Source organism: Catellatospora sp. NPDC049609, assembly GCF_040675365.1.
Classification (GTDB): Bacteria; Actinomycetota; Actinomycetes; order Mycobacteriales; family Micromonosporaceae; genus Catellatospora.
The window spans coordinates 1-53,495 of the sequence record NZ_JBFAOU010000038.1; the positions used below are offsets into that span (position 1 = coordinate 1).

Annotated in this window: 43 protein-coding genes and 1 pseudogene; 20 read left to right on the plus strand and 24 right to left on the minus strand. The window is 72.4% G+C overall.

Going from position 1 to position 53,495, the window contains the following annotated elements; genetic code table 11:
- Positions 1-288: 288 nt before the first annotated feature.
- From AB0J67_RS13670 to galE, 4 genes are all read right to left on the minus strand, one after another.
- The gene (locus tag AB0J67_RS13670) at positions 289-732 is read right to left on the minus strand and encodes a GNAT family N-acetyltransferase (protein ID WP_363481055.1); all 444 of its coding nucleotides are present in this window, start codon (positions 730-732) and stop codon (positions 289-291) included.
- A complete protein-coding gene (locus AB0J67_RS13675) occupies positions 729-2,111 on the minus strand; it encodes an SPFH domain-containing protein (protein ID WP_363481058.1) in 1,383 nt (460 codons plus the stop codon). Before AB0J67_RS13675 ends, AB0J67_RS13670 begins: the two co-directional genes overlap by 4 nt.
- 262 nt (positions 2,112-2,373) lie before the next feature.
- A complete protein-coding gene (gene galK / locus AB0J67_RS13680) occupies positions 2,374-3,510 on the minus strand; it encodes a galactokinase (RefSeq protein WP_363481061.1) in 1,137 nt (378 codons plus the stop codon).
- Entirely contained in the window at positions 3,507-4,481 is a 975-nt protein-coding gene (galE, locus tag AB0J67_RS13685; RefSeq protein ID WP_363481064.1) for a UDP-glucose 4-epimerase GalE, read from the minus strand. Before galE ends, galK begins: the two co-directional genes overlap by 4 nt.
- Positions 4,482-4,801: 320 nt before the next feature.
- Between galE and AB0J67_RS13690 the strand changes: the two genes are divergently transcribed.
- Positions 4,802-5,665, plus strand: a complete 864-nt coding sequence (locus tag AB0J67_RS13690) for a hemolysin family protein (protein WP_363481067.1) — start codon at positions 4,802-4,804, stop codon at positions 5,663-5,665.
- Between the two features lie 9 nt (positions 5,666-5,674).
- On the opposite strand, the gene AB0J67_RS13695 is transcribed toward AB0J67_RS13690, so the two are convergent.
- Complete coding sequence (locus tag AB0J67_RS13695) at positions 5,675-7,087, minus strand: RNA polymerase sigma factor (protein WP_363481069.1); 1,413 nt, start codon at positions 7,085-7,087, stop codon at positions 5,675-5,677.
- A 102-nt stretch (positions 7,088-7,189) separates the two neighbouring features.
- Between AB0J67_RS13695 and trpS the strand changes: the two genes are divergently transcribed.
- A complete protein-coding gene (gene trpS / locus AB0J67_RS13700) occupies positions 7,190-8,227 on the plus strand; it encodes a tryptophan--tRNA ligase (RefSeq protein WP_363481071.1) in 1,038 nt (345 codons plus the stop codon).
- 52 nt (positions 8,228-8,279) lie between these two features.
- Positions 8,280-8,801, plus strand: a complete 522-nt coding sequence (locus tag AB0J67_RS13705; protein WP_363481074.1) for a 2'-5' RNA ligase family protein — start codon at positions 8,280-8,282, stop codon at positions 8,799-8,801.
- A 111-nt stretch (positions 8,802-8,912) separates the two neighbouring features.
- On the opposite strand, the gene AB0J67_RS13710 is transcribed toward AB0J67_RS13705, so the two are convergent.
- From AB0J67_RS13710 to AB0J67_RS13730, 5 genes are all read right to left on the minus strand, one after another.
- A complete protein-coding gene (locus tag AB0J67_RS13710) occupies positions 8,913-9,326 on the minus strand; it encodes a hypothetical protein (protein ID WP_363481077.1) in 414 nt (137 codons plus the stop codon).
- 7 nt (positions 9,327-9,333) lie between these two features.
- Positions 9,334-10,428 carry a YihY/virulence factor BrkB family protein gene (locus AB0J67_RS13715; protein ID WP_363481080.1) on the minus strand — a complete coding sequence of 365 codons (1,095 nt, stop codon included), beginning with the start codon at positions 10,426-10,428 and terminating at the stop codon, positions 9,334-9,336.
- 123 nt (positions 10,429-10,551) lie between these two features.
- Positions 10,552-12,150: a glycoside hydrolase family 13 protein gene (locus AB0J67_RS13720; protein ID WP_363481083.1), complete on the minus strand. Its 1,599-nt coding sequence runs from the start codon at positions 12,148-12,150 to the stop codon at positions 10,552-10,554.
- A gap of 46 nt (positions 12,151-12,196) precedes the next feature.
- A complete protein-coding gene (locus tag AB0J67_RS13725) occupies positions 12,197-12,466 on the minus strand; it encodes a hypothetical protein (protein WP_363481086.1) in 270 nt (89 codons plus the stop codon).
- 103 nt (positions 12,467-12,569) lie between these two features.
- The gene (locus tag AB0J67_RS13730) at positions 12,570-13,586 is read right to left on the minus strand and encodes a LacI family DNA-binding transcriptional regulator (RefSeq protein ID WP_363481089.1); all 1,017 of its coding nucleotides are present in this window, start codon (positions 13,584-13,586) and stop codon (positions 12,570-12,572) included.
- Positions 13,587-13,856: 270 nt separating this feature from the next.
- Here AB0J67_RS13730 and AB0J67_RS13735 point away from each other — a divergent pair, with 270 nt between their 5' ends.
- From AB0J67_RS13735 to AB0J67_RS13750, 4 genes are all read left to right on the plus strand, one after another.
- Positions 13,857-15,104, plus strand: coding sequence for an extracellular solute-binding protein (locus tag AB0J67_RS13735; RefSeq protein ID WP_363481092.1), 1,248 nt, complete (start codon positions 13,857-13,859; stop codon positions 15,102-15,104).
- Positions 15,105-15,113: 9 nt separating this feature from the next.
- Positions 15,114-16,754, plus strand: coding sequence for an ABC transporter permease subunit (locus AB0J67_RS13740; RefSeq protein WP_363481095.1), 1,641 nt, complete (start codon positions 15,114-15,116; stop codon positions 16,752-16,754).
- On the plus strand, positions 16,751-17,596 hold the full coding sequence (locus tag AB0J67_RS13745; protein ID WP_363481098.1) for a sugar ABC transporter permease: 846 nt from the start codon (positions 16,751-16,753) through the stop codon (positions 17,594-17,596). Before AB0J67_RS13740 ends, AB0J67_RS13745 begins: the two co-directional genes overlap by 4 nt.
- A 187-nt stretch (positions 17,597-17,783) precedes the next feature.
- Positions 17,784-19,613: a glycoside hydrolase family 13 protein gene (locus AB0J67_RS13750; protein WP_363481100.1), complete on the plus strand. Its 1,830-nt coding sequence runs from the start codon at positions 17,784-17,786 to the stop codon at positions 19,611-19,613.
- Positions 19,614-19,685: 72 nt separating this feature from the next.
- Here the strand turns inward: AB0J67_RS13750 and AB0J67_RS13755 are convergent, their stop codons facing one another.
- Both AB0J67_RS13755 and AB0J67_RS13760 read right to left on the minus strand, forming a co-directional pair.
- A complete protein-coding gene (locus AB0J67_RS13755) occupies positions 19,686-20,312 on the minus strand; it encodes a polysaccharide deacetylase family protein (protein ID WP_363481103.1) in 627 nt (208 codons plus the stop codon).
- Positions 20,313-20,607: 295 nt separating this feature from the next.
- Positions 20,608-21,456 (minus strand): endonuclease/exonuclease/phosphatase family protein, encoded by an 849-nt coding sequence (locus AB0J67_RS13760; RefSeq protein WP_363481106.1) that lies wholly within the window; start codon positions 21,454-21,456, stop codon positions 20,608-20,610.
- 393 nt (positions 21,457-21,849) lie between these two features.
- Here AB0J67_RS13760 and AB0J67_RS13765 point away from each other — a divergent pair, with 393 nt between their 5' ends.
- On the plus strand, positions 21,850-22,704 hold the full coding sequence (locus AB0J67_RS13765; protein ID WP_363481109.1) for a hypothetical protein: 855 nt from the start codon (positions 21,850-21,852) through the stop codon (positions 22,702-22,704).
- Positions 22,705-22,881: 177 nt separating this feature from the next.
- Here AB0J67_RS13765 and AB0J67_RS13770 read toward each other — a convergent pair whose 3' ends face one another.
- A complete protein-coding gene (locus AB0J67_RS13770) occupies positions 22,882-23,229 on the minus strand; it encodes a hypothetical protein (protein ID WP_363481167.1) in 348 nt (115 codons plus the stop codon).
- Positions 23,230-23,531: 302 nt separating this feature from the next.
- Between AB0J67_RS13770 and AB0J67_RS13775 the strand changes: the two genes are divergently transcribed.
- The 7 genes and pseudogenes from AB0J67_RS13775 (at position 23,532) to AB0J67_RS13805 (ending at position 31,590) form a co-directional block, all read left to right on the plus strand.
- A complete protein-coding gene (locus tag AB0J67_RS13775) occupies positions 23,532-24,593 on the plus strand; it encodes a BMP family ABC transporter substrate-binding protein (protein ID WP_363481170.1) in 1,062 nt (353 codons plus the stop codon).
- A 304-nt stretch (positions 24,594-24,897) separates the two neighbouring features.
- Positions 24,898-26,424 carry an ABC transporter ATP-binding protein gene (locus tag AB0J67_RS13780; RefSeq protein WP_363481173.1) on the plus strand — a complete coding sequence of 509 codons (1,527 nt, stop codon included), beginning with the start codon at positions 24,898-24,900 and terminating at the stop codon, positions 26,422-26,424.
- Positions 26,421-27,815, plus strand: coding sequence for an ABC transporter permease (locus tag AB0J67_RS13785; protein WP_363481112.1), 1,395 nt, complete (start codon positions 26,421-26,423; stop codon positions 27,813-27,815). The genes AB0J67_RS13780 and AB0J67_RS13785 overlap by 4 nt, the downstream gene beginning before the upstream one ends.
- 17 nt (positions 27,816-27,832) lie before the next feature.
- Positions 27,833-29,086 carry an ABC transporter permease gene (locus AB0J67_RS13790; RefSeq protein WP_363481176.1) on the plus strand — a complete coding sequence of 418 codons (1,254 nt, stop codon included), beginning with the start codon at positions 27,833-27,835 and terminating at the stop codon, positions 29,084-29,086.
- A 90-nt stretch (positions 29,087-29,176) separates the two neighbouring features.
- A pseudogene (locus AB0J67_RS13795) lies at positions 29,177-29,572 on the plus strand (cytidine deaminase); the annotation flags it as partial.
- A 58-nt stretch (positions 29,573-29,630) separates the two neighbouring features.
- A complete protein-coding gene (locus AB0J67_RS13800) occupies positions 29,631-30,908 on the plus strand; it encodes a thymidine phosphorylase (RefSeq protein ID WP_363481115.1) in 1,278 nt (425 codons plus the stop codon).
- Positions 30,909-30,912: 4 nt separating this feature from the next.
- Entirely contained in the window at positions 30,913-31,590 is a 678-nt protein-coding gene (locus AB0J67_RS13805; protein ID WP_363481118.1) for a DUF4272 domain-containing protein, read from the plus strand.
- A 17-nt stretch (positions 31,591-31,607) separates the two neighbouring features.
- On the opposite strand, the gene AB0J67_RS13810 is transcribed toward AB0J67_RS13805, so the two are convergent.
- Both AB0J67_RS13810 and AB0J67_RS13815 read right to left on the minus strand, forming a co-directional pair.
- The gene (locus AB0J67_RS13810; protein ID WP_363481121.1) at positions 31,608-33,101 is read right to left on the minus strand and encodes a hypothetical protein; all 1,494 of its coding nucleotides are present in this window, start codon (positions 33,099-33,101) and stop codon (positions 31,608-31,610) included.
- Positions 33,102-33,217: 116 nt separating this feature from the next.
- Positions 33,218-34,084: a putative RNA methyltransferase gene (locus AB0J67_RS13815; protein ID WP_363481124.1), complete on the minus strand. Its 867-nt coding sequence runs from the start codon at positions 34,082-34,084 to the stop codon at positions 33,218-33,220.
- Between the two features lie 34 nt (positions 34,085-34,118).
- On the opposite strand from AB0J67_RS13815, the gene AB0J67_RS13820 reads away from it, so the two are divergent.
- Positions 34,119-35,186 (plus strand): adenosine deaminase, encoded by a 1,068-nt coding sequence (locus AB0J67_RS13820; protein ID WP_363481127.1) that lies wholly within the window; start codon positions 34,119-34,121, stop codon positions 35,184-35,186.
- On the opposite strand, the gene AB0J67_RS13825 is transcribed toward AB0J67_RS13820, so the two are convergent.
- Positions 35,158-35,826 (minus strand): ATP-binding protein, encoded by a 669-nt coding sequence (locus AB0J67_RS13825; protein ID WP_363481130.1) that lies wholly within the window; start codon positions 35,824-35,826, stop codon positions 35,158-35,160. The genes AB0J67_RS13820 and AB0J67_RS13825 overlap by 29 nt on opposite strands.
- Positions 35,827-36,077: 251 nt before the next feature.
- On the opposite strand from AB0J67_RS13825, the gene AB0J67_RS13830 reads away from it, so the two are divergent.
- The 4 genes from AB0J67_RS13830 to AB0J67_RS13845 are packed head-to-tail and all read left to right on the plus strand — an operon-like array spanning position 36,078 to position 40,782.
- On the plus strand, positions 36,078-39,347 hold the full coding sequence (locus AB0J67_RS13830) for a nitrate- and nitrite sensing domain-containing protein (RefSeq protein WP_363481133.1): 3,270 nt from the start codon (positions 36,078-36,080) through the stop codon (positions 39,345-39,347).
- Positions 39,344-39,748 carry a roadblock/LC7 domain-containing protein gene (locus AB0J67_RS13835; RefSeq protein ID WP_203743190.1) on the plus strand — a complete coding sequence of 135 codons (405 nt, stop codon included), beginning with the start codon at positions 39,344-39,346 and terminating at the stop codon, positions 39,746-39,748. Before AB0J67_RS13830 ends, AB0J67_RS13835 begins: the two co-directional genes overlap by 4 nt.
- A 58-nt stretch (positions 39,749-39,806) precedes the next feature.
- The gene (locus AB0J67_RS13840; protein ID WP_363481137.1) at positions 39,807-40,184 is read left to right on the plus strand and encodes a DUF742 domain-containing protein; all 378 of its coding nucleotides are present in this window, start codon (positions 39,807-39,809) and stop codon (positions 40,182-40,184) included.
- A gap of 1 nt (position 40,185) precedes the next feature.
- Positions 40,186-40,782, plus strand: a complete 597-nt coding sequence (locus AB0J67_RS13845) for an ATP/GTP-binding protein (protein WP_363481140.1) — start codon at positions 40,186-40,188, stop codon at positions 40,780-40,782.
- A gap of 155 nt (positions 40,783-40,937) precedes the next feature.
- Here the strand turns inward: AB0J67_RS13845 and AB0J67_RS13850 are convergent, their stop codons facing one another.
- The 8 genes from AB0J67_RS13850 to AB0J67_RS13885 all read right to left on the minus strand — a co-directional run bounded on the left by AB0J67_RS13850 (position 40,938) and on the right by AB0J67_RS13885 (position 53,390).
- Complete coding sequence (locus AB0J67_RS13850) at positions 40,938-42,089, minus strand: ABC transporter substrate-binding protein (protein WP_363481143.1); 1,152 nt, start codon at positions 42,087-42,089, stop codon at positions 40,938-40,940.
- 202 nt (positions 42,090-42,291) lie between these two features.
- Positions 42,292-44,949: a transposase gene (locus tag AB0J67_RS13855; RefSeq protein ID WP_363481146.1), complete on the minus strand. Its 2,658-nt coding sequence runs from the start codon at positions 44,947-44,949 to the stop codon at positions 42,292-42,294.
- Positions 44,950-45,061: 112 nt separating this feature from the next.
- On the minus strand, positions 45,062-45,877 hold the full coding sequence (locus tag AB0J67_RS13860) for a DNA primase (protein WP_363481149.1): 816 nt from the start codon (positions 45,875-45,877) through the stop codon (positions 45,062-45,064).
- A gap of 71 nt (positions 45,878-45,948) precedes the next feature.
- A complete protein-coding gene (locus AB0J67_RS13865) occupies positions 45,949-47,838 on the minus strand; it encodes an ATP-binding cassette domain-containing protein (protein WP_363481152.1) in 1,890 nt (629 codons plus the stop codon).
- The gene (gene cydD, locus AB0J67_RS13870) at positions 47,835-49,493 is read right to left on the minus strand and encodes a thiol reductant ABC exporter subunit CydD (RefSeq protein ID WP_363481155.1); all 1,659 of its coding nucleotides are present in this window, start codon (positions 49,491-49,493) and stop codon (positions 47,835-47,837) included. Before cydD ends, AB0J67_RS13865 begins: the two co-directional genes overlap by 4 nt.
- Before the next feature lie 18 nt (positions 49,494-49,511).
- Positions 49,512-50,948, minus strand: a complete 1,437-nt coding sequence (locus tag AB0J67_RS13875) for a SigE family RNA polymerase sigma factor (RefSeq protein WP_363481158.1) — start codon at positions 50,946-50,948, stop codon at positions 49,512-49,514.
- Between the two features lie 106 nt (positions 50,949-51,054).
- Entirely contained in the window at positions 51,055-52,062 is a 1,008-nt protein-coding gene (locus AB0J67_RS13880) for an acyl-CoA dehydrogenase family protein (protein WP_363481161.1), read from the minus strand.
- 128 nt (positions 52,063-52,190) lie between these two features.
- Complete coding sequence (locus tag AB0J67_RS13885) at positions 52,191-53,390, minus strand: hypothetical protein (protein ID WP_363481164.1); 1,200 nt, start codon at positions 53,388-53,390, stop codon at positions 52,191-52,193.
- Between the last annotated feature and the right edge of the window lie 105 nt (positions 53,391-53,495).

A 53,495-nucleotide genomic window follows, 5' to 3' on the forward strand; every position in this document is an offset into this window, starting at 1 on the left:
CGCCGCAACCGCACCACCGGCGGCTTCATCATCATCGACGAAACCACCAACCGCACCGTCGCCGCCGGCATGATCATCGAAGCCAACTAACCCCAACCCGCCAGCACCCAGCACCACACCAGATCGCCGTCTACGGACAGAACCCCCGGCTCACACCCCAGGTTCCGACCACAGACGGCGATCTCCGTCTCCCCAGCCCCACCCAGCCCGTCGATCATGAAGTTAGGGCAGCGACACGCCGTCGAACACGCCCATAAGTTCATGATCAACGCGGTAGAGGGGTGGGGGTCAGAGGGGGTGGGTTAGGGAGATGTAGCCGTCGGTGGGGGTGAAGCCGAGGCTGCGGTAGAGAGTCTGGGCGGCGGTGTTGTCGGTCTCGGTTTGCAGGGAGACGCGTAGCGCTCCGGCGGCGTGGGCCTCGTCGAGGACCTTCGTGAGCAGGGCGCGGGCGTGGCCGCGGCCTCGGTGCGCGGGGTCGACGTACAGGTCGCGTACCAGCCAGAAGGTGCGCAGGCGCAGCGAGGCGGGCACCGGCAGCGCGACGGCGAAGCCGCAGGGCCGGCCGTCCGCGAACGCCGCCGCGATCCGCAGCCCGGACGCGGCGGCCTGCTCCTGCAGCCAGCGCCGGGTCGCACCGTACGCCCGCTGCTCGCCGTAGTGCGCGCGGTAGTCGTCGAACAGCTCGGCGACCGCGCCGAACGCGGCGTCCGCCGGGCCCACCCAGGTGATCATTCGCGTGACACTACCGCCGATCGGATCGCGGTGATGGCCGCGGCCAGCTCCGCGATGACCCCCGCCAGGCTGGTCCCGTCGCCGCCGGACAGGTTGACCGTACGCAGCTCGTCGGGCTTGGGCAGCTTCGCCACGATCTCGGGCAGCCGGGCGATCAGCTCGGCCTGCACCGCCTCGGGTGTGCGGGCGTTGGCGATCTCCTGGCGCAGCCGGTCGCGCTGCAGCCCCAGCAGGGCGGAGCTGTGCGCCTGCTCGGCGCGGTCGCGGGCCAGCTCCAGCTCGTGCTGCACGGTGAGCCGCTGCAGTGTCTGCTCCAGCTCCAGCCGCAGCCGGCTCATCTCGGTCTCCTGCGCGTGCCGCTCCTGCTCCAGCCGCAGCGCGTGCAGGGTGGTCTCGCTGGCCTGCGCGGCGAGCGCGCGGGCGTCGGTCTGCTCGCGCTCGCCTCGGCGCAGCCGCTCGGCGGCGTCGCGGTCGAACGCGGCGGCGGCGTTGCGGGCCTTGAGGTCGGCCAGCTCGCGCTCGTTCTCCGTACGCTGGAGCTGGTCGAGGCGCGCGGCGGCGAGCTCGCGGCCGGTGATGACCTCCTGCGCGCCCAGCTCGGCGAGCCGGGCGAGCTGGCCCTGCTCGGAGCGGAACGGCTTCTGCAGGTTCTCCCAGAGCCGCGCCGAGGTGACCACCGCCTCCTTGATCTGCACGGTGACGATGCGCAGGCCGAGGCCGGTGTCACTGTCGCCCGCGCCCTCCGCCACGCCGCGCAGCCGGGCGGTCAGCTCCTCGATGATGGGCTGCTTGTCGCTGAGCACCTCGTGCACGCTCATGGTGGCGACCTTGTCCTTGATGGCCGCCTCCGCCTGCTCCTTGAGCTGCAGGTTGACCAGGCGCATCGGGTCGGAGGCGTCACCGAAGTCGAGCTTGCGGTACGCCGTGGCGATGTCCTGCACGATCCACTGGACGTACGCCTGCACCAGCACGCCCTGCAGCTCGCGGCAGATGCAGAAGGCGTTGAGCAGGATCGTCTGCATGGTGCCCGGCACGACCAGGTAGGAGTCGGTGCGCGGCCGGTAGCGGAAAGAGGTGCCGAGGCCGAGGTGCAGCGGCTTGTCCCGGCCGCGGCGGGTGTGCACCACGAACGCGTTCGGCGGCACCAGGACCGTCTTCCACGGGCCGAAGCCGGTGACGCGTACGTCCACTGCGGACGGAGGGGTGCTCGCGGCGTCGGCCGCGCTGCGCCGGGCGCGATTGCTGGTGTCGCCACCGCCGCCGCTGGCCTGGGCCTGTGGCGCCGGGGCGGCCGCCTTCTTGACCCGCAGGTCCTGCTCGAGCTGAGAGGACTGGGCCATGACCTGGTCGAGGTAGACGTTGCGCTCCGCGGAAGCCATGCGCGGCATCCTGCCGCATGCGTGCCACACCGTCCACTGTGGTGTCAGGAAGGAAACCGCGCGATGCGGCGGGCCCTGCCGTGGGGTTCGCGGTCAGGCAGCCCCGGGAGCGCGGCGGTCCGCCACCGTGCGAGGTGGCCGGGGAGCGACGTCCGCTGCGCGCCGTCCGGCCGGGTCGCTCCCGGGTGGGAGCAGGCCTGGCGACAGAGAGTTGGGAAGGGCACCTTCCACCACGCATGGCGTTAAGAAGGTGCCCTTCCTTTCAGGAGAGGCGGTGGGCGCCGGGCGCGGGCAGGGCGGTGAAGGTGGCGGGTGGGGCGAAGCCGCGGGTGGCGAAGGCGGAGCGCACGGCGTCGGCGACGGTGTCGAGTTTCTCGGCCTCGACCAGGGCCAGGACGCAGCCGCCGAAGCCGCCGCCGGTCATCCGGGCGCCGTACGCACCGGCGGCGAGCGCCGTTTCGACGGCCTCGTCGACCTCGGGGACGGTGATCTCGAAGTCGTCGCGCATCGAGGTGTGCGAGGCGGTCATCAGCGGGCCGATCTCGCGCAGGCGGCCCTCGCGGAGCAGGGCGATGGTCTCCAGCACCCGGGCGTTCTCGGTGACGACGTGCCGGGCGCGGCGGACCAGCAGCGGATCGTCCAGCCTGGACAGGTCGGGCAGGGTCGCGTCGCGCAGCGCGGGCAGGCCGAGCAGCTCCGCGGCGCGCTCGCAGGCGGCGCGGCGGGCGGCGTACTCGCCGTCGACGAGCTGGTGCGGGGCCTTGCTGTCGATGACCAGGATGGCCAGGCCCTGCCCGGCCAGGTCGAGCGGGACGTGCTCGGTGGCCATGGTGCGGCAGTCCAGGAACAGCGCGTGGCCCTCGCGGCACAGCGTCGAGGCGGACTGGTCCATGATCCCGCAGGGCACCCCGACGTACGCGTTCTCGGCCCGCTGGGCCAGCTTCGGCCGGTGCGCGAGCGGGATGTCCAGGCCGCCGAGGTCGGCCAGCGCCGACAGCACCGCGCACTCCAGCGCGGCCGACGAGCTCAGGCCCGCCCCGCCGGGGACGTCGGAGTCGACGCGCAGCCGCGCGCCGGGCACCTCGTAACCCGCGTCGCGCAGCGACCACACCACCGCGGCGACGTACGCCGCCCAGCCGGTGACCGGTGCGGACAGGTCGAAGGTGACCGTCTCGCCGGCGAGCGTCGAGGTGACGATCCACTCCGGACGGTCCAGCCGGCTCGCCTCGACGACGGTGCGCTGCGGCAGCGCGAACGGCAGCACGAAGCCGTCGCAGTAGTCGGTGTGCTCGCCGATCAGGTTGACCCGGCCGGGTGCGGCCCAGACACCGTGCGCGACGGCTGCGGCGCCGGGCGGCGTGTCGGCCGGGCCCGTGCCGGCGGACCCGCCGGGCGTCACCGCCCGCTCCGGAAGAACGTCCAGGCGTCGGCGACGATGTCGCGCAGGTCGGTCTTCTCCGGGGTCCAGCCCAGCTCGGCCTGCGCCCGGGCGGAGGAGGCGACCAGCTCGGCCGGGTCGCCGGGGCGGCGCGGTGCGATCTCGACGGGCAGCGGGTGCCCGGTCACCTCGCGGACCGCCTCGACCACCTGCATGCAGGAGAAGCCGTTGCCGTTGCCGAGGTTGTAGATGCGGTGCTCGCCGGGGCGGGCCGCGTCCAGTGCCAGCAGGTGGGCCTGCGCCAGGTCGCCGACGTGGATGTAGTCGCGGATGCAGGTGCCGTCGGGGGTGGGGTAGTCGTCGCCGAAGACGGCGAGCTTCTCCCGCCGGCCGGCCGCGACCTCCAGCGCGATCGGGATCAGGTGGGTCTCCGGGTCGTGCCGCTCGCCGATCATCGAGCCGTCCGGCAGCACCAGCGCGCCGGCCACGTTGAAGTAGCGCAGGCTGATCGCGGCCAGGTCGTGCGCGTGCGCCTCGGAGGCGATGGCCATGTCGACGGCGAGCTTGGTGGCGCCGTAGGTGTTGACCGGCTTGGTGACGGCGTGCTCGGTCAGCGGCAGCTCGGACGGCTCGCCGTAGGTCGCGGCGGTGGAGGAGAAGACCAGCCGCTTCACGCCCGCCTCGCGCATCGCGGCCAGCAGCGCCAGCGAGCCGATGGTGTTGTTCTCCCAGTGCAGCTCGGGGTGCGACATCGACTCGCCGGCCGAGATCAGCCCGGCGAAGTGGAACACGGCGTCGAACCCGGCGTCCGGCGTGAGCACCGAGGCGGCGTCGTGGATGCGGGCCCGCACGAACCGGGCGCCCACGGGCACCTGCGAGTCGTCGTTGCGCGAGAGATCGTCGAGCACGACCACCTCGTGGCCCGCGTCGACCAGCAACCGGGCGACGACGCTACCGACGTACCCCGCGCCTCCGGTGACCAGTACCTTCATCAGTACGCTCCTCGAACTCCTGGTGCGGGCCAGCCTAGCCCGCGCCGCGGCGATCGCGACGACGCCTATCTCATCATATTCCAACAGAAAGCAACAGGCTCAAACGCTGTCGCCTCCCCGTCAGGTCGTCCCGGCGATGACCGCGCGTACCCGGAAATCGCGGTGCCCGCCCTGGTCGGCATGCTCGCCGTGCGGGAACGGCAACACCGGAACGCTACGATGCGCGCATGTCCGTGCCCCGGCAGAACACCCCCCGCACGCGGGAGAATCATGGTCGAGAACCGCGCCGCCGGGAGCCCCGGTTACGTCCGCCCGGCCGGATGGCGCGAGCCGTGGCGCCGGCCATCGTGCGGGCGGCCGACGCGCTGACCCGCTGGACCAACCGGGTGCTCGGGGTGGAGGCCACCGCCGGGCGGGAGCAGATCACCGAGGCCGAGCTGCGTGAGCTGGTCGCCGTCAACACCGCGCTGGACCCGGACGAGCGCCACATCATCAGCAAGGCGCTGGCCCGCTCCGCCGCCACCCTGCGCGAGGTGATGGTCCCCCGCACCGAGGTGTGGTTCCTGGCGGTGGGGATGACCGTGTCCGAGGCGATCGCCGAGGCCCGCGAGGCCGGGCACACCCGCCTGCCGGTCACCGACGGCAGCCACGACGACGTCGTCGGCTTCGTCCACCTGCGCGACCTGCTCTGGGACGAGCGCCCCGAGCGCCCGGTGCGCGAGCTGGCCCGGGAGATCAAGCGGCTGCCCGCCAGCAAGCCGGTGCTCGCCGCGCTGTCGGAGATGCGCCGCGAGCGGCACACCATCGCGGTCGTCGTCGACGAGTACGGCGGCACGGCCGGCATCGTCACCCTCGAGGACCTCATCGAGGAGCTGGTCGGCGAGATCCACGACGAGTACGACGAGACCCCCGCCGCGCACGCTCCGGGCGGCCCCGCGCCGGACGAGGTGGACGGCATGCTCAACCTCGCCGACTTCGCCGAGCGCACCGGCATCGCGCTGCCCGACGGCCCGTACGAGACCGTGGGCGGGTTCCTGATGAGCGTGCTCGGCCGCCTGCCCGCCGCCGGGGACAGCGCCACCCTGGAGGCGTACCGGCTGACCGTGCTCGCGCTCGACGGGCGGCGGGTGGCCCGGGTCCGGCTGACCCCGGTCGAGCCGACGGCGGCACCCGAGGCCGCCTGACCCGCACGGTCAGCGGATCGCCAGCTTGCGCCAGGTCACCCCGTCGGTGGAGACGGCGACCCAGCCCGCGCGGAACAGGTCCAGGGCGACGTAACCGCCGGAGGTGGCGCGCAGGCTGCCCACCGTCGGCAGGCTGGCCGGCGCGGCGGTGAAGCCGGCGCCGAGGTCGGTGCTGAGCTGGAAGCGGCTCTCGGCGGCGATCATCAGGCGGCCGTCGGGCAGCAGCACCGGCTCGCCCTCGACGCGCATGCCGCCGCCGTCCGAGACGCGGGTCAGGTCGCTGCCCGCGTACACGCCGGTGATCCTGCCCGCGCGGGTGGTCAGCGCGACCACGTCCTCGCCGCGCACGGTGGCCGTGACCAGGTCGCCGGCGGCGGCCCCGGCCAGCTCGTGCAGGTGCCAGGTCGCGCCGCCGTCGCTGCTGGAGGCCAGCGCGGGCGCCTTGCCGGCGGCCTGGCCGCCGGCCCACCAGACGCCGCCCACGGTGGGGCGGCGGGCGAGCCAGCTGCGGGTCAGCGGGGGCTGGGTCGCCGGGGCGGGCAGGGCCACGCCGGTGTCGGCCTCGACCAGCCAGGTCCGGCCCCCGTCGGCGGTGCGGGCGAACCGCGGCAGGCAGTCGGTCTCCGCCGCGGTGCAGGTGGTACGCAGCCAGCCGGCCTGCCCGTCCAGCTCGAACCGGTCGATCAGGCCGGGCAGGTCGGGCGCGGTGGCCGGGTTCGGGATGGCGCTGATCGTGATGCCGGCGCCCTGGTACGCGCCGGGGGAGGCCGACGGCGCGGGCGAGGCCGCAGCGTCGTACGGGGAGGGGCCGGGCCGCCACGGCTGGAGCAGGCCGACCACTGCGACCAGCAGCACGGCGGCGACGCTGCCGACCTGCGCGGCCTGCCGCCGGGCCCGCAGCCGCCCGGCGCGCACCCGCACCTGCTCCAGCGGGGGCGCCTCGACGTCGTCGAGCAGGCCGCGCAGCGCCTCCCGGCCCCGGGACAGCCGTGACTTGACCGTGCCCACGGGGACCTCCAGGATGTCGGCGACCTCGTCCAGGGGCAGATCGGCGAGGTAGTGCAGGACGATGACCTCGCGGTAGCGGCTGGGGATGCCGGCCAGGGCCGCGCGCAGGTCGGTGTTGTCGGGCTCCGGCGCCGCCGCGGTCATCCGGGTCAGCGGCCGCTCCCGCAGCAGGATGGTGTCCAGCAGCTGGCGGCGGCGCCAGCGGCGGCGGACCACGTTGATCGCGACGGTACGCAGCCACGCCTCCGGCGCGTCCACATCGCGCAGGCCGTGCCGGCGCGCCAGCGCGCGGGCGAACGCCTCCTGCACGGCGTCCTGCGCCTCGGTCAGGTCGGTGGTGAACGCGTAGACCTGCGCCACCAGCCGGCGGTACCCGGCGTGGTACAGCTCACCCAGCTCGTCCTGCGCGGTCATGGTCTCCCCGGTCCCTCGTCCTCGGCGACTGTAGTGAGTCGCACCGGCGGCGTCCGGTTCCCAGCTTCATGCGGGGATCATCGGGGTGGGAGAATGGCCCGCATGTCCTTCGACGCGACGCAGCACAGCAAGCCCCGGGTGCTCTCCGGGATCCAGCCCACCGGCGGCTCGTACCATCTGGGCAACTACCTGGGCGCGGTGCGCAACTGGGTGGCCATGCAGGAGACGCACGACGCGTTCTACTGCGTGGTGGATCTGCACGCGATCACCGCGGGACACGACCCGAAGCTGCTGCGCGAGCGCACCCGGGTCAGCGTGGCGCAGCTGCTGGCCGTCGGGCTCGACCCGGCCCACTGCACGATCTTCGTGCAGTCGCACGTGCCCGAGCACGCGCAGCTGGGCTGGGTGATGAGCTGCATCACCGGCTTCGGCGAGGCCAGCCGGATGACCCAGTTCAAGGACAAGTCGAACAAGCAGGGCGCCGAGCGGTCCAGCGTCGGCCTGTTCACGTACCCGATCCTGCAGGCCGCGGACATCCTGCTCTACCAGGCCGACTCGGTGCCGGTGGGCGAGGACCAGCGCCAGCACCTGGAGCTGACCCGCGACCTGGCGCAGCGCTTCAACACCCTGTTCGGCAAGACCTTCACGCTGCCGCAGCCGCACATCGTGAAGGAGACCGCCAAGATCCTCGACCTGCAGGACCCGAGCGCGAAGATGTCGAAGTCGGCGTCGACCGGCAACGGCCTGATCGAGCTGCTGGAGCCGGCCAACCGGATCGCCAAGAAGATCAAGTCGGCGGTCACCGACACCGGCCGCGAGATCACCTTCGACCCGGAGGCCAAGGCGGGCGTGAGCAACCTGCTGACCATCTACTCGGCGCTGTCCGGCCGCTCCATCCCCGAGCTGGTCGAGGCCTACGACGGCAAGGGGTACGGTGACCTCAAGAAGGACCTCGCCGAGGTGGTGGTGGAGTTCGTGACGCCGTTCCAGCAGCGCACGCAGGAGTACCTGGACGACCCCGCGCAACTGGACAAACTGCTGGTCATCGGTGCCGAGAAGGCCCGTACCGTGGCGACGCCCACGCTGGCTAACGTCTACGACAAGATCGGGTTCCTGGCGCCCGCGGCGGGATCGAAGTAGCAGCGGCACAGCCGGGCGGCCCATCGGGCGCCGGGCGGCATTGGAGGCGTCGGTGGAGCGCACCATCGGTATCGCGATCGGCATCCCGCAGCCGTGGGGTGCCGAACTCGACGCGGCCCGCGCCTCCACCGGCGATCCGCTCGCCGCGCTGATCCCCTCGCACGTGACCCTGCTCGGCCCCACCATGCTGGCCGTCTCGGCGGACCTGGACCGGCGCATCGACGAGCTGCTGGAGCGGGTGGCCGCGGACAACGCCCCGTTCGCGATCCAGCTGCGCGGCACCGGCACGTTCCGGCCGGTCAGCCAGGTGGTGTTCGTGGCGCTGGCGGCGGGCATCGTGGAGTGCGAGCGGCTGGCCGACGCGATCCGCACCGGGCCGCTGGCCCGTGAGCTGGCGCATCCGTACCATCCGCACGTCACGGTCGGCCACGACGTGCCCGCGCCCGCGCTGGACGACGTCTTCGAGCGCATGGCCGACTACACGGCCCGCTTCGAGGTCGACCACTTCACCCGCTACCAGCACAACGGCGACGGCCGCTGGCAGCCCGTCCGCGACTACCCGCTGGGCGGCTGACCCGTCCGGCCGACCCGCCGGTGCAGCACTTTCGGGGAAACCGCGCGAAAGACACGCTGCTTTCGCGCGGTTTCCCCGAAAGAGCAGCCGGGCCGGTGGCCCGGGGCGGAGTCAGGAGGCGGTGAGGCGGGCCGAGATACGGGCGAAGCCGGCCTTCAGCTCGTCGGCGCTGGGGGCCTCGGCCACGTGCTCGTCGTGCTCGTGCTCCTCGTCCTCGGAGTCCGCGTCGTCGTCCAGCACGTCGTCGATCTCGTCGGCCTCCTCGGCCGCGAGATCCTGCGCGTTGGCGATCTCGGCGCGGATCTGCTCCAGCGTGGTCGCCGGCAGCAGCGGCTCCACGACCGCCATCAGGTCCTCGTCGGCCACGATGTGCTGGGCGAGCGCGAGCGCGTGCGGGCGCTCGTACGGTCCGCAGACCACCGGCTCCCACTCCTCGTCGTCGTCGAGCGGGCCGAAGGTGATGATCCAGGGAAGGTCGAGCTGCGGCGCACCGGCCGGCAGCTCCAAAGTCACGAGTGCACCCACGTGACCATCATCGAGCTTCGCGGTGCCTTTTCGGGGGAGGCTCCACGGAAACAGTCCGCCGGTCCGGCGTGTCGCCGTCGTCGGCGCCCTCCAGCCGCGCCGCCCGCTCGGCCGCGTCGTCCTCCCGCGCGGCCCGCTCGGCCGCCTCGGCCTCGGCTTCGACGCCGTCCGCGGCGGCGGCCTCCGCCTCTGCCCGGGCCAGGTCGCCGGGCGGGATCCACTCCAGGTGGTGCTTGCGCGGGCGGCCCCAGGCCAGGTCGAACACCTTGCCCCGGCGCGACGTGGCGGCATAGGCGACCGCCCACAGCACGATCTGGTTGAACAGGTAGAGGTAGAGCAGCAGACCGACCGAGGCGGCGACCGCGACGTACGCCGGGTTGTTCTCGGTGCGCTGCACGAAGTAGCGCCCCAGCTCGTTGAGCAGGGTCAGCCCGACGCCGACGATGCCGATGGCCGGCAGCAGCCGCCGGGGCGTCATGTGCACCCGGGGCAGCACGGTGACCAGCGCGAAGCCGATGATCGCGTTCACCAGCACGGCCAGCGCGTACGACCCGACCTTGAGCCAGAACGCGCCGGTCGACTTCGGGATCAGGTCGAAGATCCGCTCCAGCCCGTCGATCGCGGTGAGCGAGACGCCCATCAGCAGCCCCAGCGCGATCAGCATGCCCAGGTCGGTCAGGCGCAGCACGAGGAAGTTGCCGGGGTGCTGGTCCAGGCCCCAGATGGCGCGCTGCGACGAGCGCCAGGCGTCCACCCAGCCGATGCCGGCCAGCACCAGGCTGATCACACCGATCCACTGGATCGACGTCGCGGCGGTCTTCAGCTGGTCGGTGTCGATCGACGGCAGGTACTCCTTGAGGAAGGCGTCGACCTCGGCGACCAGGCTCACGTTGGCGGAGAACACCTTCACCAGCACGGCGTAGGCCACCATCGCCATCGCGTACGCCGCGAAGAAGGCGTAGTAGGCGATGGCCGCGGCCAGCCGGCCGGCCAGCACGTCGGCGTAGCGCTCCTTCATCCGCCAGAGATGGTCGAACCTCGCGGACCGCTTGCGCGCCCGGTCCACCAGCTCCTCATAGCGCGCGCCGATGACCTCGGTCATGCGCTGCACCCATCCCACGACGGCCACCACACCCACATCCTCCCCGACCCCCACCACCGGCAGGAAAGGAAGGGCACCTTCTTAACGGACGTCCGTTAAGAAGGTGCCCTTCCTTTCCTCGGGTCAGGCGGAGAGCCAGAGGGCGGTGTCGGCGGGGATGCGGCCGTCGGCGTGCAGGGGGCCGCTGGCGAGGAGCACCTCGCCGGACAGGCCCAGCTCGGCGAGGTCGACCGCCCGGTCGGCGATGTTGACGACCACCACGACGCCGGGCTCGCGGCGGAAGGCCAGCACTCCCTCGGGCGCGTCCAGCCAGTCCACCCGGCCGCCGCCCAGGGCGGGCAGCTCCTTGCGCAGCCGCAGCGCGGCGCGGTAGAAGTTCAGCGTCGAGTCCGGATCGGTCTCCTGCGCCTGCGCGGTCAGCGCCTCCCACTTGGCCGGCTGCGGCAGCCACGGCGTGCCCAGGCCGTCCGGGTTGAACCGGAAGCCCTCGGCGTGCGTGCCGCCCCACGGCAGCGGGACCCGGCAGCCGTCGCGGCTCTCGCCGGTGCGCTTGAACGACGGGTCCTCGCGCAGCTCGTCCGGCAGGTCGAGCACCTCGTTGAGACCGAGCTCCTCGCCGTTGTAGAGGTACGCCGAGCCGGGCAGCGCCAGCATGAGCAGGGTGGCCGCACGGGCCCGGCGCAGGCCCAGCTCACCGTCGCCGTAGCGGGTGACGTGCCGGAACTTGTCGTGGTTGGACAGCACCCAGGTGGTGGGCGCGCCGACCAGGTCGGCCTCGGCCAGCGACTTGTCGATGATGGTACGGAACGACACCGGGTCGAAGTCGGCCATCATGAAGTCGAAGTTGAAGGCCTGATGCAGCTCGTCCCGGCCGATGTAGCGGGCCAGCCGCTCCGCCGACTCCACCCACGCCTCGGCCACGGCCATCCGGCCGCCCGGGTAGGCGTCCAGGATGGGCCGCCACTCGCGGTAGATGTCGTGCACGCCGTCCTGGTCGAAGTAGGGCAGGCGCTCGCTGCCGAGCATCTCGACCTGGCGGCCGCCGTCGTCGCTGGTGCGCCCGACCGACGGCAGGCCGGCCTCCTTGACCATGCCGTGCGCGACGTCGATGCGGAAGCCGTCCACGCCCCGGTCCAGCCAGAACCGCAGCACGTCGCGGAACTCCGCGCGCACCTCGGGGTTCTCCCAGTTCAGGTCGGGCTGCTCGGGGGCGAACAGGTGCAGGTACCACTGCCCGTCCGGCACCCGGGTCCAGGCGCGGCCGCCGAAGATGGACTCCCAGTCGTTCGGGGGCAGCTCGCCGTGCTCGCCGAGGCCGTCGCGGAACATGTACCGCGCCCGCTCGGGGGAGCCGGGCCCGGCCGCCAGCGCCGCCTGGAACCACTCGTGCTGGTCCGAGGAGTGGTTGGGCACCAGGTCGACGATGATGCGGATACCCAGCGCGTGGGCGTCCTTCATCATGTCGTCGAAGTCGGACAGGGTGCCGAAGCGCGGGTCCACGTCGCGGTAGTCGGCGACGTCGTAGCCGCCGTCGGCCAGCGGCGAGGTGTAGAAGGGGCTGAGCCAGATCGCGTCGATGCCGAGCTCCCGCAGGTACGGCAGCTTTCCGCGCACGCCCTGCAGATCACCGGTGCCATCGCCGTCGGCGTCGGCGAAGCTGCGCGGGTAGATCTGGTAGACGACGGCGTCACGCCACCAGTCGTCGTTTGCCTGCGTGGTCACTGGCTTTCCTTTCCGAGGTCGCGCAGGAGCGGCTGCGCAGGGGTGGTCATGAGGGGAGCAGGGCCACGGCCGCGCCGGCCGGGACGGTCAGGGTGAGGGCGCCGCCCATGGTCACGTCCAGGATCTGCCCGGGGATCCGGTCGCGGTAACCGCCGGACGGTCGTGGCGCGCCTTCCGCGGTGGCCGGTGCCGGCGGTGAGAGCGGTTTCTCAGCGGACCTGGTGCGGGCAGCGCGCGGCAGCACGACGGCCGCGCCGACTGCGGCGGTGTCGCGGTTGCTGCGGCGCATGACTTCCTCCAGGAAACGGGTCGTCACAGCGCAGGGAACGCCGCCGTGGACCCATGAAGGATGTCGCGCAAGCTACGCAAGAGTCAAGCAGAGGATTTCAGAAAGTTTCATGCGTCATAGTGAAGCGCCGTCACTCCGCGTGGGCGGCGGTGGACCCGCGGACCACCAGCTCCGGTCGAAAAATGTACTCGGAGTGGGGTGCGGGGTGTCCCTTGATCTCATCCACCAGTGCCCGGACGGCCGCCACGGCCATCGCCCGGACGGGCTGGCGCAGCGTGGTCATCGGCGGGTCGGTGAACGCGATCAGCGGCGAGTCGTCGTACCCGACCACCGAGACGTCCGTGGGCACCTGCAGGCCGCGGGCGCGCACCGCGCGGATCGCGCCCAGCGCCATCAGGTCCGAGCCGCACACGAAACCGGTGACGCCGCGGTCGAGCAGCCGGGACGCGGCCGCGTCGCCGCCCTCGACGCCGAACAGCGACAGCGAGATCATCTCGTCGATCTGCGCGTCGCTGAGGTTCAGCAGGCGCCGCATGGCGGCCCGGTACCCCTCGATCTTGCGCTGCACCGGCAGGTAGCGGTCCGGGCCGGAGATCAGGCCGATCCGCTTGTGGCCGAGCGCGACGAGGTGGGACACGGCCAGCTCGCCGGCCGCCCGGTCGTCGCACGAGATGAACGGCGCCTCGATGCCCTCGGCGTAGCCGTTGACCAGCACGATGGGCAGCGGCCGGGCGATCAGCTTGCGGTAGCGCTCGGGGTCGCTGGTCGAGTCGGCGTGCAGGCCGGAGACGAAGACGATGCCGGAGACCTGCCGGTCGAGCAGCATCTCGACGTACTCGTCCTCGGTGACGCCGCCGGGCGTCTGGGTGCACAGCACCGGGGTGAAGCCCTGCTGGGCCAGCGTCGTCTCGATGATCTGGGCGAACGCCGGGAAGATCGGGTTGTCCAGCTCCGGGACCACCAGGCCGACCAGGCCGGCGCTGCGCTTGCGCAGCCGGGCGGGGCGTTCGTAGCCGAGCACGTCCAGGGCGGTCAGCACGGCCTGCCGGGTCTCGGCGGAGACGCCAGGCCGGTCGTTCAGCACCCGGGAGACGGTGGCTTCGCTCACCTCCGCCTGCTGGGCGATGTCAGAGAGTCGCGCGCGCATGGCGGCACTCTAGCCGAAGACAGCCCGATGTTGATATGCCCGCACTGCAAGGCCTTCCATTGCTTGCAAAGCCTTGCTAACCTCCCCGCAACAAACTCCGTAACACGGATCACAACCCCGGCAACGGGGTGCTGTGGTGCGTCACCGGTTTTGGAAGACCTTCCAAGGCGGTGGCGCGTCGACCCCTCTCGGCAGCGCGGGCGTGCGTGGACACGCCCGTACGGCCGCCCCCCGGGCCGCCTGCGGGTGGCCCTCTTCGAAGGAGTTCCCATGCGCATCCGTATCACGGGTGTGATCGCCGCCGCCGGCCTCGTGCTCGGCATGGCGGCCTGCGGCGGCAGCAACGAGCCGGCCGCCACCCCCAGCAAGGACAAGGGCAACGGCAAGCTCGTGCTCTGGACCGACCCGACGCGCGCCCCCGTCCTCAAGCCGTTCGCCGACGCGTTCGGCACGGAGAACGGGGTGACCGTCGAGGTCAAGGAGATCAGCGAGAACCAGCAGCAGACCTTCATCACCGCCTCCCAGCAGGGCAGCGGCCCGGACATCATGGTCGGCGCGCACGACTGGATCGGCAACATGGTGCAGAACGGCGCCATCGACCCGGTGCAGCTGACCGCCGAGCAGAAGGCCGCGTTCCACCCGAACGCCATCAAGGCCGTCACCTTCAACGGGCAGATCTACGGCGCGCCGTACGCCATGGAGAACGTGGCCCTGATCCGCAACACCGACCTGGTGCCCACCGCCCCGGCCACGATCGAGGAACTGATCAAGGTCGGCAAGGAGCTGAAGGCCGCCAAGAAGGTGCAGGAGATCCTGTGCGTGCCGTTCGGCGCGGGCGGCGACGTCTACCACACCTACCCGCTGTTCTCGGCGGCCGGCGGCTCGCTGTTCGGCACCACCGCCGCCGGCGACCCCGACCCGTCGAAGGTCACCGTGAACACCCCCGAGTCGATCGCCGCGCTGGGCAAGCTCAAGGCGCTCGGTGAGAAGGGCGAGGGCGCGGTCAAGACCTCGATCGGCAACGAGAACGGCATCCCCACCTTCGTGCAGAAGAAGTGCGCGTTCCTGATCTCCGGTCCGTGGTCGATGAACGACGTCAAGAAGGCCGGCTTCAACTACGACATCACCGCGGTGCCGGGCTTCGAAGGCGGCGCGCCGGCCAAGCCGTTCCTCGGCGTGCAGGCGTTCTACGTGGCGTCGAAGGGCAAGAGCAAGGTGCTGGCCCAGGAGTTCGTGGCCAACTACGTCACCAACAAGGACGTGGCGCTCGCGCTCTACAACGCCGACCCGCGCCCGGCGGCGCTGACCGCCGCCGCCGACGCGGTGAAGAGCCTCGACCCGAACGCCGAGAAGTTCGTGCTGGCGGGCGCCAACGGCATCCCGATGCCGGCCATCCCGGCCATGGGCGCGATCTGGGGCCCGATGGCCAACGCCGAGGTGGCGGTGGTCAAGGGCGGCGACCCGAAGACCGCGGCCGAGGCGGCGGCCAAGGCCATCATCGCCGAGATCAACAAGTAGTCCTGCCTCATGACCACTGAGGTGGCGGGTGCGGGGGGCGCGAGCTCCCCGCACCCGGGGCCGTCCGGGCCGGCCCCCGAGCAGCGTTCCCCCCGGCGTGGGCAGCGCGGCGACGCGGAGACCTTCCGCCGTCGCGAGGTGTCCACCGGCTTCATCGTGTCGCGCATCGTGGTGCTGAGCATCGTCGCCGCACTGCTGATCTACGCGGCCCCGCCGCTGGTCGAGGACGAGTCCTGGATCGCGCTGGGCGTGCTGGGCGTGGTGACCGCGCTCGTCGCCTACCTCTACCTGACCCCGCGGCACGTCCCGGCGAAGTACCTGGTGCCGGGCACCGTCTTCCTGATCGCGTTCGCCATCGTGCCGACCGTGCTCACCTTCGTCACCGCGTTCACCAACCTCGGCGACGGGCACCGCGGCACCAAGGCGGAGGCGGTCACGGCCATCGAGACCAGCTCGGTGACCCAGGTGCCGGGCTCGCCCGAGTACCACCTGACCATCGCCGAGCGCGACGGCGCCATGGTGTTCCTGCTGGTCGACCCGGCCACCAAGGCGGTCCAGGCGGGTACGGCCGACGGCCTGTCCCCGGTCGACGGGGCGCAGGTGAGCCTGACCGGCAAGGTGCTCGCCGCGGGCGGGTACACCATCGTGCCCACCGCGCAGGCGGCCGAGCGGGACGCGGAGATCGCCGCGTTCTCCGTGCCCACCCCCGGCGGCGCGATAAAGGCGACGGGGCTGAGCCGCGCGTTCGAGGGCAAAGCCGACAAGAGGTACGACGCGGCCTGTGACTGCATCGTCAACCCGGCCGGGGAGAAGTGGTTCGCCGACGAGGCGGAGGGCTACTTCGTCAACTCCGCCGGCGCCCACCTCGACCAGGGCTGGAAGGTCGACGTCGGCTTCGCCAACTTCAAGAAGGCGCTGACCGACCCGACCATCTCCGGGCACTTCCTCAACGTGCTGATCTGGAACTTCGTCTTCGCGATCAGCGCGGTGGCGACGACGTTCGCGCTCGGCATGGTGGTGGCGCTCGCGCTGCACCACCCGCGGGTCCGGGGCACCAAGCTCTACCGGGTGCTGCTGGTCCTGCCGTACGCGATGCCCTCGTTCGCGATGCTGCTGATCTGGCGGGACATGTTCAACATGGACTTCGGCCTGATGAGCAAGCTGTTCGGGGTGCACGACTGGCTCGGCACGCCGACCACGGCCCGGCTCGGCCTGATCCTGGTCAACCTGTGGATGGGCTTCCCGTACATGTTCCTCGTGATCACGGGTGCGCTGCAGGCGGTGCCGAAGGAGCTGACCGACGCCGCCCGCATCGACGGCGCCTCACCGTGGGCCGGGTTCCGGCGGGTCACCCTGCCGCTGGTGCTGGTCGCGCTGACGCCGCTGCTGATCTCGTCGTTCGGCTTCAACTTCAACAACTTCAACAACATCCGGATGGTCACCAACGGCGGCCCGTACGCGATCGACAACGCCACCGTGGGCGCCACCGACCTGCTGATCAGCTACACGTACCGGGTCGCGGGCTTCGACTCCGGCGTGGCCGACTTCGGCTTCGCCGCGGCGATCTCGGTGTTCATCTTCACGATCGTGGCGACGGTGTCCACCGTGGCGTTCTGGCGCAGCCGCCGGCAGGAGGAGGTGTACTCGTGAAGTTCCTCAGAGAAGTCGCGTGGCGGCACGCGGTGGCCCTGGCGGCCTGCGCCTTCGCGGTCTTCCCGATCATGTACGTGGTGTCCGCCGCGCTCAACCCGCTGGGCACGCTCGCCTCCACCGAGCTGCTGCCGACCGGCGCCAGCCTGGACAACTTCGGCATCCTGTTCAACGGTCAGCAGCCGTTCGTCAACTGGTTCCTGAACTCGGTGGTCATCGCGCTGCTCTCAGCCTTCGCGGGCCTGCTGATCAGCGTGGCGGCGGCGTACGCGTTCAGCCGGATGCGTTTCCGGGGCCGCCGGGTGGGGCTGCTGAGCATTCTGCTCATCCAGATGTTCCCGCAGTTCCTGGCGATCGTGGCCATCTTCATCGTGTTCACCGAGGTGACCGAGCTCTACCCGACCTTCGGCTTCAACAAGCCGTGGGGCCTGCTGGTGCTCTACCTGGGCGGCGCGCTGGGCGTGAACACGTACCTGATGAAGGGCTTCCTGGACACCGTCCCCAAGGAGATCGACGAGTCGGCCACCATGGACGGCGCCTCCCACGTGCAGACGTTCTTCCGCATCATCCTGCCGCTGGTCGGCCCGGTCCTCGCGGTCACCGCGATGCTGTCGTTCATCGGCACCATCAACGAGTTCCTCATCGCCAACGTCTTCCTCCGTGACACCGAGGCGAAAACCCTGGCCGTGGGCATGTACGGCATGCTCACCGACAAACGCGACTCCAACTTCGGCGCCTTCGCCGCGGCCACCCTGCTGACGGCGATCCCCACCGTCAGCCTCTTCCTCTGGCTCCAGAAGTACATCGTCTCCGGCCTGACCGCCGGTGCCGTCAAGGGCTGACCCCACCCCACTGCGTTGATCATGAACTTGTGGACGTGCTCGACGGCGTGTCGACACCCCTGACTTCATGATCGACGCAGTGGGCGGGCAGCCGACTACATCAGCAGTGTCGCGACCTCGGGTCCCGGTGACGGGGCTGCGGGCTGAAACGTCGACATCCTCGGAACACGGAAGGATGGCGCGACATATGCGTCTTCACGAGCAGCCGCATCATGACGGCTCTGGGCTTTATCTCTCGAACTCCGCGCCCGCGCTGGGTGAGGTCGTCACCGTGTGGGTGCGGGTGCCGGCCGCGGCGGGGGTGAGTGCGGTGCATCTGCGCAGCACGCCGGACGGTGAGCCGCGGTTCGCGGCGGCGGCGGTCGATCCTGATCGGATGGGGACGGCCGTGGCGGGGTACGGCGTGACCGACACGTGGTGGCGGGCCGAGCTGACCGTGCACAATCCCGTCTGCAACTACCGGTTCCTGGTGCAGGCCGCGGGGTGCGAGCCGTACTGGCTCACCGCGGGCGGGATCGTCGAGCACGAGATCCCCGACGACATGGACTTCCGGGTGCTGGCATACCAGCAGCCGCCCGCCTGGTCGGCCGACGCGGCCGTCTACCAGATCTTCCCGGACCGGTTCGCGCGCTCGGCGGACGCGGCCCCGCTGGCGGAGACCGAACTGCCCGGCTGGGCGCTGCCGCGCGAGTGGGACCGCGACGAGGTGATCGGCCACGGGCCGGGCACGTCCGAGCAGTTCTTCGGCGGCGACCTGGACGGGATCACCGAGCACCTGGACCACATCCAGGCGCTGGGCGTCAACACGGTCTACCTGACCCCGGTCTTCCCGGCCCGGTCCAACCACCGCTACGACGCGTCCACCTTCGACGCCGTCGACCCGCTGCTCGGCGGGGACGCCGCGCTGGCCCGGCTGGCCGATGCGCTGCACGCCCGCGGCATGCGGCTGCTCGGCGACATCACCGCCAACCACTGCGGCGACGCGCACGAGTGGTTCACCGGCGCGGTGTCCGAGGTGCACGCGCCCGAGCGGGAGATGTTCTACTTCGACGAGGCCGGCGACTACGAGTCGTGGTGCGGCGTGCAGAGCCTGCCCAAGCTGAACTGGGCCAGCCCGCTGCTGCGGCAGCGGATGGCCGCGGTGCTGCGGCGCTGGCTCGAGCACTTCGACGGCTGGCGGGTGGACGTGGCCAACATGACCGGCCGCCGCGGCGCGCAGGACGACACCCACGAGGCGGCCGCGCTGATCCGGCGCACCCTGCCCGCCGAGGCGATGCTGGTCGGCGAGCACATGCACGACGCCACCGGTGACCTGGACCGCGACGGCTGGCACGGCACCATGAACTATCTCGGGTTCACCCGGCCGGTCTGGGCGTGGCTGCGCGGCGACGACGACCAGGACCGCTTCTTCGGTACGCCGGGCGGCGTGCCGCGCCGGGACGGGCGTGCCGCGTACGCCACCATGCGCACCTTCGCCTCGCGGGTGTCGTGGCGGTCGCTGACGCACTCGTGGAACATCCTGGACTCGCACGACTCGGCCCGGATCCGCACCGTCACCGGCTCGGCGCAGCGGCACCTGGTCGCGCTCGGCCTGCAGGTGACCATGCCGGGCACGCCGATGGTGTACGCGGGCAGCGAGTTCGGCCTCACCGGCTGGAACGGTGAGAACGCGCGCACCCCGATGCCCTGGCACCGCCCGGCCGACCGCGACGAGGACATGCTCGCGGCGTACCAGGCGCTGCTGCGGCTGCGGGCCGACGAGCCGGCGCTGCGCCACGGCGGGTTGCGCTGGCTGGATGTGACCAGCGATACCATGGTCTACCTGCGGGAATTCCAGCAGAATGCCATCTTGGTGGCGGCCCGGCGCGCGGGCGGCGAAGCAGTGCGGCTTCCTCTCGGCGCGCGGCTGACCGGCGTCTTCCACGCCGCGGACCTCGAACCGGACGACTCGGGCACGGTTACCCTGCCCGGCGACGGCCCGAGCCTGCGCGTCTGGCGCCTGGGCCCACCCCGCTGACAGGCGGTGGCGGCACGCGGTTCGACCCCGTGTGCCGCCACTTGCCGTACAACCCGCCCGCCGGTGGCCCGCTCAGGGCCGCGGCGCTGGCGAATGCTCGGCCAGCAGCTCGCTGACGGTGACGAACTCGAAGCCCTGCGCCTTGAGCCGCCGGATCATCTCGGCGAGCCCGCGGATGGCGACCAGCCGGTCGTCCGGGCCGGTGTCGTGCGCGAGCAGGATGGTGCCGGGGGTGCTGGACTCGGCGATGTAGTCCACGAGCCCGGGCGGGTTCGACTTGTAGTCGGACTCCAGCATCTGCAGGTTCCACAGGATGGTCGCGTAGCCGAACTCCGCCGCCGCCCGCAGGGAGCTGCCGCCCAGGTGCCCGTAGGGCGGCCGGAAGACGGCCGGCTCGCGGCCGGTCGCCTGCGTGATCGCGTCGTGCGCCTTGTTCAGCGCCTCGTACGCCTCGTCGTAGTCCAGCCGGGCCAGGTCGACGTGCGCCCAGGTGTGGTTGGCGTACTCGTGCTCGCGCGCGCCGGCGATGATCCCGCCGTTCTTTTGCGCGTTCTCGCCGATGAGGAAGAAGGTCGCCCGCGCCCGCTCCTCGGCCAGGATGGTGAGCACCTCCGGCGTCCACTGGGGCATCGGGCCGTCGTCGAAGGTGAGCGCGATGAGCTTCTTCGCGGTGTCGACGCTCCACACGACGGGGACCATCGGATGCTTCGGGGGCGTGCGCCGGCCCGCTCGGATGGACGCCGCATAACCGTCGTAGAACGGCAGCGGATACTGCGCGCGGACAGCCTCCGCGGCCTTCAGACCGCCGATTCCGGCCACGGCGCCGCCGCCGGCCAGCAATGAGCCCCTCAGGAGCTGCCTACGATCCACGACTGCATCTCCGCTCACGCTATGCCGCTGTGCCCGGCGATGATACATGCGGCCGGTCGATGCGACGCAGGCCGAAGACCGCCGCGCACTGCCTGCGCAAACGGCCCCCGGCCTGCGTCGATTACTAGACGTACGTCACGGTCGCCCAGAGCGGCTGGTGATCGGAGTACGACGACGTCGTCGCGTCCGCCGTGTAGTTCTCGAAGTCATACCGGGACAGGAAGATGTAGTCGATCTTCTGCGGAGTGAGCACGGAGTCGGTGGTGTACTCGTTGGTGGCGCAGGCGCAACCGTCCGTGTTACGGCTCCAGGTGGTGGGCCGGTCGGCCTCGTTGAAGATGCCGTTGCCCGCGGGGCTGTACTGGTTGGAGTACATCGGGTTGATGCGCGAGCTCTTCGGCGTCACGTTGAAGTCCCCGCCGACCATGACGTGGTTGCCGCTCCAGAGCGGCTCGACGTAGTCCGAGACCGCCTGGATCTGGTTGTCCGACACGGCGGAGTCGGGGTCGATGTGCGTCACGCAGGCGACCAGCGGCTGGGTGCCGCCACCGGTGGCCGTGGTCCTGAGGCACATCACCTTGCGATCCTCCACCGAGGGCTTGTCCGCCTCCGGCAGCCACCATGCTCCGGCGAAGGAGTAGACGCTCGTCTTGAGCAGGATGGCGATGCCGTAGTCGCTGCCGTCGGCGCAGCGGGCCGGCACCGTGGTCTCGAACCGCCCGTAGTAGGGCGCCAGCGACCCGTACATGTGGTTGTACTGCGAGCGGCAGACCTCGTTCAGAGTCACCACGAGCGGCTGCGGATTGCGGTTGTTGATGGAGGAGATCACCGCGTTGGCAACGCCGAGTCCCGCGCTGTTGCACTTGTTGCCGCACATATTGAAGTGCAGGTAGACGTGCGTGACGCTGGCGGCTTGAGCGGGTGCGGGACTGACGAATGGCGCGAGCGCGCTCGCGACGAGCGCGGCGAGCATTGTTGCCAGCCGAGCCCGGAATCCTGACTTCAAATGATTCTCCCGTATATGCGGTTCGGATTGCGCGCGCAGGGAGAAGGTAGCGACGGCGGCATGCCGCTGTCCGACCCCATATTTCGGGCATAAAGGGCCGTCGCAATAACGATCCACATAGCGTGACCGGATCTATCCGACATTGATTCATCAATATGATGATTCGCATCTGTAAATGCCGATGGCCGTCACTGCCGGTGATTGTCGCGTTTCGATAACGATGATCAGGTGGGGCGTCCAGGACCGCCTGCGCGCCGTCGATGCGGCGGCCTGCCGGTGGCCCCGTGCGCAAGATGCACGGGCGTGTCGCTCCGGCGGCTCACGCAAGATCGCGGGAACGGGGGTCTTACGCTGACGTCCGTGCCCAAGCCGCCGTTGCGACCCGACGCGCTGCGCCGCCGCATCTTCCGCGGCGCCGACGTGCTGGAGTCGGGTCTGCTCACCCGCGCGCAGTTGCGCAGCTCCGCGTGGCGGCCGCTGTTCCGGGGGGTGTACGCCGACCGCGACCTGACCATCACCCACCGGCTGCGCTGCCTGGCCGTGAGCGACTTCCTGCTCCCCGCCGACGGGGTCATCGCGGGCCGCTCGGCCGCCTGCCTCTACGGGGCCGCGTACGGCGCCGACGAGCCGGTGGAGGTGCTCAGCCCCGGCCGGTTCGGGCCGATGGCGGGCATCCTCGTGCACCGGGGACCGGTGCCGGAGAAGGACGTGAACCGCCGGGTCGACGGCATCCGGGTCACCACGCCGCAGCGTACGGGCTGGGACGTGGCGCGCTGGCTGGACGTGGTGGAGGCGGTGGCGCTGCTCGACGCGATGGTGGCCAAGGGCGCGGTGAGCGTCGGCGCGCTGGTCGAGTACGCCCAGGCCCGGATCGGTCAGCCCGGCTGGGGGCGGCTGCTGAAGGCGGCGAAGCTGGTCGACCCGGCGACCCGCACGGCGCACGAGAGCCGGGTGCGGGTGCGGCTGGCGCTGGCCGGGGTGCCCGCGCCGGTGGTGAAGTTCGTGCTCGCCCGCGACGGCGAGCCGGCGGTGCGGCTGGACCTCGCCTGGCCGGACCTGCATGTGGCGGTGGACTGCGCGCAGGTGCCCCGGCCGGTGCCCGAGGGCTGGCGGGTGCTGCCGGGCGGCCCGGAGCGCGTCGCGGCGGGCTTCGAGCCGCTGGTCCGCGACGTCAAGGCCGCCCTCCGCCCGCGCCGCACCCGCACCACCGACTGACCCCGCCGCCCGCCGCCCCGCCGGTCCGCCACGACCGCGGCGATGATCGCTGTTTCTGGTCAGAACCTGCGGTTGGACTAAGGGTTCTGACCCGAATCAGCGATCATCGCGGCGGCCGGACGGCCGGACGGCCGGACGGCAGGCGGCCGGAGCGCGGACCGGCCGCGCCCGCGAGGCTCAGCGCCAGAAGACGGCGACCGCGGCGTTGACCAGGGTCAGGCCGATGATGGCGAGGAAGTGGCCCTTGTTGACCGTCTCGCGCTTCTTCAGATACGGGATCAGCACCATGATGAAGATCATGATCGCGAGGACGCCCTTGACCGCCAGTTTGACGGGGTCGGGCTGCACCTCGCGGCCCAGCGGCGCGGCCAGCGCGACGCCGGTGACCACCTGGATGGTCGCGCCCCACAGCATGGTGGCGTTGATGTAGATGCGTCCTGTGTAGTACTGCACCAGCGCGCCGCCCAGCAGCAGGGCGAAGCCGACGAGGTGCGCGTACCGCAGGATCAGGCGTACTGCTTCCAATGCGTCCACGATCAGCGAGGGTACGCGAGGCGGGATGTTACCCGTACAGCCAGGCATGGGCCTGGACGGATGCCCGCTTTATCCCCCCGTGGGCGGCCTCGTCGAGGCTGGTTCGTGACCGATTACACGTCGTGGTCACGCGAGGGTAACGACCGTTCAACAACCCTGCACGATTGTCGTTCGATCGGCGACGTGAAGGATATGTTGCTGAGCGAGGTTCACCGTGCCGCCATCTGATCGGGTGGAAGTCCTAGCGCGGTGTCTTTATGGGAGAGGAGACCGTCTTGCGCCCTGTGCGTGGGATGAAGATTGTCGCGCTGGCTGCCGCCGCGGGACTCGCGCTCGCTGCGGCCGCGTGTGCCAAGCCGACTGAGGAGACGCCGGGCACCGGCTCCAGCGCTGCTGCCGCGTTCAGCGCTTGCATGGTGACCGACACCGGAGGCATCGACGACCACTCGTTCAACGCCTCGTCCTGGGCGGGCCTCAAGGCCGCCGAGGCGGGCAACCCGGCCATCAAGCCGAGCTACACCGCGTCGACCGCCATGTCGGACTACGACCCCAACCTGGCGAACTCCGTCACCAAGGGTTGCAAGTACATCCAGGCCGTGGGTGGCCTGATGGGCGACGCCACCAAGAAGGCTGCCGCCGCGAACCCGACCGTGCAGTTCTCGATCGTCGACGCCGACAACCTCGGCCTGACGAACGTGTACCCGATCCAGTTCCAGACCCAGCAGGCGGCGTACCTCGCCGGCTACCTGGCGGCGGGCTACTCGAAGTCGGGCAAGGTGGGCACCTACGGCGGCATGAAGATCCCGCCGGTGACCATCTTCATGGACGGCTTCGCCGACGGTGTGGCCGCCTACAACAAGGCCAAGGGCAAGAACGTCCAGGTGCTGGGCTGGGACAAGGCCAAGCAGGACGGCCTGTTCACCGACGACTTCGGCTCGCAGGACAAGGGCAAGCAGAAGTCGGACGCGCTCTCCGCGCAGGGCGCTGACGTGATCTTCCCGGTCGCGGGTGGCGCGGGCCTCGGCACCGCCGCCAACGCCGGCACCAAGTACAGCGTGATCTGGGTCGACGCCGACGGCTTCGAGACCACCAAGTACGGCAACGTCATGCTGACGACCGTGGTGAAGAACTCGACCGATGGTGTGAAGGAGGCCGTGACCAAGGCGGCCGGCGCCCCGGGCACCCTGCTGACCGGCGGCTTCATGGGCACGCTGGCCAACAACGGCGTCTCGCTGGCCCCGTACCACGACTTCGACAGCAAGATCGACCCGGCCCTCAAGGCCGAGATCGAGGCGCTGAAGGCGGACATCATCGCGGGCAAGATCGTGGTGGAGTCCCCGGCGCAGCCGAAGTGACACCCGGCCGCCCCTCCCGGTGAGATCATCACCGGGAGGGGCGGCCTCGCTTTTCCCTCCCGGCCGTCGTCTTCGCCACCGAATCAGTGGCCGAGGTGGCGGCCGGACCGGTTGAACCGGAACCGTGCGCCGGACGGACCCCTGGCGAAAGGGCGGACCGGGGAGTATCGCCTCCCGGGTGTCGCCCACATAATGAGCGCGACACTCGCCCCTCACGGGTGGACAGGACCAACGGAGGTCTGAGCTGAGACTCGAACTGCGCGGCATCACCAAGCGCTTCGGTGACCTCGTCGCGAACGATGACATCCACCTCACCGTGGAGCCGGGCGAGATCCACGCGCTGCTCGGCGAGAACGGTGCGGGCAAGTCCACCCTGATGAACGTGCTGTACGGCCTGCTGCAGCCGGACGAGGGTGAGATCCTCGTCGACGGCGCGCCCGTGCGCATCAAGGGCCCCGGTGACGCGATCAAGGTCGGCATCGGCATGGTGCACCAGCACTTCATGCTCGTGCCGGTCTTCTCCGTCGCGGAGAACATCATGCTCGGCGCCGAGCCGGCCCGCGGCGGGTTCATCGACCACGCCGGGGCGGTCAAGCTGGTGCGCGAGGTCTCCCAGCGCTACGGCCTGCCACTCGACCCGGACGCGATCGTCGAGGACCTGCCGATCGGCATCCAGCAGCGCGTCGAGATCGTCAAGGCGCTGACCCGCGAGGTCGACCTGCTGATCCTCGACGAGCCGACCGCGGTGCTGACCCCGCAGGAGACCGACGAGCTGCTCGAGGTCATGCGCGGGCTGAAGGCGGCCGGCAAGTCGATCGTCTTCATCACGCACAAGCTGCGCGAGGTCAAGGCCGTCGCGGACCGGATCACCGTGATCCGCCGCGGCCGGACCGTGGGCACCGCCGACCCGACCGCGCCCGAGTCGGAGCTGGCCGAGCTCATGGTCGGTCGCAGCGTGGTGCTGGAGGTGCCGAAGGACGAGGCCGCCCCGGGCGCCCCGGTCCTGGAGGTCTCCGGGCTGGTCGTCGCCGACGACCGCGAGCACCGCGCGGTCGACGGCGTGGACCTGGTGGTACGCGCCGGCGAGGTGCTCGGCATCGCGGGCGTGCAGGGCAACGGGCAGACCGAGCTGGTCGAATCGATCATGGGGCTGCGCCCCGCGCGGGCCGGCAGCGTGCAGCTGAACGGCGAGCCGATCACCACCTGGCACACCCGGGACGTGCTGCGCGCGGGCGTCGGCTACGTGCCCGAGGACCGCAGCGTGGACGGCCTGGTCAAGGAGTTCTCGATCGCCGAGAACCTGATCCTCGACCTGTACCGCGGCAAGCCCTTCGGCGGCCGGTTCGCGCTCGACCTGGACGCGATCGACAGCTCCGCGGGCCAGAAGATCGCCGAGTTCGACGTACGCACCCAGTCGGCGCACCAGCCGGTGGGCTCGCTGTCCGGCGGCAACCAGCAGAAGGTCATCGTGGCCCGGGAGATGTCCCGGCCGCTGCAGCTGCTGATCGCGGCGCAGCCGACCCGCGGCGTGGACGTCGGCTCCATCGAGTTCATCCACTCGCGTATCGTCGCCGAGCGCGATCGCGGCGCGGCCGTGCTCGTCGTCTCCAGCGAGCTGGACGAGGTGGTGGCGCTGGCCGACCGGGTCGCGGTGATGTACCGCGGCCGGGTGCTGGCGATCGTCCCGCCGGACACCCCGCGCGAGACGCTGGGCCTGCTGATGGCCGGCATCGACCCCAGTAGCAGCTCGCACACCCCCGCCGAGCCCGGCGCAGGCGAGACCGAACCCCGAGGTGAGGGTATGACCGAGCACGGTGAGGCTGCCTCATGACGTCGCACGAGCCGTTCGAGGCGGAGCCCGCGGCCACCGCCGCGTCCGCTGACAAGAGCCCGGCGCTGCCGACCGTCAGCCCGCCGGTGCCCACCGTCGCCACGGACCAGTATCCGGGCGCCCACGTCACCGTCGAGGAGAAGCCGGCCCGGCACCGCGCCCCCGACGAGCCGAAGCGGTCCTTCGCGCGCACCTTCCGCGAGGAGCTGTGGGCCGACAACAGCTTCACGGTCACCCTGCTGGCGATCGTGCTGGCGCTGATCTGCGGCGCGGTGCTGATGGTGATCGGCAACGCCGAGGTCCGCGACCAGTGGCAATACCTCTTCTACCAGCCGGGCAAGACGCTGGGTGACACCTGGGCCTTCGTCAGCACCGCGTACGCCGACCTGTTCAAGGGCTCGATCGTGAACCCGGACACGGTGAACCGCTGGTACTGGAGCATGACGACCTGGCAGCAGGTCTTCTACCCGATCTCGGAGACGCTGACCAACGCGGCGCCGCTGATCTTCACCGGCCTCGCCGTGGCGGTGCCGTTCCGGGCCGGCCTGTTCAACATCGGCGGCCAGGGTCAGGCGATCATGGGCGCCATCGGCGGCGGCACGATCGGCCTGGCCCTGTCGTGGCCCGCGTTCATCCAGGTGCCGCTCGGTGTGCTGGCGGGCGCGCTGCTCGGCGGCCTCTGGGGCTACCTGGTCGGCATCCTCAAGGCGCGCACCGGCGCGCACGAGGTCATCCTGACGATCATGCTGAACAACATCGCGTTCCTGTTCCTGGGCTGGTACATCCTGCAGTCCTGGATCAAGGACCCGAACCGCTCGGACGCGATCAGCGAGCCGATCGAGGAGTCCGGCGACCTGCCGCAGCTGATCCCGGACCCGCTGCTGCGGGCGAACCTCAGCATCGTGCTGGCCGTGCTGGCCGCGGCGGGCGTGGCCTGGCTGCTCAAGCGGGGCCGGTTCGGCTTCGAGCTGCGCGCGGTCGGGCACAACCCGAACGCCGCCGCGACCGCCGGCATCAAGGTCGGCACCACCATCGCGCTGACCATGGCGCTGGCGGGTGCGCTGGCCGGCCTCGGCGGCACCAGCGTGGCGCTGGGCACCGCCCCGGCGCTGACCGTGGACATGCTCGGCCAGATCGGCTTCAACGGCATCCTGGTCGCGCTGCTCGGCCGGGTCCGGCCGTGGGGCGTGGTCGGCGCGGGCCTGCTGTTCGGCGCGCTCCAGGCGGGCGGCAACGCGATGCAGACCTTCTCCGGCGTCTCCGTCGAGCTGGTCGGCGTGATCCAGGCACTGATCGTCCTCTTCGTCGCCGCCCCGGCGCTGGTGAAGTCGATCTACAGGCTGCGCAGGTCGCCGGCTGCCGCCGCGCAGGCCGGATTGGCGAAGGGGTGAGCGTGACTACCTCCACGATGGATGTCGAGCTGGCGGTGCCGGAGGCCTACTGGACCCGCGCCCGCAAGACCGGCGCGGTGATGACCGGCCTGGGCCTGCTCGCCACGATCCTGTTCGGGGCGCTGGCCTCGTCGGAGAACGCGCGGTTCGCGCTCGGCGAGACCGTCGCCGGCGCCGGGTTCGACGTGCCGGGCAACGTCGGCGCGATCTTCTTCGGCCTGGTCGCGGTCGCCGCCGGCCTGGCGCTGCTGTTCACCGGCCGGCACTTCGGCGTGCTGACCGGGGTGGCCCTGCTGGGCTTCATCATCTCGGCGCTGTGCTGGCAGATGTCGGTGTCGCCGGTGTCGCACACGATGCCGCTGGGCTTCATCGCCGCGGCCACCTTCACCGCGTCGATCCCGCTCATCTTCGGCTCGCTCGGCGGCGTGCTCTGCGAGCGCAGCGGCGTGGTCAACGTGGCGATCGAGGGCCAGCTGCTCACCGGCGCCTTCTTCGGCGCGCTGTTCGGCACGGTGACCGGCAGCTTCTGGGTCGGCCTGGTGGCCGCGGCCGTCGGCGGCCTGCTGCTGTCGGCGATCCTGGCCGTCTTCGCCATCAAGTACCTGGTGGACCAGGTCGTGGTCGGCATCGTGCTGAACGTGTTCGCGGGCGGCCTCACCGCCTTCTTCTACGAGCAGGTGATGCGGCCCGACACGGACGCGTACAACTTCCCGGGCAAGGTGCCGACCTGGCCGATCCCCGGCCTGGTGGACATCCCGGTGCTGGGCCCGGCGCTGTTCAACGGCAACGTGTTCAGCTACGGCGCGCTGATCGCGGTCGTCGTGGTCACCGTCGCGCTGTTCCGCACCCGCTGGGGCCTGCGGACCCGGGCGGTCGGCGAGCACCCCGCCGCGGCGGACACCGTCGGCATCCGGGTGCTCGGGCTGCGCTACCTGAACGTGCTCATCGCGGGTCTGGTGGCCGGTTTCGGCGGCGCCTACTTCTCGATGCTGTCCACCACCGGGTTCAGCAAGTACATGGTCAGCGGCGCGGGCTTCATCGCGCTGGCCGCCATGATCTTCGGCCGGTGGCACCCCGTCGGGGCGTTCTTCGCCTCGCTCTTCTTCGGTTTCTTCGGCGCGCTGACCGGCTTCCTGAACAGCATCAGCAGCCCCATCCCCAGCCAGTTCCTGAGCATGCTGCCCTACGTCGCCACGATCTTCGCGGTGGCGGGCCTGGTCGGGCGCGTACGCGCGCCCGCGGCCGACGGCAAGCCGTACATCAAGGGCTGACGCGCGAACGCGTAACGTGGATGGTCCGATCTTGCGGGGGCGCCGAACCGGCGCCCTCGCGGGTCGGGCGGAACAGAAAGAGGTGTCGCCATGGACGTCGACTGGGAGAAACTGCGCGAAGAAGCGGTGCGGGTGATGCACCGGGCGTACGCGCCGTACTCGAAGTTCCCGGTCGGGGCGGCGGGACTCGTCGACGACGGCAGGGTCGTGGTCGGCTGCAACGTGGAGAACGCCGCCTACGGCGTGGTGCTGTGCGCCGAGTGCGGGATGGTGTCCCAGCTGCACGCCACCGGCGGCGGCCGGCTGGTCGCCATGGCCTGCGTGAACGCCGACGGCGACCCGCTGCTGCCGTGCGGCCGGTGCCGCCAGCTGCTGTGGGAGCAGGGCGGACCGCGCATGCTGGTGGACGCGCCCGGCGGGGTGCTCACCATGGCCGAGCTGCTGCCGCACGGGTTCGGCCTGGCGGAGCTGGAAGCCGTCAACGGAGGGGTCGCGTGAGCGGCCTGATCATCGGGTCCGGTGCGGCCCGGAGTGGAGCAGGGCAATGAGTTTCGCGGCTGTCGACGTCATCCGCGCCAAGCGGGACGGCGGGGCGCTCACCGACGCGCAGATCGACTGGGTCGTCGACGCGTACACCCGCGGTCAGGTCGCCGACGAGCAGATGTCGGCGCTGGCCATGGCGATCCTGCTGCGCGGCATGACCGACGCGGAGATCGCCCGGTGGACCGCCGCGATGATCGCCTCCGGCGAGCGGCTGGACCTGTCGAAGGTGTCCCGGCCGACCGTGGACAAGCACTCCACCGGCGGCGTCGGCGACAAGATCACGCTGCCGCTGACGCCGCTCGTGGCCGCCTGCGGCGCGGCCGTGCCGCAGCTGTCCGGGCGCGGCCTCGGCCACACCGGCGGCACCCTGGACAAGCTGGAGTCGATCCCCGGCTGGCGGGCCGCGCTCAGCAACGAGGAGTTCATCGCGCAGCTGCGCGACGTCGGCGCGGTGATCTGCCAGGCCGGCGAGGGGCTTGCCCCGGCCGACCGCAAGCTGTACGCCCTGCGTGACGTCACCGGCACCGTCGAGGCCATCCCGCTGATCGCCAGCTCGATCATGAGCAAGAAGATCGCCGAGGGCACCGGCGCGCTGGTGCTCGACGTGAAGGTCGGCACAGGCGCGTTCATGAAGTCCGTCGACGACGCCCGCGAGCTGGCCCGGACCATGGTGGAGCTGGGCCGGGCCTCCGGCGTCGACACGGTCGCCCTGCTCACCGACATGAACACCCCGCTCGGCCTGGCGATCGGCAACGCCGTCGAGGTGCAGGAGTCGCTGGACGTACTGGCCGGCGGCGGGCCCGCCGACGTGGTCGAGCTGACCCTGGCCCTGGCCCGCGAGATGCTGTCGGCCGCCGGGCTCGACGACGTGGACCCCGCCGACGCGCTGCACGACGGCCGGGCCATGGACTCGTGGCGGGCGATGATCCGCGCCCAGGGCGGCGACCCCGACGCGCCGCTGCCGGTGGCCCGCGAGGTCGAGCAGGTGCGGGCCGACCGCGCCGGCACCGTCGCCTCGATCGACGCGCTCGGCGTCGGGCTGGCCGCCTGGCGGCTCGGCGCCGGCCGGGCCCGCAAGGAGGACCCGGTCAGCGCCGCCGCCGGCGTGGTGCTGCACAAGCGCCCCGGCGACCGGGTCGCCGCCGGCGACGTGCTCTACGAGCTGCGCGCCGACGACGACTCCCGGATGGCCGCGGCGAAGGCGGACGCGGCGTCGGCCGTCACCATCGGAGTCGGGCCGGTGCCGGTGCGCCCGCTGATCATCGACCGGATCGGGTGAGCCCATGGCCGTGCCCGCACCGGATCCCCTCGCCGTGCGCGCGGCCAGCTTCCAGGAGCTGACGCGGCTGGGCGTGCCGCTGCCGCCGGACACCTTCCCGCTGGTGTGGGATGCCCAGGACGCGGTGGAGCTGCGTCACACGGGCGAGCTGGAGGCCCGCGCGGTCATCCTGCACGTCCTGCTGGAACGCTGCTTCGGCATGCCCGCCCCGGCCGCGGAGAAGTGGCTGGACACCAACCGCCTCATCCCGGACGTCACCGAGCCCGAGTGGGCCTGGATCTCCGCCGAGATCGGCGACCGCCAGTCCTTCGCGCTGCACCTGGACGCGCTGGCCGGCCTGGCCTGGGTGCTCGGCATCAGCAAGACCCTCGACCCGCTGCTGCCCCCGCCCCGGGTGCTCGAGCAGCTGCCCGACCTGCTCGCCGACGAGTCGTTCGAGCAGTGGCGCGCCCGTACGCTGGCCGCCCCGCGCGACCCCACGGTCGTCGCCGCCGCGCTCGACCTGCACTACTGCCTCGACTGGTCGTTCCAGGAGCTGGAACGCCAGGGGCTGCCCTGCCCCGGTGAGCTGAACGCCAACGCGATCGGCCAGCGGCGCTGGGCGCTGGAGTGGGCCACCGTCTTCGTCGGCGAGTTCCACGACCCGCCGGGCGGCTGGGAAGAGGTCGACCTGTCGGTGTGACGGGCCCGCCCGCCCGCTCACGGCAGGCGGGTGGGCACTACGGCCACACGCTGCCCGCCCAGCGGCACCGGGTGGCAGCCCGCCGCCACGCACACGAAGACCTCGTCGAACGACTCCCGGCCCCCGGCCACGGCGGCCAGCTCCGCCGGGCCGAGCCAGCCGGCCGGTTGCAGCGGGCCGTCGTGGCCGCCGAGCTCCCGGACCCGGCCCACGGCGAGGTCGGCGGTGCGGAACAGGCGCAGCCTGCCTTCCCCCGACGGGAGGTCGACCGGGCCGAGGGTGAGCGCGACCAGCGAGCCGTCGGGCGACAGCGACGCGCCCAGCACCGTCCAGCCGGGCAGGCACGCCGCCGCCCGCGGGAGCCGCAGGGTGCGGCCCAGCCCGGCCACCCGGACACAGCCGGCGCCGTCGGGGACCAGCGCCGTGGCGCCGTCGCCGGACACGTCCGCGACCAGCACGTCCTCGGTCACCGTGGCGGTGCCGGTGCGCAGGTCGTACGCGACCAGGCCGGTGATCGCGCCGGCGTGGGCGCCTTCGAGCACGCCCCAGCTGACCAGCAGCCGGTCGCCGGTGAGCCACATGTCGTGGACCTGGTTGCCGCGGGCGGCCGTGCGCACGTCGAGGCGGGTCCGCTCGCGGCCGGACGGCAGGTCGTAGAGGTACAGGTACGGGTGCAGGTAGGCGGCCATCGCCCGCCCGTCGGCCCGGAACGCGGTCTGCGCGCCCGTCAAGCGCGGGGCGAAGTCGCGCAGCCGGCCGTCGTCGCCGAGGAACGCGGCGACGTGCATGGCGAGCGGGTCGTCGGCCGTGGTGCGCACGACCCAGCCCGCGGCCACGCGTACCGCGTCGACCGGCCGGGTGTTCGCGGCCAGGGGGATGCGCACGGGTGGGCCCTCAGGCCGGTGGAGGAGGCCCGCCGCGTCGAGCGTCGTCAGGCCCGGCGCGGTGATCCCGGGCGGCGGCGGGGACGGCGCCGGATCGGCGGTCGGGGTCACGGGCTCCGCGGGGACGGTGACCGTGCCGGTGGGACGGTCCGCGGGGGGAGGTTGGGTCGCGTAGGCCTGGAGTCCGATCCCGACCAGCGCGGCGACCACGGCGACCGCCGCGACGGTGGCGCCACTGCGCATGGCGGCCTTGCGGCCGACGGCGAACCGGCGTCGCAGCAGCTCTTCGGCGACCTCGTCCGGATCGCGGTGCACCAGGCGCAGTTCTTCACCGGGCGCGGACGCGGTCTGGACTTCAGGAGTGGGCTGCGGTTGCGGCAGGGCCTCGAACTGGGGCGTGGCTTCGGGCGTGCATGCGAGCTGGGAGGCGGGCGCGGGCTTGGACGTGGCTGCGGCCTCGGGCTCAGACTCCGGCTCGGCGGTGTCGACGGGCTCAGGCGCGGATTCGGCCGTGTTGTCGGGCTGAGGCGCGGGTTCGGCGGTGTCGCCGGGGTCGGGCTTGGGCTCGGTGGTGTCGTCCGGCTCGGGCCCGGTCGCCCCGTGCGGGTCGTCGTGGTGGTCGTGCATGGTTCCCCCGTTCGCGTTGTCGCGAGGAGGACGCGCAGACCACCGCTTGCAGTGTCGTCCGTCGCGAAGTCTTTCGGTTGATCTTTCCTGGCCGAACGGGTCGTTACCCGAGGCTGCTATTCCGCCGGGCGCGGGCGGTAGCGGCCGATGCGGACGGACGCGGTGCAGGAGACCGGCCCGGTGGCGTGCGCGCGGTCGTGGAACGCGTTGGGGCCCATCGCGATCAGCTGTTCCGCCTGCGCCGCGGTCAGGTCCAGCGCCCACTCCAGGACCTGCTCGTCCTCGGCGGTGAAGTCGGCCAGCTCCCGGGCCAGCCGCTCGGCTTTGGACGGGTCGACCGACAGCAGGCCGAGCCGCTCGCGCAGCTCGGCGAGGTGGCGCTCGGTCGGGGTGACCACGACGAGCAGCCCGTGCGCGGCCAGCACGCGCCGCATCTGCGTGCCGTTGCGCGGGGCGAAGACGTTGAGCAGCAGGTCCACGCTGCCGTCGGCGAGCGGCAGGGTGCCCCAGGTGTCGGCCAGCACCGCCCCGGCCCGCGGGTGCGCCCGGGCGGCCCGCCGCAGCGCCGCCTTGCTCACGTCGAACGCGAGCCCCTCCGCTGCCGGCACCCCCGCCAACACCGCCGCCAGGTAGTACCCCGTCCCCGCGCCCAGGTCCACCACCAGCGGCCCGCGCCCGCCCGGTCGATCATGAAGTTGTGGCGACGACACGCCGTCGACCCGTGCCACAAGTTCATGATCGACGGCGCGGTGGGCCAGGTGGGCCAGGTGGGCTGCGAGGGGGTGGTAGTGGCCTGCGGAGAGGAAGGCGGTGCGGGCCTCGACCATGGCCGGGGTGTCGCCCTCGGGCAGCCTGCGGCCGGTGCCGAGGTGGAGGTAGCCATGGCGGTTGAGGTCGAAGCCGTGGGCGCGGGGGCAGCGCAGGGTGCCGTCGGTACGCGACAGCGGCGACGCGCAGACGGGGCAGCGCAGTGCGTCAATCATGGCGGCGGAGAGCACACCGAATATCTTGGTGCATGTGACTCCGACCTATGACGAGATCGTCAAGGCGCCCAAGGCGCTGCTGCACGACCACCTCGACGGCGGGCTGCGTCCGGCGACCGTCGTCGAGCTGGCCGCCGAGATCGGGCACGAGCTGCCCGCCACCGACCCTGCCGAGCTGGGCGAGTGGTTCGTCTCGGCGGCCGACAGCGGGTCGCTGGAGCGCTACCTGGAGACGTTCGCGCACACCGTGGCCGTGATGCAGACCGCACCGGCGCTGCGCCGGGTGGCCCGCGAGTGCGCGCTCGACCTGGCCGCCGACGGGGTGGTGTACGCCGAGGTGCGCTACGCCCCCGAGCAGCACCTGACCGCCGGGCTGACCCTGCCCGAGGTGGTGGAGGCGGTGCTGGCCGGGTTCGCCGAGGGCAGCGCGCTGGCGGCCGAGGCGGGCACGCCGATCCGGGTCGGCACGCTGCTGACCGCGATGCGCCACGCCGCCCGCTCGATGGAGATCGCCGAGCTGTCCACGGCGTACCGGGACGCGGGCGTGGTCGGCTTCGACATCGCCGGCGCCGAGGCGGGCTACCCGCCCACCCGTCACCTGGACGCGTTCGAGTACCTCCAGCGGGAGAACTTCCACTTCACGATCCACGCGGGCGAGGCGTTCGGGCTGCCGTCGATCTGGCAGGCGATCCAGTGGTGCGGCGCCGACCGGCTCGGGCACGGCGTGCGCATCGTCGACGACATCGAGCCCGCCACGGGCGCGCTGGGCCGGCTCGCCGGGTACGTCCGCGACAAGCGGATCCCGCTGGAGCTGTGCCCGTCGTCGAACGTGCAGACCGGCGCCGCCGCGTCGATCGCCGAGCACCCCATCGGGCTGCTGCGCGACCTGCGCTTCCGGGTGACGGTGAACACCGACAACCGCCTGATGAGCGGCACCTCGATGTCGCGGGAGATGGCGCTGCTGGTGGAGGCGTTCGGCTGGGGCTGGGCGGAGCTGCAGTGGTTCACCATCAACGCGATGAAGAGCGCGTTCATCCCGTTCGACGAGCGGCTCGCGATCATCAACGAGGTGATCAAGCCGGCTTACGCGAAGCTGCTGTGAGCAGCGTCCGCGCGCGGCGTTGCAGTGCCGCCGCGGACGTGGGCCGGCAGCCCAGCGCGGACTGCCGGCCCAGCACCAGCGGGTCCTCCCGCCACAGCCGCAGGCCGCGGCGCACCAGCACCATCGGCGGCTTGCGGTGCTCGGCCAGGTCGCGCACCAGGCGCCGGGCGAAGGTGACGGTGCGCGGGCGGCGCAGCGCGAGCGCGTCGGCCAGCACGTCGGCCTTGGTGCAGGCCTCGACGAGGTCGGCGGCGAAGATGCCCTCGGCGAAGAACAGCGGCGCCCCGTCCAGGCTGAACGTCTGCGCGCCGATTCGGGCACTGAGGCTGATGTCGTACACCGGGACCTGGGTCTGCCCCGTCTCGGCCAGCTGTGTGACAGCCGTCATAGCCGCGTCGAAGTCCCAGGAAAGAGGGGACTCCCAGTCGACCATCTCATTCACTCGGGGGAGTGTCAGATCGGTCCCTTCCTTGTAAAAATCGTCGAGGCACAGGACCGGTAGTCCGGTCTGCCGGGCTACGTACGATTTGCCGGATCCGGAGGGACCGGCAAGAAGGATAACTCGGGCTTTTGGGACGCTCACCTTGCGTGACTCCAAGGAAACTGCGGGCTGAACTGAGTGGTTGGCCTGCAAGAGCATCCCATCCGGTGTCGGATTCCAGGCAGCCTGGGCTTTCCTCTTTTCACCGGGCGTGATGGAATCTCGGGGGTCCGTCCCTAAGCTCGCCGGGACGGGCTGTGTACGGTGCCCGGCGCGACCCCCGCGCCATCCGCCGCGGCGGGATTCGATGGTGGTACCGACAGGAGGGCGGTGACGTGAGTAAGCGGCCAGGAACGCAGAACAACGCGGTCCTTTCGCGTCTCCGACGGCCAGTGAGCCGGCTCCGGGACATGCCGATCTGGTCCAAGCTGGGCCTGATCATGATCGTCCCGACTCTGGCCACGATCGTCGTTGGTACCAACGGTCTGTTGGACAACCTCGACACGGCCACAGGCGCCGACCGCACACGGATTCTGTCCGTGCTGGTCAAGGAGTCCGGAGCACTCGTCGACGACCTGCAGAACGAGCGGGCCGCGGCGGTGATGCTGCTCGGCACGCCCAACACCCCGCCGGCCTCGTACGAGGTCGCCGGCAAGCTGGTGGACGAGGCCCGGCGGCCGTACGCGCAGCAGCGCGGCGCGCTGGTGGACGCCGACAGCGGCCTGCGCGACCTGCTGGAGCAGATCGACACCAGCCTCGCGAGCCTGCCGTCCGTGCGCGAGCAGGTCAAGGACAAGAAGATCCGCCAGTCCGACGCGGCGATCCGCTACCAGGTGCTCATCGACAACCTGCTGCAGATCCGCGACCGGGCCGCCCAGATCGCCGGTAGCGGTGAGCTCGGTGACGGCCTGCGCGCCGCCAGCGCCATCGCGACGGCCAAGAAGTACCTGTCCGAGGAGCGCGTCATCGTGCACCGGGCGTACATGCTCAACGAGCTGAACGCCGGTCTGCACCGTGACTTCATCGCCACCCTGACCGGCCAGGAGCAGGCGCAGCAGGCGTTCGAGTCGGTCGCCAGCAACGCCGACGTCGACCTCTACAAGAGCCAGGTGACCGGCCCGGTGCTCCGGAAGTCGGTCAAGTTCCAGGGTGAGCTGGAGGCGCTCACCAGCGACTCGCTCAGCTCCCTCAACTTCACCATCGGCGAGTGGGACCAGGCGGTCCGCGACCACGGCGCCCTGCTGCGCAAGGTCGAGCAGCAGCTCGACTCCCAGGTCGAGACCACCGCCAGCGACCTGCGTGACGAGGTCACCCAGCAGGTGCTCGTGCAGACCGGTCTGCTCCTGGGCATGCTGCTGCTGGCGATCCTCTTCGCCTGGCTCGTGGCCCGCTCGATGGCGCGGTCGCTGCGCGAGCTGCGGCACGGCGCGCTGAGCATCGCCCAGTACGGCCTGCCCCAGGCGGTGGCCCGACTGCGCGACCCGGCGCTGTCCTCGCAGCTGTCGCCGGTGCAGGTGGCCAACCAGATCGCCGAGCCGCTGCCGGTGCGCAGCAAGGACGAGTTCGGCCAGGTGACCGAGGCGTTCAACGCGGTCCACCTGGAGGCCGTCCGCACCGCCGCCGAGCAGGCCGCCCTGCGGTCCTCGGTCGCGACGATGTTCGTCAACCTCGCCCGCCGTTCGCAGATCCTGGTCGACCGGCTCATCGGTCACCTGGACCGGCTGGAGCGCGGTGAGGAGGACCCGGACCGGCTGGCCGAGCTCTTCCAGCTGGACCACCTCGCCACCCGAATGCGGCGTAACGACGAGAACCTCCTGGTGCTCGCCGGCGCCGACTCGACCCGTGTGCAGCGCGAGCCCGCGGCCCTGCTGGACGTGCTCCGCGCCGCCCAGTCCGAGGTCGAGCACTACACCCGGATCGAGTTCGGGGTCATCGACCGGGACATCGAGGTCGCCGCGCACGCGGTCAACGACCTGGTGCACCTCATCGCCGAGCTCTTCGACAACGCCACCGCGTTCTCGCCGCCGGACTCGTCCGTCATGGTCGAGGCCCGCCGCGTCGGCGACCGCTCGGTGCTCTACGTCGAGGACCACGGCATCGGCATCTCGCCGGACATGCTCGCCGAGATCAACGAGAAGCTGGCCAGCCCGCCGCAGGTGGACGTGGCAGTCTCCCGGATGATGGGCCTGGTCGTGGTCGCGCGGCTCGCCGCCCGCCACGGTGTCAAGGTCGAGCTGCGCCTGTCGGCCGACCGGGGCATCATCGCCGACGTCACCCTGCCGACCGCGGTCCTCGTGCCGCGGGCGCTGGCGGGTCGCGGCGCCGGTGGCCCGGCGCAGGGTCGCGAGCTGCCCTCGACCGCCGTGGGCGGCGTCCGGCAGCAGCAGCCGCCGGCGGCACCGCCGCAGCGCTCGTCCTCGTTCGCGCCGCTGGCGCTGGAGTCCGGCTCCGGCCTGGGCGCCGGTGCGGCGGGCCGCCAGGTCAACGGCGGCAGCGGCGGCGGTGGCCGGCTCTTCGACGCCCCGCCCGCCCCGCCCGCGCCCGAGCTGCCGGTCAACACCCCGCCGTCGCGGGCCGGCATGCCCGCCTGGTCGGACCTGACCGGTGTCAACGGTTCGGACGCGTCCCGGCGCGGTGGCGAGCAGCTGCCGCAGCGGCGCACCCCCGAGCGCGCCGTCGACGCCGAGCTCGACCGTCCGGAGGGATTCGGCGGCCCGCAGATCCCGCGGCAGCCGTCGTCGCCGCCGGAGGAGCGCGCCACGCCGTCGTGGAACCAGCAGAGCTGGGCCACGCCGACCGTGCCGCCGTCCAACACGCCGCCTCAGGTGCCCACCAGCAGCCCGTACGCGAGCCCTGGCATGCCGATCTCGGCGGTGCCGGTGTCGGCGGTGCCGGTCTCGGCAGCGCCCGTCTCGGCGGCTCCGGTGGACGTGCCCGCATCGGCCGCGCCGCCCGTGTGGCCGCCGGTCACCCGTGACGAGCGGCCCTCGACGCCGGACATGACGGCCGAGATGCCGCGGATCCCGGCCGAGTACCCGGTCGTGGACACCCGGTTCCCGGTGGCGGACGAGACGATGGAGCTGCCGATCTTCCGGGAGCTCGAGTCGGCCTGGTTCAGCACCCGGCGCACGGCTGTCGATGCGCCAGCTCAGGAGCAGAAAACTGCCCCTCCCGCGAACGTCCCCCAAGACACTACGATCACCGCACAGTTCCCCGCCGTGGACCGTGACGTCCAGGCCGGGAGCAACGGTGGACCGAAGGTCAGCACAGCGACGGGTGCACCCGACTCGTCGGGCAGGGACGTGGACATGGGGAGTACGCAGACCGGGCGCGCGGCCGGCGGCTACGAGGTGCCGGCTCCGTACCGGCCGAGCTGGCAGACCGCAGCTGATGACGGGTGGGCAGCCGCGAGCGCGGTGGCCGCAGCCAGCACCAGCACGACTTCAATGGAATCGACGGCCGCGGGCCTGCCCAGGCGCACCCCGATGGCGCAGCTGGTCCCGGGTGGTGTCGAGAAGGGCACCACCACGGTGCAGCGCCGGACGCCGGAGGGCGTGCGGGGTCTGCTCTCCGCGTACCACCGCGGCGTGCAGCGCGGCCGCACTCAGCACAAGGACGATGATGTGATTCCGGGCTCCACCGAGGCCGGAAGCCAGTCTGGCAAGGAGCAGGAGGCATGACCACTACGCAGGATCTTGGTTGGCTGTTGGCCAACTTCGCCGACCGGGTGCCGGGCGTCGCCCACGCGGTCGCCGTGTCCGCGGACGGCCTACTGCTCGCGTCCTCCCGGGATCTTCCCCGGGACCGGGCCGACCAGCTGGCTGCCATCGCGTCCGGTCTGGTGAGCCTTACGCAAGGCGCCGCCCGCTGTTTCGAAGGCGGTGCGGTGTTGCAGACTGTCGTGGAGATGGACAACGGGTTCCTTTTCCTGATGTCCATCTCGGATGGCTCCTCGTTCGCGGTGCTCGCGTCGCGAAGCTGCGACGTGGGCCAGGTCGGGTACGAGATGGCACTGCTGGTCGACCGGGTGGGCGACGCGCTCACCCCGGCACCGCGCAGCGCCGCGGGCGTGCTGGGCTGAGGCACTACCGTCCCGGAGGGTCCGGGGACGGCACTGGGGAAGGGGGTGAACGGCGACGATGCCCGACAGAGATGAACCGACTGGCGCGTTGGTGCGGCCGTACGCCGTTACCCGTGGCCGCACCCGGCCGCGATTGGAGATCGCGATAGAGGCGCTGGTGGAGACGACCGTACGTGGTCGATCCGCTGGCACCTCGGGTCGCGGCGGCCACGGGCGGGAACATCAACACATCGCGTCCCTGTGCGACGGCAAGGTGCAGTCGCTCGCTGAGATCGCGGCACGGATGCGGCTGCCGCTCGGCGTCGCCCGTGTCCTCATCGCGGACATGGCGGCGGACGGCCTGGTCGCCGTATACGAGCCGACGTCGTTTGAGAGCAACGACGCGGTAGGTACTGAACTGCTGGAGAGGGTACTCAGTGGACTTCGGAGGCTCTGACATGTCACACCGCCCGGGTGCAACGCCCGGCGGTCGTGTGACATCGGCGAAGATTGTCATCGCCGGCGGCTTCGGCGTCGGCAAGACGACGCTGGTAGGTTCCGTTTCGGAGATCACGCCGCTGACCACTGAAGCGATTATGACTTCGGCGGGTGTCGGCGTGGATGACACGCGCCAGATTCCCAACAAGACCACCACCACGGTGGCCATGGACTTCGGCCGTATCTCCATCGACCGTGACCTCATCCTGTACCTGTTCGGCACCCCTGGCCAGACCCGGTTCTGGTTCATGTGGGACGAGCTGGTGCGGGGTGCGATCGGCGCGGTCGTCATGGTGGACACGCGCCGGCTGGCCGACTGCTTCGCGGCGATCGACTTCTTCGAGCACCGCAAGCTGCCGTATCTGATCGCGATCAACTGCTTCGACGGGCAGCAGTTCCACAACGCACAGGACGTGCGGGACGCGCTGGCGATCTCGTCGGACGTGCCGGTGGTCAGCTGCGACGCGCGCAACCGCGAGTCGACCAAGCAGGTGCTGATCTCGCTGGTGGAGTACGTCCTCTCGATGCGGCGTACCCGCACGGGCGTCTCCGCCTGACATAGCGCACACGAAGGCCCGCTGTCCCCGGACAGCGGGCCTGAAGTGCTTCCCGCACTCCGCCAGTCGCAACTCTTAAAAGGTCGCGGCCTCCAGCAGGTGTGGAGGCCGCGACTTTCTGAGAGTTGCGCGGGGAGGGGCCGGGGCCGGTCAGGTCAGCTGAGGCGGACCCAGGCGCCGCCGCGCACGGTGAAGGGGATGAGGGCGTCGGGCTCGAGGCCGCCGTGGGAGATGGGCTGGAACGAGTACGCCCCGGCGATGCCCTCGATCGGGCCGCCCTCCAGGCGTCCCCGCAGCCGCTGCGGGTCCAGGCTCACCGCGCGCCGGGCGGCGGTCGCCAGCAGGGTCAGCGCGTCGGCCGCGTACGGCGCGAAGCCGCTGAACGAGCCGTACTGCTGGATGTAGCGGTAGACGAAGGCGCGGGCGGCGCGTCCGGAGGGCGTGGTGGCCATCGTGGGCGCCCCGGCGAGCACGACGGGGTGCACGATGTAGGTGCCCTCCATCGCGCGGCCGTTGGGGCCGCTGAGGGTCTCGTCGGCGCCCGCGCCGGGGTCGAGGATGAACTTGCCCTTGAAGCCGGCGCTGCGCACTGCGGCCACGGCGGCGGCGCTCAGCGGCGCCTGCGCCCACACGATGACCGCGTCGGGCTCGGCTTCGACGATGCTCTCCGCCGCGGCCCCGAACGCCCGGCCGGTCTTGGGCAGCCGCACCGTCGTGACCAGCTCGCGGCTGACGGTGAGCAGGGCGCGGGGCAGGGCCCGCACGCCGGCGTCGCCGTGCCCGTCCGACGAGGCGAGCACCGCGACCTTCTCCAGGCCGAGCTTGCGCAGCTCGCGGCCCATCAGGGCGGCGACGTCGGAGGCGTTGGGGCCGAGCTGGTAGACGAACTTGCGCTGCGGCAGCGGCACGACCATGTCGTCACCGCTGTTGAGGCAGAGCAGCGGGACCTTCTTCTCCTCGGCGACCGCGATCATCGTGCGCGCGGTCTCCACGGTCACGCCGCCGATGACGGCGCTGACCTTGTCCTGCTCGATGAGGTCCTTGGCGTTCTGCGCGGCGGTGGCGGGGTTGCCGCCGTTGTCCTTGACCACCAGGCGGATGAAGAGCCGGCCCTGGCCGTACGGGATGCCCACGGAGTTGATCTCTTCGGCGCCCACCTTCAGCGCCTGCTCCTGGAGCTTGCCGAGGGTGGAGCCGGTGCCGGTCAGCTCGAGGCTGGCGCCGATGACGAACTCGCCGGTGGCGCCGGCCTCGGTGGCCTCCGGCTCGGAGCAGCCCGCCAGCAGCGCCCCGGCGATCAGACCCAACCCGCCGGTGAGAGCGTTGCGTCGGGTAAGTCCACCTGTGGCGCTGTTCATGACGTGCCTTTCCGTGGTGCAGGGGTGCATGGGCAGTGGTGTGAGCCACTGCCGCACACGTATCGTGCTGGCCCGCCGAGGCGGGGGTCAAGCTCGCAGACTATGGCCAGGAACACATTGCCGCTGGTCGCGGCCGACGTGGCACCGCCGGTCAGCGGTAGTTGGCCGCCCGGTAGTTGTAGTCGTCCCGGTCGTCGCGCGAGTCGTGCTGCTCCCGGCTGAAGTCCCAGCCGTTGGCGGACTCGCGGCCCGGCCTGCCGCCGACGGCGAAACCGCTGCCGCCGATCTCCTGGTTGCCGCGCCGCCACCCACGGAAGTAGTTGCTGGTGTGGGCGGCGATACCGGCCGCGTCGCGGACTATCCGCAGCGGCCGCTCCTCGCGCAGCGGCGTCGAGCCGGGCACCAGGTTCGCCTGCGGCACGCGGCGGGGCAGGCCGGCGGTGGTGTCGTCGCCGACCGACGGCCGGGCGGCCTGCTCGGCGGCGCGCCAGCCGCTGTCCATGGTCGAGTTCCAGGTGACCTCGTCCTCGCCGCCGGGATCGTTGAACCAAGCTGAGGAGACCGAGGCGAAGATCAGCAGGTCGTCGTCCTCGCCGGCGGCCGGGCTGGAGGCCCGCTCGGTGCGGCGGGGCTTGGGCCGGGCGCCGGTCAGGGCGCTGTCGTCGACCAGCCGCAGCGGCGGCTCCTCGCGCCCGCCGCGACCGCCGTTGCGGCGGGCGGCGGACTCGTCGACCAGGCGCAGGGCCGGCGACTCGGGCAGCACCAGGTCGTCGTCGAGCCAGGGCGGCGTGACGCGCTGGTCGCCCCCGCGGGCCGGCTCTTCCGGCTCCGGGTTCAGCGGCCAGTTGGCGCGGGACCCGGCCGGCGCGGGCGGGGCCATGCCCAGCGGGTCGTCCGCGGGGCGGCCCGGCATGCGGGTGATGTCGGTCGGCACGTCGGTGGCCGACGGCGGGTTGTAGCCGCGCGGCAGCCGCTCGTCGAAGTCGTGGTGGACGTCCTCGCGCTGGAAGCCGCGCGCCCGCTCGGCGAGCTCGCTCGCCAGGTCCGGGGCCGGCTGCTGGTAGCCGCGCGCACGCCGCTCGGCGGCCTCGTCCTGCGGGTAGCTGCGCTGGCCGCGCTCGGCGGGCTCGTCCTGCTGGTAACCGCGGGAACCGCGCTCGGCGGGCTCGTTCTGCGGGTAGCCGCGCTGGCCGCGCTCGGCGATCTCGTCCTGCGGGTAGCCGCGCTGCCCGCGCTCCGGGGTGTCGTTCTGCTGGTAGCCCCGCGGGCCGCGCTCGGCGCGCTGGTCCCTGGGGTCGGCAGGCTGCTGGTAGCCGCCGCGCTGGGTGCGCGCGGGCGCCTCGTCGAGCGGGTCGTCGGCCGACTGGAAGCCGCGGGCGGCCCGCTCGGCGAGCTCGCTGGCCAGCTCGGCGGCGGACTGCTGGTGGCCGCGGGTGGCCGGCTCGGCCTCGTACGCCTGCTCGGGCGCGGCCGGGGCGGGGTTGAACCCGCGCGCGGCGCGCTCGTTGTTGATGGCGGCGTTGGTCAGCGTCGGCACGAACGGCTGGTTGTTGTCGATCGGCGCGCGGGAGGTGCGCTGCGCCGGGATCGGCGCCTGCCGCGGCGGGATCGGGGTCGGCGCCTGCCGGGTGGGCGCGGGAGCCGCCGGCTGCGCTCCTGCGGGGTTGGCGACGAGCGGGGTACCCGTGATCGGGGTCGGCTCGAATCCGGGCGGCACGGGCGGCATGGAGGGCGCCCACGCGGGTCGCTCGACCGGCGGCGGCGCGGACGGCGCCGCGACGACCGGCTCGGGCGCGACCGGCGGAGCCTGGACCGGCCGCGGCTGTGCCGGGACGGCGCTGACCGGGGTCGGCTGCCGGCGGCGGCCACCGGTGGCGGCCGGGGCGGCGGGCGGCGCGGAGGTCACGGCGACACCGGTGCGGCGGCCGGCCGCCTGCGCCGGGGCCACGACGGGGGGCAGCGGCGCCATCCGCTCGGCGAGGGTGTCGATCAGGGCGGCGCTCGCGGCGTCGACCGAGCGCACGGCGGCGACGCTGTAGCGCACCGAGTCGCCGACGGCCGCGGTCAGCTGCTTGCCGACGCCGTTGCGCCGGGGCGTCTCGGCGATGGCCACGCGCAGCGCGGTGACCGCCTCCAGGGCGGTGGCGCTGTCGCAGATGCCGTCGGCCACCAGCCGCCCGGCGACCGCCTCGGCGGTGGCGCCGTTGTCACGGTTGCGGGAGCCGGCCTGGCCGGCCAGCATGCCCGGCTCGGGCAGCGCCTCCAGCACGGCCAGCGCGACCGGGGCGGCGGGGTCGGGGTAGGCGCGCAGCGCGGCGGGGTAGAGCTCGCGCAGCACCTCGCGCAGGGCGACGGCGGCGGCGTGCCGGCCCACGGCCAGCGCGGCGTGCGCGGCCAGGACGGGCTTGAACGCGACGAACTCGCGGGGCGCCGGACCGACCACGGCGGACAGGGCGCCGGCCTGCAGCGCGCGGGCCAGGCCCACGGCGCGGCGCTCGTCGGGGGTGGAGTCGACCTCGTCCATGGACTCGTCGTCGGCGAACCGGTCCGCGAAGTCGTCGGCGGTCTCGTCGTCGGTGTACGCGATCGCGCGGCCGCCCGCCGCGAGCAGCGAGATGACCTGGTGGTCGTCGCTGTCCACGGCCACGGTGACCATCGTCGACCCGCCGAACCGCTCGGCCAGCAGCGACGTCACCAGCGCGTAACCGGCGGGGTCGTCGTTGATGACGCAGAACTCCAGCAGCCTGCCGGAGTCGTCGACGACGGCGACGGTCAGCCGGTTGACGGCTGCCGCAAGCGTGTCTCCCACCTCGACTGCCGGAGCAGTCGACGCGATACCGCAGTACACCCGCACGAGCGCCACGGACCCGTCCTCCTCCCGGACTTCTCGTGTGCCAAAGACTGATGTTGCCCGGTGAGGGTCAGTCGCGCCAGTCCACAGCGCCAGAGATCTTGCCAATAATCGAACGCCAGCCGATGGATGCCTGCTCTGCCCCGATTTTCTTCAGCTTCCGCTTGGCGAAGAACGCGCCGAGACCACCGTCTTCGGAGGCGCGCAGCGCCTCGTCGAGGTCGTCGAGCGGGGAACCCGGGGAGAGCGCCACCATGACCGGCTTGAGGCGAAGAGCGTAGCTCACATCCCTGGCGAACTCACCAGCGCGCAGCACCAGCTCGGCGTCCCAGGCGTCGGGGCCGCCGCGCAGGTTCTCCACGACCAGGTCCAGTTCGTACGCATCGTCCTCACCGGCGACGACGTCGTCGGCCTTGACCGACTTCGCCAGCTTCGACCAGCCTTCGAGCTGCTTGAGGTCGTGGGGGGCGCTGGAGCGGACGAAGTCGGCCAGGCCCTTCGGCGTCGCGAACAGCAGCAGCTTGCCCTTGTGCGAGAGGAAGACCGGCACCTCCTCGTCGGAGGGCGCGGAGGAGTCCTCGTCCTCGGCCTCCTCCTCGGCCTCGACGGCGCGCTCGGCGACCTCGTCCTCGGCCGGGCCGGCGGCGACCTCGTCGAGGGCCTCCTTGGTCCACACGAACTCCGGCATGTCCTCGTCGTCGGCGAGCCCGACCGGCCGGGGGCCGCGGTCGGCGAAGATGGCGTCGTCGTCCTCGCGTTCGGAGACGTCCGTCGGGGTCAGCTCGCTCGCCGGGCGGTAAGCCCGCAGCGTCAGGCCCACCTTGCCGCCGGGCAGGGCTACCTCGACCGGCGAGACCTGGTACTCGTCCCAGAGCGTGCTTGCCACAGCTGACCTCCGCCAAAAGGCTGCCGACCTCTGCCGGGTCGGTGACTCTCCGCACACCCTAGTGGTTCGTGTCAGCCCCCGTGCGCCCGCACCCAACCCTGCGTTCCGCGCTCCTTCACGCCGCCGCCGTCCAGCACCACGACCTCGTCGAACGCGTCCAGACCGGTGAGCCGGTGGGTCACCAGCACCACGCCGCGGTCGCCCCGGTGCGCCAGCACCGCCGCGAGCACCTCGTCGGCCTGCGCCGCGTCGAGGCCCTCGGTCGGCTCGTCGAGCAGCAGCAGCTGCGGGTCCGCGAGCACCGCCCGGGCCAGCGCGAGCCGCTGCCGCTGCCCGCCGGACAGCTCCGCGCCGTCCTCGCCGACGCGTACGTCCAGGCCGTGTGCGTCGACCCAGTCCCCCAGCCCGGCCGTGCGGCACGCGGCGACCAGCTCGGCGTCGCTCGCCTCCGGGCGGGCCAGCAGCAGGTTGTCGCGCACCGAGGCGTGGAACAGGTGGGCGTCGGCCAGCAGCCCGGTGACCACCGCGGGCCAGCGTTCCGGGTCGAAGTCCGCGATCGGCGTCGCGCCGCCGGACGTGCCGCCCGTCGTCGTGCCGGTGCGGGGTGCCGCGATGACGCCCCGGTCCGGTCCAGCGCCGCCGCAGGTGCCGGGAGCCGGCGCGGCGAGCACCTCCGCGCTGCCGGTGTCGGGGGTGATCGCGCCGGTGAGCAGCGCGAGCAGGGTGCTCTTGCCCGCGCCGGACGGCCCGACGACCGCGACCCGGCGGCCGGGCGGCAGATCCAGGTCGACGCCCTGCAGCGCCGGTGGGCCGTCCGGGCGGTAGCGCACCCCCGCGGCGCGCAGCCGCAGGTGCACCGGGCCCTCCGGCACGGGCGAGCCGGCCGCGGCCGTCCCACCGGCGGGCATCGCATCGCGCGGCGCTCCACCGGCGGGCATCCCACCGCCTGGCGCCCCGCCCGCGGCCGGCCCGGCGGGGCCGAGCAGCTCGGCGACCCGGTCCAGGCTGCCCCGGATCTCCGCGCCCTTGCGGGCGGCGGCCAGCAGCGACAGGGCGATCTCGTTGGCGGCGAGGGTGGCGACGGCGAGCACGGCCAGCCAGACGCCGGGCAGCCCGCGGTGCAGCGCGGCGGCGAGCACGGCCATCGCGGTCACCCCGCCCAGCAGCGTCGCCGCGCCGTCCACCGCGAACGAGCGCCGCGCCAGCGAACGCTCCACCCGGGCCAGCTCGGCGGCGTGCCCCGCGCCGCGCGCCTCGTACGCCGCGCGGGCGCCGAAGGCGGCGAGGTCGGCCGCCCCGTGCACCAGGTCGACGGTGTCGGTCGCGTACGCCGCGCGCAGCGGGGCCAGCCGGGACGAGCCGCGCCGGGCCAGCCGCGCGGCCAGCACGGGCAGCGCCGCGCCGGTGACCAGCAGCCCCGCCAGCAGCACCAGCGCGACGAGCGGGTCGGCCGCGGCAGCGGTGAGCACGGCGGCGACGGCGACGACCCCGGCCGCCGCCATCGGCAGCAGCACCCGGATCAGCAGGTCCTGCACCGCGTCGACGTCGGACACCATGCGGCTGAGCGCGTCGGCGCGCCGGGCCGGTGGCCGGTCGATCAGCGCGCCGAAGATGCGGGCGCGCACCTCGGCGACCATCCGCAGCACCGCGTCGTGACTCGCCAGCCGCTCGACGTAGCGCAGCACGCCGCGGCCGATGGCCAGGGCGCGCACCAGCACGATGGCCACCGACAGCGCGATCAGCGGGGGCTGCCCCGCGGCGGTGGCCAGCAGCCACGTCGCCGCGGCCATCAACCCCAGCCCCGCGGCCTCGGTCCCCGCGGCCAGCACCCCCGCGCCGAGGAAGCGCCACCGCAGCGGGTACGCGAACGCCAGCACCCGCCGCACGCTGCCCACCCGCTCGCTCATGCTCTCGCTGCGCTCGCCGGCGGCGGAGGACACCGGAGTCGATTCGCCCCTCATGCGGTCACCAGCTCGTGGAGGGTGCCGTGCTCGATGCGGACGACGCGGGTCGCGGCGGCGAGCAGGGCGGGGCGGTGGGCGACGAGCAGGGCGGTGCGGTCCTGCACCAGGGTCAGCGTGGCGGCGACGACGGCCTGCTCGCTGGCGGCGTCCAGCCGCGCGGTCGGCTCGTCGAGCAGCAGCAGGGGCGCGTCGCGCAGGAACGCGCGGGCCAGCGCGAGCCGCTGCCGCTCGCCGCTGGACAGGCCGTGGCCGCGCTCGCCGAGCACGGTGTCCAGGCCCTGCGGGAGCGCGTCGACGACCGGGCCGAGCGCGGCCGCGCGGGCGGCGCGCTCGATCCGCTCCCGGGACGCGTCCGGCTCGCCGAGGGCGATGTTTCCGGCGAGGGTGTCGGCGAACAGGTGCGCGCGCTGCGGCACCCAGCCCAGGCGGCGGCGCCAGCCGTCGAGGTCCAGCTCGGCGAGGTCGATCCCGTCCACCAGCACCTGCCCGCGGTCCGGGACGGTGAAGCCGAGCACCAGGTTCAGCAGGGTGCTCTTGCCGCCGCCGCTGGGCCCGACCAGCGCGATGCGCTCGCCGGGCCGGATGACGAGGTCGGCGTCGCGCAGGGCGGTGGTGCGCTCGTACGCCACGGTCACCCCGCGCAGCTCGACGACGCTCTCGCGGGGCACGGCGCGGGTGCCGCCGGCCGGGGCGCCGTCCGCCGCGGCCAGCAGGGTGAACGCCTGGTCCAGCGCGGTCAGGCCTTCCATGCTGGCGTGGAACCTGGTGCCCGCGGCGCGCAGCGGGGCGTACGCCTCGGGGGTCAGCAGCAGCACCGTGAACGCGGCCGCCAGGGTCATCCCACCGCCGAGCAGGCGCAGGCCCACCGGCACCGCGACCAGCGCGACCGAGATGGTGCCGACCAGCTCCAGCACCAGCGCGGACAGGAACGCGATGCGCAGCGTGCGCATGGTCGCGACGCGGTGCCGGTCGGCCATGTCGCGGACCGCCGCCACCTGCGCGCGGGCCCGCCCGAACGCCTTCAGGGTCGGCAGCCCGGCCACCATGTCGAGGAAGTGCCCGCCGAGCAGCCGCAGCCGCCGCCACTGGCGTTCGGTCGCGATCCGGGTCTGCCAGCCGACCAGGATGCCGAAGATCGGGATGAGCGGCAGCGTGACCAGCACGATCACCGCCGAGGCAAGGTCGGCGAAGACCAGCGCGGCCAGTACGCCGACCGGCACGGTCACGCCGAGCACCAGCTGCGGCAGGTACCCGGTGAAGTAGCCGTCCAGCGCGTCGAGCCCGCGCCCGGTGAGGGTGGCCAGCTCTCCGGCCCGCTGCCCGGCCAGCCAGGCCGGCCCGCGCCGCCCCACGGCGGCCAGCAGGTCGGCCCGCAGGCTCGCCTTGACCGTGGCCGCCATGCGCGCCGCCACCACGCCCAGTCCGCTGGTGAGCGCGGCGCGGGCGGCCAGCGCGGCCAGGAACAGCGTGACCGCGGGCGCGTCCAGGCGCAGCTCGACCGCGGCCGACAGCGCGCGGGCCAGCGCGACCGCGGCCACCACGACGGCGATCGCGACGGCGGTCCCGAGCAGCCCGAGCAGGACGACGTCACGCCGGGTGGACGGGACCTGCCGCAGCAGACGGGGATCGAACGGGCGCGCCACGACCTCCATCGTGCCCGATGGCGTGGGTCACTGCCCGGCAGGCTCGGCCAGCGTGATGCTCCCGGCGAATCTGATCAGGTCCTCCTCGCCCAGATCGCCGCGGCTCTGCGAGATCAGCAGCACCCGCCGCTCGTCCAGCTGGACGTTCAGCCCGACGATCCGGCCCTCGGCGTCCCACTCCAGGGCGGCGGGCACCCCGCCGACCGACAGCGAGGAGGCCAACGACACCAGGTTGGGGTCCTGGCCGGTGACCACGCAGAGCCCCTCCGGGTCGGCGGGGGTCAGCCGGGGCTCGCGGCTCAGGCAGACGTGCCCCCGGTCGAGGCTGCTCACCTCGTACCCCTCGGGCATCAGTCCGTAGGTGATCAGCGGGGTCGCGGTCATCCGGCCCGGCCGCAGCTCCCGGGCGAACCGCTCGACCTCGGCCACGGTCAGCAGGCCGCCGAAGCTCTGCACGGTCACCCACCGGCCGTCGCGCCGCCAGGTCAGGCCCACCTGCTGCGCGCCGTTCTCGTCGCGCCCGGTGCGCAGCGTGCCGGGCAGCCCGCCGACGTCCACGGGCGTGGTCTGCGCCGCCTCCCAGTCCCAGTCGTACTCGGTCGGGCCGGCGTAGACGAGCAGCTTCGCGGGGCTGCCGGCGCTCTCCACGCCGGTCATGTCCAGCGCGGCGACGACCGACAGCGGCCCGACCCGCGCCGGCAGGAAACCCGGCTGGTACGGGAACTCCGGCAGCCGCTGGGCGGCGGGCCGGGGGACCAGCGCCACCGTGGAGGGGCTCGCACTGGGCGACGCGCTCGGGGTCGGCGTCGGCGTCAGCACCGGCGGCGGCTGCGCGCTGCGCCACCCCGGCAGCAGGACGATCAGCGTCGCGACCACCGCGGCGGCCGCGCCGGCCAGCGCCGTCCGGCGGCGGCGCACGCCGGTGGCCCGGCGCCGCACCGCCTCCACGGCCACCGCCGGGAACGCGCGCTCGGCCGAGGGCGCGGGCACCGGCTCGCTGAGCCGGGTCCGCAGCGCGGCCAGCCCGCGATGCGCGTGCACCCGGACCGTCGTGGGGGAGCAGTCCAGCAGCTCGGCGATCCGGTCGTCATCGAGATCCTCGAAGAAGCGCAGCACCAGCACCATGCGCTGGCGGCGGGGCAGCGTGCCCAGCAGCGCCCACAGCTCGTCGCGCACCGCGTGCCGCTGCACGAAGTCGTCGTCGGCTGCGGTGTCGGGAGTGGAGTCCTGCGGCCGCTCGCGGTGCGACAGCCGCCGCCACCAGGACGAGTTCGCCCACACCAGCGCCCGGCGCAGGTAGACGTCGGGGTTGCCGGACTCGATCCGGTCCCAGCGGTGGTACGCCCGCGCGAGCACCTCCTGCACCAGGTCCTCGGCCAGGTGCCGGTCGCGGCAGAGCAGGTACGCGAAGCCCACCAGCGCCCCGGATCGGGCGCGGACGTAGTGCTCGAACTCCGGATGCACGGTGACTCCTCGGCGGGGCGGACATCGTCTCGTGATGGAGACGCGGCTGCCGGGGCACTCTGTTTACCGGCACCGCCGCACCAGGCGCCGGGCTCGCCGGGGGCGATCAGCGCAGGTGGGTGAGCAGAGCGTCGCGGATGGCCGGGCGGTTGCCGAAGACCAGCAGGAACGCGGCTTCGCGGAGCAGCCGCTGCGCGTGCTCGCCGCGCAGCACCGCCCGCGCGCCGGTGTGCACGGCCAGCGCCGCCGTCGCCCGCAGCGCCAGCGCCGAGGCGGCGGCGCGGGCCGCGGGCGTCGTCTGTGGATCGGCGGCCAGCAGGCCGACCCGGGCGGTGGCCAGGTCGGCGTCGAGCGCGCTGGGCCCGATCAGGCGGCAGCACCGGTTCGCCACCCCGAGGGCGAGGAAGCCGTTCAGCGCCGAGCCACTCGCGTCCGATGACGACCATTTCGCGTACGGCCGCACGTCGGCGAGCCGGTCCGCGGGCACGAAGTGGGCGTCGAAGCGCACGTTCACGGTCCGGCTCGCCTGCACCGAGACCAGTTCGAGCGGTGTGACGGCCAGGGTCGGCGCGGCGACGGCGTCGACGTACAGGAAGTGCACGTCGTCGTGCTCGTCACGGGCTGCCGTGTACAACACGTCGATCATGTCCCAGCCGGTGACCCAGGGCGCCTCGCCGTCGAGGAGGAACCCGCCCGCGACCGCGCGCACCCGCATCGGCGCCGCGCGGTTGCGCAGCCCGGCCAGCGCGATCCCGGCCCGCTTCTGCCCCTTGGCCAGCGGCGCGAGCCAGGTCTCGCGGATGCTCGGAGCGGCGGTTGCGGCGGCGATCACCGGCCCGTGGTGCTGCAGCCAGACGAACGCCGTGCTCAGGCACCCGCTCGCCAGCTCCTCCAGCAGGTATGCGGCCAGCGCGAAGTCCGTCCCGCACCCGCCGATCTCCGGCGGCGCGGCGACGCCGTAGAAACCCTCGGCGGCCAGCAGGTCCAGCTGCGCCGCGGGCACCCGGTCGGCCGCGTCGACCGCGAGCGCGGCCGGGAACAGCACCTCGTCGGCGATCTCCGCCGCCCGCTTGCGCAACCTGCTCGCCTCGCCCATGCCCCCGATCCTAGGCACGGCCAGATCTTGTGCACTTCGTGTCGCCAGGGCAGCACGAAACGCACAAGATCCAGTCGAGGGCACCGGCCGCACCGGATCACGGCGGTGGGCGGCCCGTGGCGCCGCGCGCGGCGGCCGGGCCGCGGTCAGGGCGTGCGGGGGCGGATCTCGTCGGTGGGGTCCGGGTCGATGAGCAGGCCGACCTGCGTGCCGATGAAGTGGTAGCTGACCTGGCGCAGCGGCCACAGCACCCAGTTGCGCTCGTCGGCGGTCACCGTCCGGCCGTCGGCGTGCCCGGCCGCGCCGACCAGCACCCACGGACCGGTGGTGGAGAAGACGGTGACCACGTCGCCGTTCGCGCCGACCGGGTCCATCCCGGAGCTCAGCCGGGCGCGGGCGTCGTCGGCGGACTCGTCGTCGCGGTAGAGCACCGCTCGCAGCACGGCCACCGCGTCGCTGTCGTCGGTGGTGTACGCCGCGTGCACGGTCACGAAGCACCCGTCGCGGTTCAGCAGCGCGTCGTCGGGCAGCACCCCGTCGCAGCCGCGCCGGTCGGACAGGGCGGTGCGGGTGAGCGTGTCGCCGTTCATCCGCAGCACGGCCGGGAAGACGTCGGCGGCGCGGGTGTACGTGGGGTCGGCGGCCCGGATCGCCAGCGGCAGCGCCGCCACCATCAGCGCGGCGATGCCGATCACGGCGACGGTGTTGTAGTGCCGGTCGACGACCGGGATCGCCTTGCCGACGAACACGAGCAGGAACAGGAACGCGAGCGCCGCGCCCGCGCCGCCGAGGCCCCACAGGATGCCGTCGCCGACCTGCTCGCTGCCCGGCCCCTTGAGGATGTCGGCCAGGTCCCGCCCGCGCCCCGGCACGACCAGCATCGCCACCAGCCAGGACAGCACGGCGAAGGCGACCATCGCGCCGCGTCCGATCCGGTCCGCCCGCCGCCACAGCACCCCGATCAGCAGCATCGACGCCGCCGGGGCCGCGACGATCAGCCAGCCGGTCGTGGTCATGCCCGCGGCGGAGCAGGCCGTGACGTCGCAGGCGAAGCCGAGCAGGATCCGGCGGCCGGTCGGGGCGAACAGGAAGTACGCCACGAACAGGCCGATGATCCCCAGCACCGCGAGCACGCCGCCCAGCGCGCTGCCCTTGGCCGCGGGCTTGCGGCCGTTGCGGCCCGCGACCGGTGCCGCCGGGTCCGTGCCGTCCTGGTCCGGGGTGGCCGCGCGTTCGAGCCTGGTCTGCGCGGCGGCTCTCGCGGCGGCCTGGGCGGCGAGCTTCGCGGCGCGGCGGTCGGCCTTGCGGGTGTACTCGATCGGGCCTGGATCAGGAGAGCTGCTCACGACCGGACACCCTAGCGGAGCGGCGCACGCCCCCACCGGGCGTTAAGAAGGGCACCTTCTACAACGCGGAGCGTTAAGAAGGTGCCCTTCCTTTTGCTGCTAGAG

Excerpts from the sequence above, each read along its gene's own strand:
- AB0J67_RS13800 (WP_363481115.1), top strand. The coding sequence starts at position 29,631 with ATGAGTTTCGCGGCTGTCGACGTCATCCGCGCCAAGCGGGACGGCGGG.
- AB0J67_RS13730 (WP_363481089.1), bottom strand. The coding sequence starts at position 13,586 with ATGCGCGCGCGACTCTCTGACATCGCCCAGCAGGCGGAGGTGAGCGAA.
- AB0J67_RS13830 (WP_363481133.1), top strand. The coding sequence starts at position 36,078 with ATGCCGATCTGGTCCAAGCTGGGCCTGATCATGATCGTCCCGACTCTG.
- AB0J67_RS13845 (WP_363481140.1), top strand. The coding sequence starts at position 40,186 with ATGTCACACCGCCCGGGTGCAACGCCCGGCGGTCGTGTGACATCGGCG.
- AB0J67_RS13670 (WP_363481055.1), bottom strand. The coding sequence starts at position 732 with ATGATCACCTGGGTGGGCCCGGCGGACGCCGCGTTCGGCGCGGTCGCC.
- AB0J67_RS13715 (WP_363481080.1), bottom strand. The coding sequence starts at position 10,428 with ATGACCGAGGTCATCGGCGCGCGCTATGAGGAGCTGGTGGACCGGGCG.
- AB0J67_RS13835 (WP_203743190.1), top strand. The coding sequence starts at position 39,344 with ATGACCACTACGCAGGATCTTGGTTGGCTGTTGGCCAACTTCGCCGAC.
- AB0J67_RS13695 (WP_363481069.1), bottom strand. The coding sequence starts at position 7,087 with ATGACCGCGCAGGACGAGCTGGGTGAGCTGTACCACGCCGGGTACCGC.
- AB0J67_RS13815 (WP_363481124.1), bottom strand. The coding sequence starts at position 34,084 with ATGATTGACGCACTGCGCTGCCCCGTCTGCGCGTCGCCGCTGTCGCGT.
- AB0J67_RS13735 (WP_363481092.1), top strand. The coding sequence starts at position 13,857 with ATGCGCATCCGTATCACGGGTGTGATCGCCGCCGCCGGCCTCGTGCTC.
- AB0J67_RS13805 (WP_363481118.1), top strand. The coding sequence starts at position 30,913 with ATGGCCGTGCCCGCACCGGATCCCCTCGCCGTGCGCGCGGCCAGCTTC.
- cydD (WP_363481155.1), bottom strand. The coding sequence starts at position 49,493 with ATGGAGGTCGTGGCGCGCCCGTTCGATCCCCGTCTGCTGCGGCAGGTC.
- AB0J67_RS13750 (WP_363481100.1), top strand. The coding sequence starts at position 17,784 with ATGCGTCTTCACGAGCAGCCGCATCATGACGGCTCTGGGCTTTATCTC.
- AB0J67_RS13790 (WP_363481176.1), top strand. The coding sequence starts at position 27,833 with ATGGATGTCGAGCTGGCGGTGCCGGAGGCCTACTGGACCCGCGCCCGC.
- AB0J67_RS13840 (WP_363481137.1), top strand. The coding sequence starts at position 39,807 with ATGCCCGACAGAGATGAACCGACTGGCGCGTTGGTGCGGCCGTACGCC.
- trpS (WP_363481071.1), top strand. The coding sequence starts at position 7,190 with ATGTCCTTCGACGCGACGCAGCACAGCAAGCCCCGGGTGCTCTCCGGG.
- AB0J67_RS13825 (WP_363481130.1), bottom strand. The coding sequence starts at position 35,826 with ATGCTCTTGCAGGCCAACCACTCAGTTCAGCCCGCAGTTTCCTTGGAG.
- AB0J67_RS13775 (WP_363481170.1), top strand. The coding sequence starts at position 23,532 with ATGAAGATTGTCGCGCTGGCTGCCGCCGCGGGACTCGCGCTCGCTGCG.
- AB0J67_RS13690 (WP_363481067.1), top strand. The coding sequence starts at position 4,802 with ATGGCGCGAGCCGTGGCGCCGGCCATCGTGCGGGCGGCCGACGCGCTG.
- galE (WP_363481064.1), bottom strand. The coding sequence starts at position 4,481 with ATGAAGGTACTGGTCACCGGAGGCGCGGGGTACGTCGGTAGCGTCGTC.
- AB0J67_RS13785 (WP_363481112.1), top strand. The coding sequence starts at position 26,421 with ATGACGTCGCACGAGCCGTTCGAGGCGGAGCCCGCGGCCACCGCCGCG.
- AB0J67_RS13865 (WP_363481152.1), bottom strand. The coding sequence starts at position 47,838 with ATGAGGGGCGAATCGACTCCGGTGTCCTCCGCCGCCGGCGAGCGCAGC.
- AB0J67_RS13760 (WP_363481106.1), bottom strand. The coding sequence starts at position 21,456 with ATGCTCGCCGCGCTCGTCGCGAGCGCGCTCGCGCCATTCGTCAGTCCC.
- AB0J67_RS13755 (WP_363481103.1), bottom strand. The coding sequence starts at position 20,312 with ATGGTCCCCGTCGTGTGGAGCGTCGACACCGCGAAGAAGCTCATCGCG.
- AB0J67_RS13675 (WP_363481058.1), bottom strand. The coding sequence starts at position 2,111 with ATGGCTTCCGCGGAGCGCAACGTCTACCTCGACCAGGTCATGGCCCAG.
- AB0J67_RS13740 (WP_363481095.1), top strand. The coding sequence starts at position 15,114 with ATGACCACTGAGGTGGCGGGTGCGGGGGGCGCGAGCTCCCCGCACCCG.
- AB0J67_RS13810 (WP_363481121.1), bottom strand. The coding sequence starts at position 33,101 with ATGCACGACCACCACGACGACCCGCACGGGGCGACCGGGCCCGAGCCG.